This is a genomic window from Paenibacillus rhizoplanae (assembly GCF_042684125.1).
GTDB lineage: Bacteria > Bacillota > Bacilli > Paenibacillales > Paenibacillaceae > Paenibacillus_AQ > Paenibacillus_AQ rhizoplanae.
This window is the reverse complement of record NZ_JBHUKY010000045.1, coordinates 1-57,671: the sequence shown is the minus strand read 5'-3', so window position 1 is coordinate 57,671 and position 57,671 is coordinate 1. Positions and strand designations below refer to the sequence as shown.

At 49.7% G+C, this 57,671-nt stretch carries 53 protein-coding genes, 1 tRNA gene and 1 pseudogene (1 of these 55 running past the window's edge); 31 read left to right on the top strand and 24 right to left on the bottom strand.

Annotated elements, in window-relative coordinates:
- The 5 genes from ACFSX3_RS22785 to ACFSX3_RS22765 form a co-directional block, all read left to right on the top strand.
- Nucleotides 1-134, top strand: the 3' portion of a protein-coding gene (locus ACFSX3_RS22785) for a hypothetical protein (protein WP_209990923.1). It extends 88 nt beyond the left edge of the window; the window shows 134 of its 222 coding nt (coding positions 89-222); the start codon falls outside the window, past its left edge; its stop codon occupies nucleotides 132-134.
- Between the two features lie 18 nt (nucleotides 135-152).
- Nucleotides 153-944 carry an SDR family oxidoreductase gene (locus tag ACFSX3_RS22780; protein WP_209990921.1) on the top strand — a complete coding sequence of 264 codons (792 nt, stop codon included), beginning with the start codon at nucleotides 153-155 and terminating at the stop codon, nucleotides 942-944.
- The gene (locus ACFSX3_RS22775; RefSeq protein ID WP_209990919.1) at nucleotides 941-1,621 is read left to right on the top strand and encodes an AlkZ-related protein; all 681 of its coding nucleotides are present in this window, start codon (nucleotides 941-943) and stop codon (nucleotides 1,619-1,621) included. Before ACFSX3_RS22780 ends, ACFSX3_RS22775 begins: the two co-directional genes overlap by 4 nt.
- Before the next feature lie 444 nt (nucleotides 1,622-2,065).
- Complete coding sequence (locus tag ACFSX3_RS22770; protein ID WP_209990917.1) at nucleotides 2,066-2,299, top strand: hypothetical protein; 234 nt, start codon at nucleotides 2,066-2,068, stop codon at nucleotides 2,297-2,299.
- A gap of 3 nt (nucleotides 2,300-2,302) precedes the next feature.
- Nucleotides 2,303-2,953 carry a lysozyme inhibitor LprI family protein gene (locus tag ACFSX3_RS22765; protein ID WP_209990915.1) on the top strand — a complete coding sequence of 217 codons (651 nt, stop codon included), beginning with the start codon at nucleotides 2,303-2,305 and terminating at the stop codon, nucleotides 2,951-2,953.
- Between the two features lie 95 nt (nucleotides 2,954-3,048).
- Here the strand turns inward: ACFSX3_RS22765 and ACFSX3_RS22760 are convergent, their stop codons facing one another.
- Entirely contained in the window at nucleotides 3,049-3,507 is a 459-nt protein-coding gene (locus ACFSX3_RS22760) for a hypothetical protein (protein WP_209990913.1), read from the bottom strand.
- 180 nt (nucleotides 3,508-3,687) lie between these two features.
- Here ACFSX3_RS22760 and ACFSX3_RS22755 point away from each other — a divergent pair.
- A tRNA-Leu gene (locus ACFSX3_RS22755) sits at nucleotides 3,688-3,771 on the top strand.
- A 94-nt stretch (nucleotides 3,772-3,865) separates the two neighbouring features.
- Here the strand turns inward: ACFSX3_RS22755 and ACFSX3_RS22750 are convergent.
- A complete protein-coding gene (locus ACFSX3_RS22750) occupies nucleotides 3,866-4,414 on the bottom strand; it encodes a TetR/AcrR family transcriptional regulator (protein ID WP_209990910.1) in 549 nt (182 codons plus the stop codon).
- A gap of 147 nt (nucleotides 4,415-4,561) precedes the next feature.
- Between ACFSX3_RS22750 and ACFSX3_RS22745 the strand changes: the two genes are divergently transcribed.
- The 7 genes from ACFSX3_RS22745 to ACFSX3_RS22715 all read left to right on the top strand — a co-directional run bounded on the left by ACFSX3_RS22745 (nucleotide 4,562) and on the right by ACFSX3_RS22715 (nucleotide 11,464).
- Complete coding sequence (locus tag ACFSX3_RS22745) at nucleotides 4,562-5,464, top strand: ketopantoate reductase family protein (protein WP_209990908.1); 903 nt, start codon at nucleotides 4,562-4,564, stop codon at nucleotides 5,462-5,464.
- A gap of 94 nt (nucleotides 5,465-5,558) precedes the next feature.
- On the top strand, nucleotides 5,559-5,762 hold the full coding sequence (locus ACFSX3_RS22740) for a hypothetical protein (RefSeq protein ID WP_209990906.1): 204 nt from the start codon (nucleotides 5,559-5,561) through the stop codon (nucleotides 5,760-5,762).
- A gap of 171 nt (nucleotides 5,763-5,933) precedes the next feature.
- The gene (locus tag ACFSX3_RS22735) at nucleotides 5,934-6,344 is read left to right on the top strand and encodes a hypothetical protein (RefSeq protein ID WP_209990905.1); all 411 of its coding nucleotides are present in this window, start codon (nucleotides 5,934-5,936) and stop codon (nucleotides 6,342-6,344) included.
- A gap of 208 nt (nucleotides 6,345-6,552) precedes the next feature.
- Nucleotides 6,553-7,899: a citrate transporter gene (locus ACFSX3_RS22730; protein WP_379256834.1), complete on the top strand. Its 1,347-nt coding sequence runs from the start codon at nucleotides 6,553-6,555 to the stop codon at nucleotides 7,897-7,899.
- 33 nt (nucleotides 7,900-7,932) lie between these two features.
- On the top strand, nucleotides 7,933-10,065 hold the full coding sequence (locus ACFSX3_RS22725) for a hydantoinase/oxoprolinase family protein (RefSeq protein WP_209990903.1): 2,133 nt from the start codon (nucleotides 7,933-7,935) through the stop codon (nucleotides 10,063-10,065).
- 33 nt (nucleotides 10,066-10,098) lie between these two features.
- Nucleotides 10,099-10,788: a hypothetical protein gene (locus tag ACFSX3_RS22720; protein WP_379256833.1), complete on the top strand. Its 690-nt coding sequence runs from the start codon at nucleotides 10,099-10,101 to the stop codon at nucleotides 10,786-10,788.
- 16 nt (nucleotides 10,789-10,804) lie between these two features.
- Nucleotides 10,805-11,464 carry a GntR family transcriptional regulator gene (locus tag ACFSX3_RS22715; protein ID WP_209990901.1) on the top strand — a complete coding sequence of 220 codons (660 nt, stop codon included), beginning with the start codon at nucleotides 10,805-10,807 and terminating at the stop codon, nucleotides 11,462-11,464.
- Between the two features lie 128 nt (nucleotides 11,465-11,592).
- On the opposite strand, the gene ACFSX3_RS22710 is transcribed toward ACFSX3_RS22715, so the two are convergent.
- The 3 genes from ACFSX3_RS22710 to ACFSX3_RS22700 all read right to left on the bottom strand — a co-directional run bounded on the left by ACFSX3_RS22710 (nucleotide 11,593) and on the right by ACFSX3_RS22700 (nucleotide 13,877).
- Nucleotides 11,593-12,738, bottom strand: a complete 1,146-nt coding sequence (locus ACFSX3_RS22710; RefSeq protein WP_209990898.1) for a DUF2812 domain-containing protein — start codon at nucleotides 12,736-12,738, stop codon at nucleotides 11,593-11,595.
- The gene (locus tag ACFSX3_RS22705) at nucleotides 12,735-13,106 is read right to left on the bottom strand and encodes a PadR family transcriptional regulator (protein WP_209991199.1); all 372 of its coding nucleotides are present in this window, start codon (nucleotides 13,104-13,106) and stop codon (nucleotides 12,735-12,737) included. Before ACFSX3_RS22705 ends, ACFSX3_RS22710 begins: the two co-directional genes overlap by 4 nt.
- A gap of 84 nt (nucleotides 13,107-13,190) precedes the next feature.
- Nucleotides 13,191-13,877 (bottom strand): DUF7002 family protein, encoded by a 687-nt coding sequence (locus tag ACFSX3_RS22700; protein WP_209990896.1) that lies wholly within the window; start codon nucleotides 13,875-13,877, stop codon nucleotides 13,191-13,193.
- 77 nt (nucleotides 13,878-13,954) lie between these two features.
- On the opposite strand from ACFSX3_RS22700, the gene ACFSX3_RS22695 reads away from it, so the two are divergent.
- Entirely contained in the window at nucleotides 13,955-14,860 is a 906-nt protein-coding gene (locus ACFSX3_RS22695; protein WP_209990895.1) for a GNAT family N-acetyltransferase, read from the top strand.
- Between the two features lie 302 nt (nucleotides 14,861-15,162).
- Here the strand turns inward: ACFSX3_RS22695 and ACFSX3_RS22690 are convergent, their stop codons facing one another.
- The 3 genes from ACFSX3_RS22690 to ACFSX3_RS22680 all read right to left on the bottom strand — a co-directional run bounded on the left by ACFSX3_RS22690 (nucleotide 15,163) and on the right by ACFSX3_RS22680 (nucleotide 18,471).
- Nucleotides 15,163-16,008, bottom strand: a complete 846-nt coding sequence (locus tag ACFSX3_RS22690; protein ID WP_209990893.1) for a YihY/virulence factor BrkB family protein — start codon at nucleotides 16,006-16,008, stop codon at nucleotides 15,163-15,165.
- Nucleotides 16,009-16,089: 81 nt separating this feature from the next.
- Nucleotides 16,090-17,256 carry an anaerobic sulfatase maturase gene (locus tag ACFSX3_RS22685; protein ID WP_379313295.1) on the bottom strand — a complete coding sequence of 389 codons (1,167 nt, stop codon included), beginning with the start codon at nucleotides 17,254-17,256 and terminating at the stop codon, nucleotides 16,090-16,092.
- Nucleotides 17,257-17,280: 24 nt separating this feature from the next.
- On the bottom strand, nucleotides 17,281-18,471 hold the full coding sequence (locus tag ACFSX3_RS22680) for an ROK family protein (RefSeq protein ID WP_209991195.1): 1,191 nt from the start codon (nucleotides 18,469-18,471) through the stop codon (nucleotides 17,281-17,283).
- A gap of 219 nt (nucleotides 18,472-18,690) precedes the next feature.
- On the opposite strand from ACFSX3_RS22680, the gene ACFSX3_RS22675 reads away from it, so the two are divergent.
- Together ACFSX3_RS22675 and ACFSX3_RS22670 are read left to right on the top strand one after the other, a co-directional pair.
- Complete coding sequence (locus ACFSX3_RS22675) at nucleotides 18,691-19,326, top strand: chromate transporter (RefSeq protein ID WP_209990891.1); 636 nt, start codon at nucleotides 18,691-18,693, stop codon at nucleotides 19,324-19,326.
- A 13-nt stretch (nucleotides 19,327-19,339) separates the two neighbouring features.
- A complete protein-coding gene (locus ACFSX3_RS22670) occupies nucleotides 19,340-19,873 on the top strand; it encodes a chromate transporter (RefSeq protein WP_209990889.1) in 534 nt (177 codons plus the stop codon).
- Nucleotides 19,874-19,956: 83 nt separating this feature from the next.
- On the opposite strand, the gene ACFSX3_RS22665 is transcribed toward ACFSX3_RS22670, so the two are convergent.
- Nucleotides 19,957-21,495, bottom strand: a complete 1,539-nt coding sequence (locus ACFSX3_RS22665; RefSeq protein ID WP_209990887.1) for a sulfatase family protein — start codon at nucleotides 21,493-21,495, stop codon at nucleotides 19,957-19,959.
- 103 nt (nucleotides 21,496-21,598) lie between these two features.
- On the opposite strand from ACFSX3_RS22665, the gene ACFSX3_RS22660 reads away from it, so the two are divergent.
- The 8 genes from ACFSX3_RS22660 (at nucleotide 21,599) to ACFSX3_RS22625 (ending at nucleotide 33,389) form a co-directional block, all read left to right on the top strand.
- Nucleotides 21,599-22,477, top strand: a complete 879-nt coding sequence (locus ACFSX3_RS22660) for an AraC family transcriptional regulator (RefSeq protein WP_379256828.1) — start codon at nucleotides 21,599-21,601, stop codon at nucleotides 22,475-22,477.
- Between the two features lie 75 nt (nucleotides 22,478-22,552).
- Nucleotides 22,553-24,355, top strand: a complete 1,803-nt coding sequence (locus tag ACFSX3_RS22655) for a sensor histidine kinase (protein ID WP_209990885.1) — start codon at nucleotides 22,553-22,555, stop codon at nucleotides 24,353-24,355.
- Nucleotides 24,356-25,954 (top strand): response regulator transcription factor, encoded by a 1,599-nt coding sequence (locus ACFSX3_RS22650; RefSeq protein WP_379256827.1) that lies wholly within the window; start codon nucleotides 24,356-24,358, stop codon nucleotides 25,952-25,954.
- Between the two features lie 135 nt (nucleotides 25,955-26,089).
- Entirely contained in the window at nucleotides 26,090-27,664 is a 1,575-nt protein-coding gene (locus tag ACFSX3_RS22645; protein ID WP_209990883.1) for an extracellular solute-binding protein, read from the top strand.
- A 30-nt stretch (nucleotides 27,665-27,694) separates the two neighbouring features.
- Nucleotides 27,695-28,654 (top strand): ABC transporter permease, encoded by a 960-nt coding sequence (locus tag ACFSX3_RS22640; protein WP_209990881.1) that lies wholly within the window; start codon nucleotides 27,695-27,697, stop codon nucleotides 28,652-28,654.
- A gap of 18 nt (nucleotides 28,655-28,672) precedes the next feature.
- Entirely contained in the window at nucleotides 28,673-29,569 is an 897-nt protein-coding gene (locus ACFSX3_RS22635; protein WP_209990879.1) for a carbohydrate ABC transporter permease, read from the top strand.
- Nucleotides 29,570-29,589: 20 nt separating this feature from the next.
- Nucleotides 29,590-31,626 (top strand): alpha-L-arabinofuranosidase C-terminal domain-containing protein, encoded by a 2,037-nt coding sequence (locus ACFSX3_RS22630; protein ID WP_209990878.1) that lies wholly within the window; start codon nucleotides 29,590-29,592, stop codon nucleotides 31,624-31,626.
- The gene (locus tag ACFSX3_RS22625) at nucleotides 31,623-33,389 is read left to right on the top strand and encodes a glycoside hydrolase family 2 protein (RefSeq protein WP_209990875.1); all 1,767 of its coding nucleotides are present in this window, start codon (nucleotides 31,623-31,625) and stop codon (nucleotides 33,387-33,389) included. Before ACFSX3_RS22630 ends, ACFSX3_RS22625 begins: the two co-directional genes overlap by 4 nt.
- Before the next feature lie 440 nt (nucleotides 33,390-33,829).
- Here the strand turns inward: ACFSX3_RS22625 and ACFSX3_RS22620 are convergent, their stop codons facing one another.
- Complete coding sequence (locus ACFSX3_RS22620; protein WP_209990871.1) at nucleotides 33,830-34,690, bottom strand: SDR family NAD(P)-dependent oxidoreductase; 861 nt, start codon at nucleotides 34,688-34,690, stop codon at nucleotides 33,830-33,832.
- 165 nt (nucleotides 34,691-34,855) lie between these two features.
- Here ACFSX3_RS22620 and ACFSX3_RS22615 point away from each other — a divergent pair, with 165 nt between their 5' ends.
- Nucleotides 34,856-35,299: a MerR family transcriptional regulator gene (locus ACFSX3_RS22615; RefSeq protein ID WP_209990870.1), complete on the top strand. Its 444-nt coding sequence runs from the start codon at nucleotides 34,856-34,858 to the stop codon at nucleotides 35,297-35,299.
- A 157-nt stretch (nucleotides 35,300-35,456) separates the two neighbouring features.
- On the top strand, nucleotides 35,457-36,323 hold the full coding sequence (locus ACFSX3_RS22610; RefSeq protein ID WP_209990868.1) for a divergent polysaccharide deacetylase family protein: 867 nt from the start codon (nucleotides 35,457-35,459) through the stop codon (nucleotides 36,321-36,323).
- Here ACFSX3_RS22610 and ACFSX3_RS22605 read toward each other — a convergent pair.
- Nucleotides 36,310-37,113 (bottom strand): N-acetylmuramoyl-L-alanine amidase family protein, encoded by an 804-nt coding sequence (locus ACFSX3_RS22605; protein WP_379256826.1) that lies wholly within the window; start codon nucleotides 37,111-37,113, stop codon nucleotides 36,310-36,312. The two genes, ACFSX3_RS22610 and ACFSX3_RS22605, sit on opposite strands and share 14 nt — an antisense overlap.
- 167 nt (nucleotides 37,114-37,280) lie before the next feature.
- On the opposite strand from ACFSX3_RS22605, the gene ACFSX3_RS22600 reads away from it, so the two are divergent.
- Nucleotides 37,281-37,475, top strand: a complete 195-nt coding sequence (locus ACFSX3_RS22600; RefSeq protein ID WP_173137691.1) for a YqzE family protein — start codon at nucleotides 37,281-37,283, stop codon at nucleotides 37,473-37,475.
- A 521-nt stretch (nucleotides 37,476-37,996) separates the two neighbouring features.
- Here ACFSX3_RS22600 and ACFSX3_RS22595 read toward each other — a convergent pair.
- The 3 genes from ACFSX3_RS22595 to ACFSX3_RS22585 form a co-directional block, all read right to left on the bottom strand.
- Nucleotides 37,997-39,076 (bottom strand): hypothetical protein, encoded by a 1,080-nt coding sequence (locus ACFSX3_RS22595; protein ID WP_209990866.1) that lies wholly within the window; start codon nucleotides 39,074-39,076, stop codon nucleotides 37,997-37,999.
- A 195-nt stretch (nucleotides 39,077-39,271) separates the two neighbouring features.
- Nucleotides 39,272-40,348 (bottom strand): YqhG family protein, encoded by a 1,077-nt coding sequence (locus tag ACFSX3_RS22590; RefSeq protein ID WP_417629287.1) that lies wholly within the window; start codon nucleotides 40,346-40,348, stop codon nucleotides 39,272-39,274.
- The gene (locus ACFSX3_RS22585) at nucleotides 40,348-42,093 is read right to left on the bottom strand and encodes a DEAD/DEAH box helicase (protein ID WP_173137685.1); all 1,746 of its coding nucleotides are present in this window, start codon (nucleotides 42,091-42,093) and stop codon (nucleotides 40,348-40,350) included. The genes ACFSX3_RS22590 and ACFSX3_RS22585 overlap by 1 nt, the downstream gene beginning before the upstream one ends.
- Nucleotides 42,094-42,514: 421 nt before the next feature.
- On the opposite strand from ACFSX3_RS22585, the gene ACFSX3_RS22580 reads away from it, so the two are divergent.
- From ACFSX3_RS22580 to ACFSX3_RS22570, 3 genes are all read left to right on the top strand, one after another.
- Complete coding sequence (locus ACFSX3_RS22580; protein ID WP_209990862.1) at nucleotides 42,515-46,042, top strand: LAGLIDADG family homing endonuclease; 3,528 nt, start codon at nucleotides 42,515-42,517, stop codon at nucleotides 46,040-46,042.
- 288 nt (nucleotides 46,043-46,330) lie between these two features.
- Complete coding sequence (locus ACFSX3_RS22575; RefSeq protein ID WP_094869427.1) at nucleotides 46,331-46,510, top strand: hypothetical protein; 180 nt, start codon at nucleotides 46,331-46,333, stop codon at nucleotides 46,508-46,510.
- Nucleotides 46,511-46,611: 101 nt separating this feature from the next.
- The gene (locus ACFSX3_RS22570; RefSeq protein ID WP_209990859.1) at nucleotides 46,612-48,786 is read left to right on the top strand and encodes a hypothetical protein; all 2,175 of its coding nucleotides are present in this window, start codon (nucleotides 46,612-46,614) and stop codon (nucleotides 48,784-48,786) included.
- A gap of 432 nt (nucleotides 48,787-49,218) precedes the next feature.
- On the opposite strand, the pseudogene ACFSX3_RS22565 reads toward ACFSX3_RS22570, so the two are convergent.
- The 10 genes and pseudogenes from ACFSX3_RS22565 to ACFSX3_RS22520 all read right to left on the bottom strand — a co-directional run bounded on the left by ACFSX3_RS22565 (nucleotide 49,219) and on the right by ACFSX3_RS22520 (nucleotide 56,615).
- A pseudogene (locus ACFSX3_RS22565) lies at nucleotides 49,219-50,519 on the bottom strand (IS1380 family transposase).
- Nucleotides 50,520-50,641: 122 nt separating this feature from the next.
- Complete coding sequence (locus ACFSX3_RS22560; RefSeq protein WP_209990858.1) at nucleotides 50,642-50,908, bottom strand: hypothetical protein; 267 nt, start codon at nucleotides 50,906-50,908, stop codon at nucleotides 50,642-50,644.
- A gap of 6 nt (nucleotides 50,909-50,914) precedes the next feature.
- Complete coding sequence (locus tag ACFSX3_RS22555; RefSeq protein ID WP_209990856.1) at nucleotides 50,915-51,286, bottom strand: hypothetical protein; 372 nt, start codon at nucleotides 51,284-51,286, stop codon at nucleotides 50,915-50,917.
- A gap of 357 nt (nucleotides 51,287-51,643) precedes the next feature.
- A complete protein-coding gene (locus ACFSX3_RS22550; RefSeq protein ID WP_379256820.1) occupies nucleotides 51,644-52,642 on the bottom strand; it encodes a hypothetical protein in 999 nt (332 codons plus the stop codon).
- Between the two features lie 238 nt (nucleotides 52,643-52,880).
- Nucleotides 52,881-53,195, bottom strand: a complete 315-nt coding sequence (locus ACFSX3_RS22545) for a hypothetical protein (protein WP_209990854.1) — start codon at nucleotides 53,193-53,195, stop codon at nucleotides 52,881-52,883.
- 248 nt (nucleotides 53,196-53,443) lie between these two features.
- On the bottom strand, nucleotides 53,444-53,575 hold the full coding sequence (locus tag ACFSX3_RS22540; RefSeq protein WP_340992269.1) for a hypothetical protein: 132 nt from the start codon (nucleotides 53,573-53,575) through the stop codon (nucleotides 53,444-53,446).
- Nucleotides 53,576-53,603: 28 nt separating this feature from the next.
- The gene (locus ACFSX3_RS22535) at nucleotides 53,604-53,735 is read right to left on the bottom strand and encodes a hypothetical protein (RefSeq protein ID WP_340755098.1); all 132 of its coding nucleotides are present in this window, start codon (nucleotides 53,733-53,735) and stop codon (nucleotides 53,604-53,606) included.
- Between the two features lie 668 nt (nucleotides 53,736-54,403).
- Nucleotides 54,404-54,628: a hypothetical protein gene (locus ACFSX3_RS22530; RefSeq protein WP_209990852.1), complete on the bottom strand. Its 225-nt coding sequence runs from the start codon at nucleotides 54,626-54,628 to the stop codon at nucleotides 54,404-54,406.
- A gap of 178 nt (nucleotides 54,629-54,806) precedes the next feature.
- Nucleotides 54,807-55,538: a hypothetical protein gene (locus ACFSX3_RS22525; protein WP_340992270.1), complete on the bottom strand. Its 732-nt coding sequence runs from the start codon at nucleotides 55,536-55,538 to the stop codon at nucleotides 54,807-54,809.
- A 15-nt stretch (nucleotides 55,539-55,553) separates the two neighbouring features.
- On the bottom strand, nucleotides 55,554-56,615 hold the full coding sequence (locus ACFSX3_RS22520) for a hypothetical protein (RefSeq protein WP_340992271.1): 1,062 nt from the start codon (nucleotides 56,613-56,615) through the stop codon (nucleotides 55,554-55,556).
- Nucleotides 56,616-57,138: 523 nt separating this feature from the next.
- Between ACFSX3_RS22520 and ACFSX3_RS22515 the strand changes: the two genes are divergently transcribed.
- Nucleotides 57,139-57,585, top strand: a complete 447-nt coding sequence (locus tag ACFSX3_RS22515) for a hypothetical protein (RefSeq protein WP_209990848.1) — start codon at nucleotides 57,139-57,141, stop codon at nucleotides 57,583-57,585.
- Nucleotides 57,586-57,671: the final 86 nt, after the last annotated feature.

Genomic DNA, 57,671 nt, shown 5'->3' with positions numbered 1-57,671 from the left:
GGGGGATCGTCCTGGCCTGGGATGAGTCCCAGGTGATGATCCGCCGACCCAATAAGCGGGTGGTGAAGCTGGACCGGAATTATCTGTATCAGCCGTTCAGTGAGCCAAGACCAGAGACGGATACTGCGGAGTAAGCGGATTAGGAGGGAACAATGAGCCATCATCATAAAATATCGGTCGTCACCGGAGGCGCGGGCGGAATCGGGCGCTGCCTCACCGAGGCATTACTGAAGGCCGGGGCAGTGGTTGCCTGCATCGATACGGATTCAGCAGCCGGACGCTGGCTGGAGGAGCAGTATGGCACAGAGCAGCTGTTCTTCTATACAGGCGATATTGCGCAGCAGTCCGTGCTGGATGACTTCACCGCACAGGTAATCAGCCGCTACGGACAGGTGGATTACCTGATTAACAATGCCTGCATCAGCCGTAAAGGGCTGCAGTCCGGGTGCAGCTACGAGGATTTCGAATATGTGCAGCGAATCGGGGTGACTGCACCATATTATTTGACACTGCGGCTTAAGGAATATTTCGCTCCGGGAGCGTCTATTGTTAATATCTCTTCAAGCCGGGAGCGGATGTCGCAGCCGGATACCGAGAGCTATACTGCCGTCAAAGGCGGGATCGGTGCATTGACCCACGCCCTTAGTGTAAGTCTGGCCGGTAAAGTGCGGGTGAATGCGATCAGCCCGGGCTGGATTGATACCACCGCTTATCACGGTACAGGGGAATCGGCGGAGCCGGTTCATACAGAGCCGGACCGGCTGCAGCATCCTGCGGGACGGGTCGGAACTCCAGCGGATATCGCAGCCATGGTGCTGTTCCTGTGCAGCGAAGCTGCGGTATTCATTACGGGCGAGAATATTACAATCGATGGTGGGATGAGCAAGCAGATGATCTACCACGGAGACGAGGGCTGGACCTACCACCCTGGAGGGCAATCATGAAGCTGCCGGTTATAAAGAATGCCGGGGAACTGGCCGAATTGGTGCGGGAGATCGGGTATCTGCCCTTGTTCCGCTGTGAGATCGCAGGCTTCTCTCTGGAGGAATGCACGCCTGCGGGCTACTGGTTCGTGAAGGATGTAATCGGGCCGTGGGAATGGCGCGAGGAGATTGCGGCCGGGGGCGAGATCGCTTATGCGAAGCTTTTTAACAAGAAGGCCGGGTTCATCAGCAGAGAATGGTATCCGGACTTCGCCAATTACCGCCGGGACGGCTATGATTTCGATGCGAGATATGATGACGGACTGGCCTCCATGGCCAGCAAACGAATCATGGATGTGCTGCTGGAGCATGAGGCAGGGCTGCTTTCCAGTGATCTCAAAGGCCTGTCCGGCTTCGCGGCCAAAGGTGCCAAGGGCTTCGACACAGCCATGACGCTGCTCCAGATGCAGACCTACATTACAGCCAGCAAATTCGAGTATAAGCAGGACAAGCATGGCCGTCCCTACGGCTGGGGAATCGGTCGTTATGCCGTGAGCGAGCATGTATTCGGAGCAGACTATGTGACTTCACGTTACAGCGATCAGCCTGAGGAATCCAAGGAGCGGATTATGGAGCATACGGCCAAGCTGTTCCCGGAGGCAGGATCGAAGCAGCTGGAGAAGGTGTTGAAGCCATGAAAAGGATTCAGTTCATGATCAAACACTTTTTAAGTGAACCGCTCTGGTTTAAAATTTTGATAACTTTAACTTTATTCGCTTCTATTCTCTTGAGCAGTTCATGGTTTCCTAGTCATGGCTATTATAAAAGCATTTCCAAGTTAGCTGCCGCTATCTTCTTTTGCTCATACGGAATCAAACTGCGGAGGAATCGTCAAATTTCTATGATTTTCTTTGCACTGACTGCTGTATGTATTTATCTGATATGGGACAATCTCCAGCTTGCATAACTAAGCTGATTCGAAACAATAGCCTCAATTCAGTACTGACAGAAGTAGCCGGCCTTGAGGACCGGCTACTTTTCATACATAATGGGCAGGTTGCTTTAATTACATTGATAAAAAGAGGTATAGAAGTAGCCTACCGCGAAAAGAAAATTGAATATTTTTAAAGGAGAAGACCCTAGTGCGTGAAACTGATGACAAAGATATATATCAAGAAGGTGAATTTACAAAAAGGGTTTGTGATTTTTGTGGTGCAGAAGCGGATTGGACTGAACCGGTTGAAGAAATTGACGAAAAAGGGAAGCGAATTGAGCTGCGATCATGCTTGATGTGTTCTTTTGACGGAACAGGTATTGCAAATAGGGAGGAGTTTCAAGCAGTAATGGACCAAATGAAGGAGAAAGTAAGGAGATAATATATGAAAGTTAAGATACTTTTATTGTTTTTTATAATGATAGTTCTTTCAGCTTGTCAAAATAATAGTCAGTCGACTGCTTTGAACAGCGAAGCTAAATCAATAATGAACTCTGAATTGCCTCCTAATGTAGTGGGTACAGGTAATGGAACAGAATCGAAAGAAATAACTGAAGGTCAATCAGATACTGAAAATAATGAAGTGTTATCCATGAGCATTGGGACCTATGATTTGACTGGGGAATTTTATGATGAAATGCTTCGAAATCCTATAGATCATGATTATGAAGTGGAATTTAATGAATTTAAAAATTCTGAAGAGTTTACAACATTTGGCTGGAGAGCGTTGGAAAGCAAATATACAGAGTATTGGGATAAAGAGTTGAATCAAATATATAAAATGCTTCTTTCTAAGTTGGATAGAGAATCAAAAGAAGCATTAATGGAATCACAGAAAGAATGGTTAAAGTATCACACGAGTGAATCAGAATTTGTAGAGAAAACATTTATTCGTAATAGTTACCTTGGATCACAAGGATTAGTAAGCCTAGGCACAGTTATAAGGGAGAGAATTAGGGAAAGAACAATGCAATTATTTGAATATCGTTATTTGTTAGATAGTGAAGTTGAGTTTTTATACCAAAGCAAAAAATAAAGCTGAAATCGAGATCAAAGGTTAATTCACAAAATAGAAGAACCTAGTCCCAATTAGGACGAGGCTCTTCGTGTTAACATTATCAGCCGTGCGGCTTAGATGGTCATGGCCAACTGTTCAACCTGTTCTTCCCTGGGAAGGACTGAGGCAAGCTCTGCACCCAGTCCGAGGTAGGCGCGCATACGCTGCATCATTTCATTACGGAAGCCGGGCCATAGAATATGGATCTCGCCAACATAGCCCCGGCAGTTATACTCGGCGGTAACTCCGCGCTGATCCTGGCGCACAGTGCTGATCTTGAGCTGGCTCAGGGTAAGTTCGCGGGTAACCTCCTGCAGCATCAGAGATGTCTTCTTGGTAGCGCTGGATACCAGCTCCATGTAGAGCTGGGGAGTCTTGAACAGACCGCTCTTGCCGATGGCACGGCAGTCCCGTTCAAATACTTTATGAATAAACGTTAGCAGCAGATAGCTTCTGACCAGGGACAATTCATCTTTGGTTATATTCTCAGGGATTGTTGGTGTATTTAGGGGGTGTCTCTTGGTAATCGCCATTATAAATCACCTCATTTATATTATGCGAACCTTTGTTCTCATTATACACCCAATCCGCAAATAAAAGCAATATTTTACTTGCAATTTATGGATAGCAATTTACAATAAAATAAACTTGACTCCATAATTCTGACATGGTAAGATCTATCTTGTGACTGCGAAAGCAAGTCAACCGAATATGCGGTCATGGCGGAATTGGCAGACGCGCTGGCTTCAGGTGCCAGTGATAGCAATATCGTGGAGGTTCGAGTCCTCTTGACCGCATCGCAGATTATAAAGGCCCGTTCATTACCCTAGTGGGAATGGACGGGCCTTTATTGTGCTTATTTTCCTTCCCGTCTTCGCTGGTGCGGCATCTTCATTCTTTAGTATAAGTCGTAATCCCTCTTGAATATAAATTCTCCGCTAACTTGATGAATTCTTCTGGGGATACATCCTTATCTCTTTGGAGCCAAAGACGAAATAAAGAAAGGGTCGTCGTCAGATAGAACTCAATGAAGTACGGCGTTAAGGAGTGGTTTTGCGGAAGATTCAGGTATTGCTCCATGGGTATGTCTCTTTTTAAGCGTGCTAAGAAACGGGGGCTTCCATAATCGCCCAGAAGAGCATGGAGCGCTAGGAGATGTTCTTTTTTGTCCAGACAAGAGAGCGCATCCTGAACTGAATGCATCGACAGCTCTTTATCAGCAAGTTCTGTTTTGATGTCATGGAGCAGGTTATTTTCAACAGCGTCCAGCAATTCGTAAATGTCAGTAAAGTATTGATAAAAGGTGCTGCGGTTATATCCTGACCGGTTGGCGATTTCCTGAATGGAAATTTTCTCAATCGGCTTTTGGCTGTATAGCTCACAAAAAACTTCTATAAACCGTTGTCTTGTTTTCTCCGTAACCTGGGGCTGCTTGTTCATGTTTCCCTCCTGCTTGTGTATAAGATATCATCCCACAGATATTAAAAAATTGATGATTGATCAAGGAATCCTAAAGCTTTATGATCACATCATACAACATGTTGTTGGATAATCAAGAGGGAATATTAATAGGCAGGAGTGATTGTAATGTCAGCAAAACAAAACAGAATTTTAATTTTCGGTGCGGGTGTCATCGGGAGCATATACGCAATGAAGTTTATGGAAGCAGGATATGACGTTAGTCTGTTTGCACGTTCGGACAGATTCAGACTTTTAAAAGAAAAAGGCCTGCAATATAATGACAAAGGTACAGTCAGATCGATTCCGGTGAAGGTCATTGATACGCTGGAAAATGACGATATATACGATTTTATTTTCGTTACCGTCCGTTATGACCGGGCCGAATCCGCATTGTTAGCGCTAAAGGATAATCAAAGCCCGAATATTGTTACGATGACCAATAGCCCGATTGGATTTTCTTCGTGGCGGGGGATTGTAGGGGATAGACTTTTGCCGGCTTTTCCGGGCTTCGGCGGACAGATTAAAGCTGGAGTCCTGTATGCCCGGTTTGCGCCAAAGTTCCTCATGGCTACCGCATTTGGAGAAATGAATGGTGCAGTGACGCAGCGGATCGAAAGTCTCGCAAGGGTATTCCAAGCAGCAAAGCTTCCTTACACCATAAAAAAGGATATGAAGGCGTATCTAATCACTCATTCTGTATCAGACATTGCTCTGCTGGGCGGTTTGTATTCCGGCAATCAGGAGATTGACCCTATAACACCGGGAACCAGAAAGACGGCACGCAAAATAACAGTTACTTTAAAAGCGTATCTAAGGGCAATACAAAAAGCTGGTGTTGCTGTTGATCCGCCCGTTTTTAAAATAGTGTCCAAACTCCCAAGCTTCATGCTGGATGTTCTCTTCATTGCATGGCTGCGTACGAAAATGGTTAAGGATATGCTGCTGCCGGATTATGCGAATGCTGCGAATCGGGAGGTTGTGCAGCTACAGAATGATCTAACGAAATTTCTATCTATGCAGAACGGCTGATGAATCGTTTGTTCCGGTATTGTAACCCGTCTGTTTATTATTCGCTTCCAGCGGATGGTAAGGTTGGAGGACTGAAGCAGGCGGGAGGCATATCATGATAACAACGTTAGGGAAGATACTGAAAATATCTATTTTGGCGGTCTGCCTGGCTGGATGCAGTCAGGGCACACAGCCCATTGAGGTAACTGAAGCTTCGCCGGGGCTGGGTATACCGCTAGGGTTCCTGGATGTGAGTCATAACAAGCTGATCCTGTGGATCGAAGCCGCAGCGTTTGAGTTGACAAGAGTAGGCGAATAGAGTTCTAGTGCATCAGTACCCTTGTTGGCTGACTTGGAGAAGCCCTTGCGACCGGCCGATACCGGATAATTGTAATCTGAGCAATTAAAACCTGCAAAAAAGGGTTAAGTGTATAACATAACTGCTGTCTGTGCAACTAATTCTGCCTCAATCTTAACCAAGGAGTGAGCAATGATGAGCTGGGATGTATTTGTCATGAAAGAGAAGTACGATTTTGAAGCGCCGGAGGAAGAACAGCCCCCGGTGCCTCCCCTGGGGCAACGTGATGAAATCATTGAGAAGCTGACCCGCCGCCTTCCGAACCTGGATTACCGGGATAAGGCTTGGGGCTTCCTTGAGGGCGAGGGGTATTCGATTGAGTTCAACACAGGTGATGAGGAGCTTGTACATTCCATCATGCTGCATGTCCGGGGCGGGGGAGAGGTGATTGAGAGGATCCGGTTGGTCTGTGAGACACTGGAGGCTTATGCGCTGGATACATCGGATTCCGGCTATATCGACTTTGAGCAGCCTGAAGCAGCGGAGCAATCATGGAAGGGATTTCAGCGGTATCGTGACCAAGTGATTAACCAGGATAACTGAAGAGTATGGAGGTGAACAGAGGCGCAGGATGGATCACATCTGCAGCCTCTGTTTGCATTTTGAAGGGTTTGGAAATAACATGCAGAAGGGTATTGACGCCTAATGAAGTCGCATGTTAATATTTTCACGTGGCAAACTAACATGTCAGTTAACCCAAATAGCATGTTAGCATGTTAACTCATTTAATCCTACTTCAGGAGGTTATTTTGTGGATGTCGCTAATGTTGTAATCGGTTTCATTATGGTCTTATCATTTTTTGGATTGGTGTGGTATTGCGTCAAAGGGTATAACCTCATGGTCGGTTTCTTCGTCATGTCGGTGCTGTGGACCTCGATTGCCCTGATCGGGAATAGCATTCATCCTACCTCTGTTATGGAGGGTAAGACGTTCATTGACGTCCTGACGAATGTGTTCCAGACGGGGCCGGAGAATTACGGGAAGGCGATACTGGTTAATATTTTCTTCGGCGCCTTCTTCGGCAGAGTCCTGATCGACACCGGGATTGCCGCTACGCTGATTCGTAAGGTTGTAGAGCTTGGGGGAGACAAACCAAGAATCACCATGTCTCTGCTGTGTATCGTTACCGCTGTAATCTTCACCTCCATGACCGGTATCGGCCCGGTAATCTCCATTGCGGTCATCGTGCTGCCGATCATGCTGTCACTCGGGATTCCTTCACCGATTGCCTTGTTCTCCTTCATGGGCTCGATCATGGCGGGGATCTTCGGAAACATCGTGAACTTTAAGCAATATCAGGCGATATTTGCAACAGCCAACGAAAGTTATGCCAGCTACGACTATAATACATATTTCAAATTCGGCATGATTGCGATGGCTGTATCACTGATCGTGGTTCTGGTGGTATCTAATGTGATGATGAACCGGAAGCTCTCCCGGGCCTGGGCGGCTACACCGGATAGCGGAGCTACTGTAGATGCACCTGCCATCTCCTGGATATCGATTATTCTGCCGGTAGTGGGTGTAGTGGTGCTTAAGGTGCCGATTATTTTCGGATTTATCTTCGCCGCCTTGTTCGCCCTGCTGACCTGCGGTAAGCTGAAGGGTGGTTTTGCAAGCGTTTGCAGAATGCTGTCGAAGCAGTTCGCGGACGGAGCGATTGATGTGGCGCCTATGATCGGGTTCCTGCTAACGCTGTCAATGTTCAACAATGCAGCCACCTATGCTTCCCCTTATTTCAAAACCCTGCTGGATGGTGCGATGCCCCAGACTGCGCTGCTCTTGTGTATCGTATTCGCCATCCTCACACCGCTGGGCTTCTTCCGCGGCCCGATGAACCTGGTCGGTTCGGGTTCGGCCATCCTGGCTGTCGTGGTGGCAACCGCAGCCTGGCCGGTACAATTCCTCTATCCGCTGTTCGCCATAACTACTGTTGCACCGCAGCATCTGGACGTTACACAGTCCTGGGTTGCTTGGGGCTTCGGCTATACGAAGGTTCCGGCCAAGGAATACATGAAGATGTCGATTGCTACGGGCTGGATCATCGGTATCATTCTATGTGCGGTCGTATTCTTCATGTACGGCAATCTGGTTTAGTCCACTATTAATGAAGAGAAACGGAGAAATCATATGAGTACAATGGTTAGAATGGGTATCGATGTGGGGGGAACCCATACCAAGGCAGTTGCGATTGACAATGCGACACATGAGATTATCGGGAAATCATCGGTCAAGACGACACATGATCATGCCACAGGCGTAGCCGCAGGTGTGGTGAAATGCTTCATGAATTGCCTGGAGGAGAACAATATCCGTCCGGAGGATGTAGTGTTCGTGGCCCATAGTACCACGCAGGCCACAAATGCGCTAATCGAGGGCGATATTGCCCAGGTGGGCATCATTGGCCTGGCGAAGGGTGGTCTGGAAGGCTGGCTCGCCAAGCGGCAGACCCGGCTTCAGAATATCGATCTGGGCAATGGCAAGGAGATCAAGATCTATAACAGCTTCCTTAATATTAAAAAAATGTCCGAAGCCTCTGTGCTGACGGTCATCGAGGAGCTTAAACAGCAGGGGGCACAGGTGATTGTGCCTTCCATGGCTTTTGGCGTAGATAACGGGCGGCCCGAGGAACTGGTCTATATAGAAGCGGAGAAAAAAGGGATGCCGACCACCATGGCCTCCGACATCACGAAATTATACGGGTTGACCCGGAGAACGAGAACAGCGGCGATTAATGCAAGTATTCTGCCGAAGATGCTGGATACGGCCAATTCAACAGAGCGGTCTGTCAGGGAGGCCGGTGTCCATGTGCCGCTGATGATTATGAGAGGCGACGGCGGCGTCATGGAGATCACTGAGATGAAGAAGCGGCCTGTGCTGACGATGCTGTCGGGTCCGGCGGCCTCGGTTATGGGCTCGCTGATGTATCTGAGAGCGTCGAACGGGGTGTACTTCGAGGTCGGTGGCACGACTACCAATATCGGTGTTATCAAAAACGGCCGCCCGGCCATCGACTATTCTATCGTCGGCGGTCATCCGACCTATGTCAATTCCCTGGATGTACGGGTGCTCGGCGTGGCCGGCGGGTCCATGATCCGGGCGAACAAGAGCGGAGTGGTCGATGTCGGACCCAGATCGGCGCATATCGGCGGACTGGATTATTCGGTATTCACCGATCCGGATAAGATTAAGGGAGCGCAGGTCGAATTCTTTTCTCCGAAGCCTGGTGATCCCGCTGATTATGTGGCGATCCGGCTGGAGAACGGGGAACGGGTGACGATCACGAACTCCTGCGCGGCGAATGTGCTGGGACTGGTCAAGCCGGAGCATTTCTCATACGGGAATGTAGAAGCGGCCAGAAGGGCGATACAGGCGCTGGCTGATTACTGCGGAACAACGGTAGAGGATATTGCCAAGCAGATTATGGAGAAGGCGTATGCGAAGATCGAGCCGATCATCCTGGCGCTGGCCGAGAAATACAAGCTGGAGAAGGACCAGATATCCCTGGTGGGTGTCGGCGGCGGAGCGGCTTCGCTCATTGTCTATTTTTCTGAGAAAATGGGCCTGAAATACAGCATCCCCGAGAATGCAGAGGTTATCTCTTCGATTGGGGTTGCTCTGTCGATGGTCCGGGACGTTGTAGAGCGGATTATTCCGTCTCCGTCCAAGGAAGTGATTGCCGCCCTGAAGATGGAAGCCTTGAACAAAGCCATCCAGAGCGGGGCCACACCGGAGAGCATCGAGATTCATATTGACATTGATCCGCAGACCTCCAAGGTGACAGCGATTGCTACCGGTTCCACCGAGGTGAAGACGACTGAGCTGCTGAAGGAATGTGATGAGGCAGAGCTGCGGGAGCTGGCGGCGAAGGATATGCGTATCCCTCTGGAACGGACCAAGCTGCTGGAGAAGACGCGGTATGTCAGTATTTTCGGCGAATTGATGGATAAAGCCGGTGAAGCCGGGGCGGTCCGCATCCTGGACACCAAAGGCTTCATCAAAGTGCAGAGGGGCCGGGCTATGGCGCTTAAGACCACTGCGGGTGACTACCTGAATGCGGTTAAGCAGCTGTGGGAGGCAATGGCGGTCTATCAGACGGAGCTGATTGCCAGACCTGACTTTTACCTGTGTATCGGCGCCCGGGTCATGGACTTTACCGCATCGGATTTCGAACAGCTGGAGCTGCTGATGGATATTGAGATTTCCACGTTCGAGCCGGACACTGAGGTAGTTGTTGTGGCGGCCAATATTAAGCAAAGCTAACCGCCGCGCGGGAGAGTATAGACAGGAGGCTGGATGCAGGTGCAGGTGAAGGTGAAGCTAGGAGAAATGATGAATCATTTGCTGCAGGTAGAGGATGAGGCTTGGGGAATGTACGCATTCTCCCGGGATATTCTGAACCGGCGCCTTCAGCCGGAGATGAAGAGGGATATGCTGGCCAAAGCCAGAGCCTGCGGCATAGAATACGCCCACCGGATAATCCGCGAATATGGGACCAGTGATGTAAGGCTGCTTGCGCAAAAGATGAATCTGAAGCTGGAATTCCAGCAGGCGCTCATGACCGGCAAGCGTGTGCTGTTCGCCTGTTATACCCCTCCGGATAAGGTGGAAATTATGGAGGAACCCGTGCGCAGAGCGGCGGAGCGGGTGCGGGAGGAGGCACCGGCGCTAGTTGAACTTTTTCCGCAAGCTGGTATAATGAATACTATCCTTGGCCACGAAATGTATCATTTTGTAGAAGACCGGTATGCACAGGACATATACACCCGAACCGAGCGGATTCTGCTATGGAAGCTGCTGGGTCTGAAGAACTATTCTACAATACGCACCTTAAGTGAAGTTGGAGCCATGGCTTTTACACAGGAGCTGAACAGATTGCGGTACTCGCCGTTTATTCTGGATGTTCTGTTGTATTACAGCTACGACTCAGCCAGTGCGGAGACCATATACCGTGATGTACTAGGAGTGAGTTCAGGGAAGGTGTAGGAAGACGTTGAAGATTATGAATAACAGTAATTCACTGAATGATGTAACTTACAATAAAATAAAAGACGACATCATGAATATGACGCTCGAGCCAGGAATGGATGTCAGTGTGCAGAAGCTCTCTGAACGCTATGGCGTCAGCCGGACGCCGGTACGGGAAGCAGTGGTCCGCCTTCAACAGTCAGGACTGGTGGAAATATATCCTCAGCGCAAAACCGTAGTCTCCAAGATTGATCTGCAAAGAGTCCGTGAGGAATGGTTCATCCGGACCTCCCTTGAATCTGCTGTAATCGATGAATTCATCCGCAAATGCAGTGAATTGGTCGCGGATACGATGCAGGAGTTGATCAACAAGCAGAAGAAGTACATGGATAAGAAATATTTCCGGGAATTCTATTTCAAGGACAACCGTTTCCATCAGCTGATCTTTCAGACGGCCGGGGAGGAATTATCCTGGTTCACGATTGAAGAGGTGGCCTCGCATTACAACCGAATCCGTCTGCTCTATGGGAAGATGGAGGGGGTCCAGCCATCCGATATCGATAAGCATGTGAAGATGGTTGCGGCTACCCGCAAACGGGATGTGGAAGGGATGCGCAAGGTAGTGATGGAGCATTCCAATACGCTGCTGGACCGGGTCCAGAGCATGTCAAAGCAATACCCGCAATTCTTCTGATTATACAAGTGAAAAGCTTAAAGGCGTATACTGAAGTCTTCTCCGCATGGAGCAGGACTTCCGGTATACGCCTTTTGTTGCGTTATCTCTAAGCTGTCCCTACGTGTGCAGGCTTGATGCAGCCATCCCTATTGCTTCTTGAGCCGCCGGTAATACAGCCAGGTTCTGGCCGCTAACGAGCCGAAGAGCATAATGGAGAAGAGCATAATGGATGTATTCAATGCCCGGGAAGCGATGATTCCTTCCCGCCTCATATTATCAATGAAGGCCGTCACATTCAGGCTGTAGAGCAGAATCATGGGCAGGAACAGCAGGGTATAGCTGATGGCGATTTTGCGTGCCTGCTTCAGGCGGTGGACCGGATCACTATAGATTTCAAGCTGCTCCGCAGAGTTAAGCTCCTCACGGCTCCAAATGGTCCATTTCTGCAGAGAGAAGGGAGAGCTGTAGAGCCTCGTCCAGCCTGCCTCCTGATGCAGCTCGAAATACCCTTCACCCGCAACGATCTGATAGTCAGCGTGATATTTCATACGGCGCGGACGGCCCTTGCTGAAATGGAACAGCGTTCCTCCGAAGCCTACTTTATAGAGATTCCATCCGTGCTTCTCCTTGTCCTCCAGCCATTGCTCCAGCCGGTCAGGAGCATACATCCAGCCTAACTTCATCCGCGCCATCTTAGTGCCGACAGGCTTCTGCGGTCCGGGAGGCTTCTTCATGTCCTGATGGTCCAACTGAAATACCTTACTGGCAGCCCGGAGCTTCACAATAGAGTAGATTGCAAGAACAAGCAGGGCCAAGGCTCCCGCTGCTGCGGTCCAGGTAACAGCCCACATCGGACTTGGCTGAATGCGGAAGGGAGCATCTGAATTGAAGCTGAGTCCTAGTACAAGCAGTGGAATAAGTGCTATGAGCAGCAAATACACCAGGATTCCAGTGAATAGATAGGAGATGATGCGGTTACGCCTCAGGACATCCTTACGTGAAGGATAGGCGCTAATCTGTGATGGGGACCGATCATTCTCGTACAGGCTCCATTTTCCTTGCTGCAGCCTGCTCCATCCCTCTGCGGCAAGATAGGGAGACATGGATGAATGCCTGGATGAATGATAAGCCAGCTGAAAAGTTAGCCGGACGGGCTCAGCCTGCCGGAAGTTAAAGCGCCGCAGCAGTAAGCTCCATTCCTCCAGACGCCATCCCTTGCCGGCCATATCGGCCAACCAGGCTTCTGTCCCCGGCAGATCGTAGCTCCAAAAGGGCCGAAATACAGTTCTCATTGAAATTCCTCCTCACGGGTGACGGCGTTGCGGTGAAGTTCCTTTAATCTGCCGATTTCAGCGCGCATGACTTCCTTCCCAAGCTCAGACACCTCGTACACCGTCTTTCTCTCTCCATCGGCAAATACGGTAATCAGTCCATCCTTATTCATCTTGGTCAAGGTTCCATACACCGTACCGGAGCCCAGCCGTAGCCGTCCTTCCGACAGCTCATCCACATGCTTGATGATTCCATATCCGTGGCGCGGCTTGGTTAAGGACAATAGAATATAGAACGCCGTCTCGGTCATCGGCACATACTTTTTTAGAACCTTTTGGGCTGCGGACACCGCGTTCACCTGCTTCGTCAATTCGTTGTGCCAAGTCATGGCAAAAAGAAAATATGTCATGATGTGACTATGTCATAACGTGACTATATCACGGTGTGACATAAAATTCAAGGCTGAAGGCAATTATAGCGCCGCCAAATCCAGCGGCTGGCAGACAGGCTGCCAGATCTCAGGCACGCGCTGGATCTCTGAACAGTAGACCGCCTGCAAATATCGGCTGAGTGGTGAGAGTTGGCCTTCGACCAGGACTTCCTTGATCTCCGAAGGTTTGGTAGGGATATCTCTCCTGGCTATGGACATGAACTCTGCAAGGGGCAGCAGCATCCCGCAGCTTTTGCGGTAGGACATCCGGTGCGGGAATCTGGGCGAGCTGCCGGAATCATATTTGGACAGCCTGATCCGGTCAAACTGACCGGTGAGCAGCTCGGGAGCGGAGAATTGGAGAATAGCAAACGATTCGTCCGGTTCCCGGCGGGAGTACATGGCCGCCATTGCGAGGCAATCCCGCCAGGTCGGCCAGAGGAATACATGGCGGTCCAGGCAGCGGCGGAATTCTTCAGGCGTAGTGTACGGGTCCATGGCTTCAGGCGTGATGCGCAGATGGGCGTTCAGCATGGCGGTTTGGCCGCCGTATTCTACCTGGAGGGTAGTTGTCCGGCGTAATCCGGCAGCATGTCCGGGACTTAATACGGCTGGAGCATATAAGGCGTCAAGTGCAGCCATGGCCGGCAAATTGCGGGCCCGGGTGAAGTGGTATAACGAGGTGCGGAGCGGACTTTTGGTTATCGCTGCAATCAGTGCTGGATTCATGGGCGTATTTTTCCTTTGCGGGAGCAGAAGTTTTTGATATTTTTATAAGATACAATGGCACCGAAAGGATGAGACGGATGAAGGTTGAATTACTTAGTCAGAGCAAGGTGGAGGCATTTTTGAGCTTTTGCCGGAAGCACCGGGGGGAGCTGGATGATTCTTATCTGATTGATGAGGAGCTTGCCGGGTTCGAATGCTCCCCGGACAACCCTACGTATATTATGGCCGATTCTTCGGGGGGAATTACAGCGGCAGCTTCACTCATGCTGAATGATTACGCCCGCAGGGGACGGAAGGCCAGATTCAGAATCCTGTATACGGAGACTGGGGATGTGAATGTATACGAGTCCTTGCTGCGCGCGGTACTGCCTCATGCGGCAGAAATGGATCAGTTGAATCTGTTCGTTCCGGTGGCAAATGCTGCGGCAATAGAGGTTCTGGCATCCGTCCGGTTCGCAGTGCAGCGTTACACTTATATCCTTGTGAGGGAGCAGGGGGAACCTCCTGCGCTGAGCTTGCCGCCGGGCTATGAGATTCTTCCCTTCCGCAGCGGGGCGGATGAAGTGGTCTGGTGTGAGGTGCGCAATGCCGGCTTCGCCAGACTGCAGGGCAACGAGACACCGGTCACGCCTGCTATGGTGCAGCAGATGATCCGCGGAGCAGACTATATCGAAGGCGGTCTACTAATCTTGTATCATAACGGAACAGCTGTGGGTATCGTGCACGGCTCCGCTGATGAATACGAAGAGGCTCCTGCTATGAGTATCGGCCCGCTGGCGGTATTACCGGAGTATCAGGGGAGAGGACTGGGCCGGATTCTGCTTCAGGCGGCGCTGCGGTTCGCGGCTGAGCAGACGTATTCCCGAACCGTTCTGTGTGTGAACGCAGAGAATGAACGGGCGCAGGCTTTGTACACGGGAGAAGGCTTCAGGCAGGCGGAGGCTGTGGCGTGTCTGACTTACGTAGTGCAGCATCAGATTTAAACTAGTGGCAAGGCGTAACGGACTGAGGCGCACTTATTCCGATGAAAGTCACCCCTTGGGCAAAGGAACGGACCCCATGGAGCTTATTCTGGAATTTCTACACTTAAACATCTTGTAGAGAGTCGATAAGGGCTACTCTGTCCGTTAAACCGCAAAACGTGGCGTTTTCCAGGGAAAAGGGTCTCTCAGGTCCGTTAAGACCAAACTCGGCCGGGCGCGCAGTTCCGTGGTTCGGAACCTCCGGGATTCGACCCTATTCACAGCATTCAGAAAGGGAAAAGTGGCGGATTTCTATCACGGTCCTATTTACCATCCGCCTTGCGTTTGAGCAGGACGGCATTAATCTCGCCTCCGGCAAGAATAATAAAGGAGCTGATATACAGCCAGATAAGCAGAACCGTTACGCCTCCGAGACTGCCGTAGGTTTTGGTGAAATCGCTGAATTGATTGACGTATACAGAGAAGAGGACAGAGGTTGTGATCCAGCCGATCGTTGAGAACAGCGCACCGGGCACGACTTCGCGCAGAGCCAGCCTTCGGCTGGGAGCGATCCAGTACAGAAGAGTGAAGACTATGAACATTACAAGCAGCGGAATAGCATATTGCAGCAGATCCCACAGCTTCTGGAAACCGTAGGGCAGATCAATGAGCAGGAAGACCTGGGTTTTGAGCCAGGTACCAAGGACGAGCAGCAGAATACTGAGCAGAACGACGAGACCGATCGTCAAGGTAGCGAGCAGGGCGATGCCCCGTATTTTCCAGAAGGCTCTGCTCTCATCAATGTCATAGGCACGGTTAAGCCCCTTGATGATGGCATTCACTCCTTTGGAGGCGGCCCAGAGCGTTGCCAGCATCCCGAAGGATAATAACGCCTGGCTGCGTCCGGCAGATACATCCTGCAGAATTTCTTCAATGATTGAAATAGCCTCGGCGGGCATGACCTGCTCGAGCTGGTGGATTTTGTCCTCAAGGGAGATATTGGCGTACCCAATCAGGGTCATGATGAAGATCAGAAAAGGAAACAGGGACAGGATCAGATAATAGGTCAGCTGTGCGCCTAGCCCCTGGACATCATCGGCATTGATTTTAGTCCACAGCTGTTTCATGAAATTGAATGCGTCTCTCGCTCCGCCAGTCTTCGTGTTCATAGGACCCTCCATTACGTATCAGGGTATAGCCTTCGCTCAATACACAAGAATGCAGGCTTCACGCTATAAGTTACCCAATATTTACCCGTTGCAACCTCGCTGAACGGGTTCCCGGCGCAGCTTGCCTGCCAACTGTCTCATTCTCTCATCGGCATAAGCATAGATACGCATATAGCTCCGGCAAAAATAATCAGGACTGGAGCCGCCTTCTTCCGGATTCCATTTCCGGTTCCGGGGGCATCCGCCATAACACAACGGCTGCCATTCGCAGGATTGACATGGCTCCGGCAGAGCGGGCTTCATCTGGTGAAACCGCTCGTAGTTGGGATGGGCAAGCATATCCGCAATGGAATCCCCGGCAATATTGCCGACCTTCCACTCCTCATTGATATAGAAATCGCAGGGGAAGGCGTCCCCGTTCTGCTCCAGTACCAGACTTGAAGGACATGCAGCGCGGTGAATACAGGATTCTGCTTCGCCGCCCAGGTAGACGCTGAGCATGTTATCGAAGAACCTTACCGATATTTCGGGCTTGCCGTCCTGATACCATTCGTCAAAGGCCTCGCACAGGAACTCCCCGTATTCGTCCGCTGTAATCTCATAGACGCCCGGCTGATCCACCTGCTGGGATCTGAAGTCCATGCAGGGAATGAACTGAATGAAGCGGAAGTCCTGCTCCCGGTAGAACGCCATCAGTTCCCTTGCTTTACCTACATTGCCCTTATGAATAACCGTCAATATATTAAAGTCTACCTGGTGCCGCCGAAGATGGCTGATGCCGTTCATGACCTGGACATAACTGCCCTTTCCTGCGGAATTCACCCGGCGCGAGTCATGAATCTGCTGCGGACCGTCCAGACTGACTCCGATCAGGAAATGATAGGTTTTGAAAAAAGCAGCCCACCGCCCGCTGATCAGCGTGGCATTGGTTTGCAGGGAATTGCTGATAACCGTATGCGGCGGGGCATGCAGAGCCTGGCGGTACACGACTTCCTCGAAGAACTCGTGACCTGCCAGCAGGGGTTCTCCACCCTGCCAGGCGAAGGTGGCACTGCCGGAGCTCCGCTGCATATAATCCTGGATGAATTTATCCAGAATCCCAGAGTCGATCCGGTTAATTGCCGGTCCGGGCTTCCCTCCACAGGTACTATAATAACAATAGTCGCAAGCCAGATTACAATCCTCCGAGACCGTCTTCCACATCACACCTAAACCGGAATGAGAACCGGCAGTGCAGCTAAGAGACACAGTAATCTCCTCCTGTCTTCCTATTTATTCAACATACCAGTCATTTAGAAGCATGATGGCCGCTCCTGTGGCTACGGCCTCTTCTTTGAGCTGTCCTTGAGTAAAGAACGGACTGTTCTCGGGGGAGGGATAAGTGTTCTTCCTGGCGACCTCAACCGATGTGTCGAAGACAAGCTGATGTGCCCGGATCAGGGGTCCGCCCAGCACGACACACTCCGGATGAAGAGTGTTAATCAGATTAGCCAGCCCGATCCCCAGGTACGCGGACGATTCCGTGAATTGTTCAGTAACCAGCTTATCCCCATGCTCAAGAGCTTCAGTTAAGGCGGCAAAGGTTACCCGTTCCGGAGCAATTTCCGCCAGTACGCTGCTGCGCCCAATCTTCAATTGTGTGCGTACACGCTCTTCCAGCGCCGGAACAGACACGAAGGCTTCAAGGGCTCCGTAGTTTCCTTTACCGTGCAGTCTGGGTCCGTTGGTCTGGATAATCATCTGACCGAGCGCACCCTCAGCGCCGGAGGCCCCCCGAACGATATGGCCGCCGGATATCATGGCGAATCTAATAGTTGTTCCGGCATGTACATACAGGATGTGCTGATAGTTGTTGGACTTAAGAGCCCGGTGCTCACCGATGAGGGCGCAGTTGGCGCCATTGTCAAGCTTGACCGGCAGGTCAAGCCGTTCCTTCAGCATCTCGCAGATGGGGACGTTGGTCCAGGAAGCGGCCGGGAAGTGCTCCGGCTCCAGAATGATCCCGCGTTCGGAGTTCAAGGGGCCGACAGCGCCTATCCCCATACCCAGAACGCTGCCCGGCGATATGCCATGCTCCGCCAGAAGAGCCCGGGCACAGTCCGCAACATGATCCGCGAGCAGCGGGGGCGTCATGCTATCGTCCATGGTCCACCGGGTCATAGACAGCAGATTGAAATGCATATCGTAAAGGCCCAGAGAAGAATGAATACGGGAAATCTCCAGCCCGAACAGATACCTGTATGCCGGGTTGCACTGGAACAGGATGGGCTTCCTCCCGCCTTTGGAGGTTCCCAGCCCGGAAGCGATAATTAATCCCTGGGACGACATCTCATCGAGAAGCCGTGTCATACTGCTGCTGGTCAGGGCAAAATCATTCAACAAATCGGCCTTGGAGGCCGTTCCCAGATAGGAGATGCGGTCATAGACCTGTTTTTTGAGGGAAGCATTAGGGTGGGGCAGCATCAGGCTTATCTCCATTCCAAGTTTAATAGTAGGAATACCTAAGATAATTCCAAATTGATTTTTATTCAACAAATAATTGACTTTATACCTTCTGATTATGAAGTATACACAGAATATTTACAATAAAATTCATAACTTTAATCCAAAATGAAATTAATTATGCTAGTATATAAGTAACATCTCTTGAGAGAGCAGAAAAGAATGTAAGGTGGAACTGGAATGAAGCAAAATGCAGGGGGAAAAATGAAGTTACTTTGGAGTATTTTTTGCGTATTTTTCAAAATTGGACCCTCCACCTTTGGGGGCGGTTATGCCATGATTGCAACTATTGAAGAAGAAATTGTCCGGAAAAAGAGATGGATGAACGAAGCGGAAATGGGTGACATGATATCCGTGTCCGGTTCCGCTCCCGGAGGGGTGGCCGTAAATAGCGCAACCTTCATCGGCTATCGTCTTGGCGGAGTGGCGGGAGCCGTGGCTGCCGTCATTGCCATAACCCTGCCTACCTTCCTGATCGTGTTCCTTCTCAGCGGCCTCAGGCTTTTATTCAAAGACAACGTCAAGGTAGAAGCCGCTTTGAAGGGGATTCATGCCGCGGTTGTGGCCCTGATCATTGTCGCAGCCGGAAAGATGTGGAAAGCTTCTGTTTTGGACGCAGTGACGTTTGCGCTTGTAGCGGTATCGCTGGCCTTGCTGTTGTTCACGCAGATTCATCCATTTTACCTGATTGTGGGCGGACTGACAGCCGGAGTTCTGGTAGTGCAGTACAATCAGAAACGGGGAAAGAGCATAGTTACGGAGCAGGTGAGAATAGAGGAGAGCCGGGATCTGCAGTTTCCGGAATACTACATTTGAAGGGGTTCATGGGATGCTGTGGGAGCTGTTGTACATTTTTTTCAAAGTAGGGCTAGTATCATTTGGCGGCGGATATGCCGTGATTACGCTGATCCAGCGGGAGGTTGCCGAGCAAGGATGGCTGGACAGCGGCGCTTTTCAGGAAATCGTCTCTTTGGCAGGAATGGCCCCGGGTTCCATCGCGACCAATACCGCCACCCTGATCGGCTACTCCCAGGCGGGGGTGGGGGGAGCTATCGCGGCAACGGTTGGCATTATTCTGCCGTCGCTTATCATCGTCATTGGTATCGCTGCATTCTTCCTGAAGCTGCAGAGCAATAAGTGGGTCAGATCTTCCTTCTACGGACTGCGTCCGATCGTGACCGGCTTAATCCTGTACGCGGCGGTTCATTTCGGATTCAGCGGAACAAGCGGCTCCTGGTTGACCTGGACACTCGCGGGCTCGCTGCTGATCTGTGCCGGATGCCTTCTTCTTATTGCCAAATACAAAGTACATCCGTTTGCTGTGATCCTCCTGTCGGCAGTTGCGGGTATTGTTATATTCTGACTGAATTCATATCATATCCAAGAAAGCGTGAGCGAAGGGAGAAGCCCTTGCTCACGCTTTCTTATTTCTCCATGCGGCCTGCTTCAGGCATGATGTATTCTCGGCATAGGCAGCGGTTCCTTGCCCAGCTCCGCCCAAATATATTTCAGCAGAAGCTCAGACTTCAGCCGCCCTTGCTCCGGCTCGTCCCACAGATTATGAAGTTCGTGCGGGTCCTGCTCTAAATCGAAGAGTTCGCCGTATTGCTGGTTGTAATAGACTGTAATTTTGTAGCGTGCATCTATATAGGTCTTCTGGTGAATGGTCGTGGGCTCATGCCGGAATTCGCAAATGGCATGGTCACGCGCCTGATTCCTGCGGCCCAGCCATACGTCCTTCTGATCCACACCGGTCATCGACGAAGGAACGGGAAGATTGGCGAATGATAAGAAGGTAGGCGCCAGGTCCACGAGCGACTGTATCGCATCCGACTGTCTGCCTGCCGGAACCTGCCCGGGATATCTGACGATGAATGGCAGCTTGATTAAATCCTCGTAATGAAACCCTCCTTTGGCCTGCAGACCATGCTGTCCGAAGAAATGCCCGTGATCGGTTGTGAAGACGACGAGTGTGTTATCCGCCAGTCCCAGGTTGTCAAGCTTATCGAGAATGCGGCCGATATATTTGTCCATCATGCTGATCATTCCGTAATAGACCGCTACCAGCTTCTTTTTGTCATAATCCGTCAGCAGCGCCTTATCCCCGTATTCATAATACAGGTGGGAGCGGTAGCCGTGAATGCCAAAGCCCGTCTCCATGAGCTGCGAGAAATCAGGGCTGTCTTCCTGGGTCATGCCGAAATGCGGCGGATTCCGGTCGTGTTCCCCGGGTGTCAGTGAAGGAATGGTCAGCTTGTCAGGGTCATACATCGAATCCCAAGGCTCCGGGACCAGATATTCGGGATGCGGATCAAAAAAGCTGGCCCAGAGAAAGAACGGATCTCCGGACTCTTGATGCTCCTCAAGGCGGGCATTGCTGCGCTCTGCAATCCAGGTGTTGTAATGATACTTCTCCGGAATGGGCCATGTGTAGGTTACAGACGGGTCCATTGTCCCCGTGGGAGGGAGGAAATAATCCCGCCAATTGTGACAGCCCTGTTCTTCCAGCCATAAGGCATAATGCTGGCCGACATGGGCTTCGTTCGTATGGTTCCTGGCAAGCTCCACATGGTCGAATCCGTAGAAGGATTCCTGGAAGCTGCTCCAGTAATCCAAGTCCTGCAACAGGGGATAGGCTTCCTTCGATTCATATTCCTCCGTAGACTTCAGGGGCTGGAAATGGGCTTTGCCGATCAGTGAGGTCTGGTAACCTGCTTCGCTGAAATCCTCACCTACCGTATGCCGGTCCTCCAGCAGCTTCGTTCCCAGCGTCCACGCACCGTGCTGGCTTGGATACATTCCCGTAATAATAGAGGAACGGCTTGGCGTACAGGTGGGATTAGGGCAATAAGCGCGGCCGAAGGTGGTCCCTTGCTGTGCCAGCCGGTCCAGATTCGGAGTGGAGATCTCGGACTGGAAGGCACCGATGGTATTCCAATGCTGTTGATCACTGGTTATTAGTAAAATGTTAGGTTTGCTGGACAATGGTCATCGCCTCCTATTATGATGATATTGAAAAAACAACGTTTAATAAATAGCCTAATGTTAGGTGTGAATTGTCATTTTGTTAGATGAGAGGGGTGGGGATATGTCAGAAGCGATGCGTAATCTGCAGGAATACGAATATGAATATGCCGAGTTCATCTATTATACGCCGGGCAATCTGGACCGGGAGGGGCAGCTATGGCCGGTCCGTGCGGGCCGCAGCCTGGCTAAGCCGAACTACAGGGTAGGTCCCAAAAGGATTGAGTGTTACAGTCTTCATTTTGTATACGAAGGCAGGGTCGGTCTCAATTATGGCGATCAGCACATCGAGCTGCAAAAGGGTGACCTGTTCTGTCTGTTTCCGGACCAGACCTATCATTATTACATCATTCCTGCGGAAGCTCCGCTGCAGATGAACTGGCTTGCGCTGGATGGAAGCAGGGTAATGCCGCTCTTGAAGCTGGCCGGGCTGGTGCCTGAGCAGCCGGCAGCTCCGGGCAAGGTGACATCCCGCGTCCAAGCTGCACTCGAACGCATCCTCGGGGCAATGACCCGGTACGAGCGGTGGGACCCGGCTGTATCCCTTGAGCTTGAGGGACAAATCTGCGAATTACTGGCCGGCCTGATGCCCGAAGCCTTCCCTGAGGTAAGCCCGTCACCTTCCGGCTGGGTATCGCAGTGTATGGAATTTATGAACCTGCATGCTACTGAAGGGATAACCGTCCAGCAGGTTGCCTCGCTGGCAGGCGTACACCGTTCCTACTTCACTAGTGCTTTTACAAGTCAGGTCGGCGTATCGCCGCAGAAGTATATCCAGAGCATACGCATGGGGAAGGCCAAACGGCTGCTTGCCGAAACCGAGGCCACCATCACAGAAATTGCATTGTCGCTAGGCTATCCCAACCTGTACACGTTCACCCGGGCATTCAAGTCCTATTACAAATCCTCTCCCTTGCATACCCGTACGGCTGGAGACGGATAAGAGGGCGAAGGGGTTGCCGATTAATATGAGAGCGCTTACTAGAAGACATTTCCCTTACGGGAAGGAGAGACCGCTATGAGATTCGCAGCGCTGCGCCATAAATTATCCCCGAAGCCGGGGATTCAGGGGAAAATATTCATCGCGTTCGGACTGCTCAGTCTGTTCTCGATCGTAACGGTTACTTCCATTATCTATCTGAATATGCGTGAGACGATTAAGCAGAATGCGATTACTTCGGTCGCGGACAGTATCCGTCAAGCAGACGAATCGCTGAATCATATGTTCGAAGAGATTGATCGTCTGAACACCGTCGCCGTCACGAATAAAAATACGGTCATTGATATATTGCTGAGTCCCAGTGAGGAGATCAGCTACGAGTGGTTTCAGGAGCAAAAGCGGATCAATGAGTTTCTGTCAGGCCTGATTGATTATAAGCCTTATATCACACGCATAGCTGTGATTGGACTGAACGGTAAAGTGTTCTTCACCGGGGGTCCTTGGATTGACCGGAATTTCCTCCAGACAAAAGCGATGGACTACATGCTGAACCATGGGGACCGCCATGCTTATTTCAAACAGGAAGGCAGCACGGATGTGATTTCTGTCGGCCGTGTGATCCGGTACAACAAGGAATCTATTGGCGTCGTAATGGTGGATTTGAACTATGATTTCATTCGGAGTACCTATGGCGTCAAGCCGACAGCGGACAGTGTTCTATATGTACTGGATGAACAGATGGAGCTGGTGTACCCTTCCGGAGCTGCGCCTGCGTCACTCTCCCCGCAAATGCTAAGCACGGTGTATGCTCACCCGCAGCTTGCGGGAACTGCTGTGCAAGAGGCGGCAGAGCAGAAGATCGACGGTAAGTCCTATATTGTAGTCAGCCGCCGCTCCGGGGATACAGGCTGGATTACCCGGGCGCTTGTGCCGCTGGATTCTCTTCTCAGCGAATCGGTGAAGGTCCGGAATCTGATGATTGAAGTATCGGTCATTGTGTTTGCCGCAGTTCTACTGGGAGCATTGCAGATGTCTTCCCGGACTACGCTGCATATCCGGCGGCTCAAAACGATGATGATGCGGGTAAAGGACGGCAATTTATCTTTTCCGCGTATGGGTATGGACTCAAAAGACGAAATCGGTGAACTTTACACCGTGTTCATTAGCATGATTGATGATCTGCAGCGGCTGATGCAGGATATCCGGATTAGTGAGCAGGCGAAGCGGGAGGCAGAGCTTACGGCACTACAGGCGCAGATCCGCCCCCATTTTCTGTACAATACCCTCAATACTATTAAGTATCTGGCCAAGCTGAATGATGTTCCGAATATCGAGGAGGTATCAGGCTCGTTAATTGAGCTAATGCGCGGGGTACTCGGGAATTCAAGCGAATTCCTTACGCTCAGGGAAGAGCTGGATTATATGAACTGCTATGTATCTATTGTGAAATACAAATATATGGAGCCGATATCGGTTCAGGTTCAAGTGGAAGATGATGATCTGCTGGAGTGCAGGGTGCTCAAGCTGATGCTGCAGCCTATTGTGGAGAATGCCATTCTGCACGGAGTGGTCCCGGCTGCCAAAGGCGGATTGATTCTGATCAGAGTCTACGGGGAGTGCGGGGATTTGTTCATAGAAATTATGGATAACGGGCCAGGGATGTCTCAGGAAACCATGCAGCAGCTGCTTGAATCCGTCAAGGAAGGGAGCGCTTCGCGCTTCAGCGGAATCGGCGTGCGTAATGTGCATGAACGAATCAGCAGGATGTACGGGGAGCCGTACGGTATCAGGCTGTTCAGTGAAGAAGCGCTGTATACCAAGGTGGTCATCCGTTTCCCGGAAATTCGCAGGGATGAACCATCCGCAAAGGAGGCAGGTTGAATGTTGATTCAAGTATTGCTGGTAGACGATGAACCGCTGGTACATCATCATCTGTTGACGATGACGGATTGGCGCAGCCATGGTTTTGAGATTTGCGGGGAAGCCTACAGCGGTCTGACGGCGCTCCAGGCTTGTGAGAAATCGCTGGTGCATATTGCAATTATTGATGTGAATATGCCCGGCATGAATGGAGTAGAGCTGCAACGGACCATCTGTGAGCGGTACCCGGCTGTAAAGACAATCATGCTCAGCAGCTATGACGATTACGATTATGTCCGTGAGTGTCTGAGGAACGGGGCTGCCGACTATTTACTGAAGCACCGCTTGAATGACCAATCGCTAATTTCCGTTCTGAAGAAAGTGGCACAAGAGCTGCAGGAGAAGGCCGTGACCCCAGTCCCCGGGCTGGAGGAGGGAAGCGCTGCTGCGGACAGCAGTCCCGGGGATTTACGTGAGCAGGCACTCCGGCTGCTGGCCGGACAGCCGGAGGCTGAGGTTATGCTTGACAAGAGCATGAAACGGAGCGGGCTTCAGCTCGGTGTGGTCTGCTATATGGCTGCCGCTGTCCAAATCGTTCCCTTCCTGCTGTTGACACAATCGCGCAGTGATGTACAGATTAACGGTCTGGTCCGGCAGGCGGTAGAGCTTATGCAGCAGAGTCTCGGCGAGCTGCCTGAGCGGATGGCCGTGTATGTTGAGAATGGGCGTCTGGCCGCCCTGTTCGCATTCAGAGAACGGAGCGAACAGGCTGCAGCGAGTGAGGCCAACCGGCTGATGAGCAATGCCAGCCATTCGCTGGAGCTATTCCTGAATTTGAAATGCACCTATAGCATTGGTCATATGTGCACCAGCCTGTCCAAGCTCGAAGCCAGTTACCGTTCGGCCGAACGAGTCCTCGATCACGCGGCTGCACGGCAAGAGCCGGATGCCGAAGCGGACAGTCCGCGTCTTCTGATGACGATCGGGAATCAGAAGCAGCTTCTTCTGGCCATTGAGCGGCTGGATCGGGAAGGGATAGAGCAGTCCATTACCGATGCATTCACCCCTGTTCAGAAGCTTCCGCTTCATTCGCCAAGTGTACAGATGATTGTCAGCGAACTGCTGGCGATAGGTGACAAGACCCTGACGCAGGACGAAGACGCAGCTGGCGGATTGCCGTCCCGGGAAGAGCTGGGCAATATCAACAGCGTAGCCGGGCTGGAACAGTGGATGAAAGCTTATTACGGAGGCCTGCTGGGCAGGCTCCGCCGCAGACAGTCACAAGGCACCTATTCGCGGCATGTGTCCCAAGCCATTCAGCTTATTCTGGAACGTTATCAGAGTTACATTACGCTGGAGCTGACTGCTGACCTGATCGGGCTTAACCCGTCTTACTTAAGCCGGATTTTCAAAGAAGAGACCCGGACGACCTTTTCCGAATATTTGAACCGTGTCCGAATTGATGCCAGCTGCAGGCTGCTCGAAAGCGGCAAATACACTGTGAAGCAAATTAGCAGCCAGGTTGGGTTCACGACGTATAATTATTTTTTCAAAGTATTCAAGGAGCTGACCGGTACGACGCCGCATGCTTTTGTAAGCCGTCAACCTGCTGCGGAGTGAAACAGTAAGATAAGTGTAGTAAATAGTCATATATGTAGAATCCCCCTCTGCGCTGGCCCGGATATAATAAAACCACACCAAGGGAAGCGCTTACACAGAAGGATCAGTGAGATATATAAGGAGGTTGTACCAGACATGCGCAGACAACGAAATCAAACGGCGGTCAGTCTTATGGTCATTGCCGCACTGGCAATGGGCGGCTGCAGTTCAGGAGCGGGCAGCAGCAACAAAGAGGCTGCACCTCAGGCATCAGCAGATCAATCCGTGAGCAAGGACGGATTCCCTATCGTGCAGGAGCCGGTGAAGCTGAGCATGTTCACCCGGATTGCGCCCGTCAACGGATCGTTCAAGGACATGCCGGTCTTTCAGGATTATGAGAAGCTGAGCAATGTTCAGGTGGAGTTCACCGAAGCGCCGACAGATGGCTTCCAGGAGAAGAAGAATCTGCTCTTCGCCTCCAACGAGCTGCCCGATGTCATGTACCGCTCCGGGATCACCCCACTGGAGGCCGTCCGTTACGGCTCGGGCGGCCAGCTTATTCCACTGGAGGATCTGATCCGGGACTATGCCCCGAACTTCAACAAGCTGATGGATGAGTATCCGGAGATCCGCGCGGGCATTACGACACCGGAAGGCCATATTTACGCGATTCCGGGTATCGTTAGCCTGAGTGCGGCGCGGACGGACAAGAAATGGATCAACCAGGCCTGGTTGAAGAAGCTGAACCTGAAGGTGCCGGAGACGACGGATGAGCTGTACGATGTGCTGGTCGCTTTCCGTGATCAGGACCCGAACGGCAACGGTCAGAAGGACGAACTTCCACTGACTGCCCGCGTCGGACTCAGTGTCGCCACGATGATGAGCGGATCGTTTGGACTGGATCAGCAGTTCGGTTATAACATCAACCTTAAGGATAATAAGGTCGAAATCTGGATGGGCAGCGAACGGAACAAGGAAATGCTCATGTATCTGAATAAGCTGTACGCCGCGAAGCTGCTGGACCAGGAGGTGTTCTCCCATACGGAGGCCCAGTTCCTGGCCAAGCAGGGCTCCGGCCTGACGGGGATGTTCTTCGACCAGACGAACAACAATTTCCTGCCAATCTCGGATCAATACATCGGCATCGCGCCGCCAGCAGGTCCGCATGGTGACCGGATGCAGAGCCAGACGTCTCCGATCCCGCGTGACTTTGGGGCGTATGCCATTACTTCCGTCAATAAGTATCCGGAAATCTCCATGCGCTGGATCGACTATTTCTATAGTGACGAAGGCTCGACGCTGCTGCGGTTCGGGCGGGAAGGTGAACATTATGAGCTGAAGGACGGAATTCCTTATTACAAGCCAGAGTATTCAACCTCCGAAACGCAGCCGAAAATCACTCCGTATGCCGGTGGAGGGGCACCGCATCTGATCAGTGAGCATGTAGCTTCTTATATCAATCCGCCTCAGGTGCAGGAAGCGCAGAAGGCGCTCGACCCGTATATGCCGGAAATCCGCTATGCCGTTCCGATGTTTGACGAAGCGACAGCCCAGAAGGTGAACATGCTCCGGAATGATATTGACAAATATTACGAAGAACAGAGCACGAAGTTTATCGCCGGCGCACTCAGCTTCGACAAGTGGGATGAATTCCAGTCGACCCTCCAAAAGATGAATGTCGAGGAGCTTCAGCAGATTTATCAGGAAGCTTACGACAAGATGGATAAATAGGCAGATCCTCTTGGATAGGAGCGGATGTTCATGAATAAGACGGAAATCCCTAATACTGCCGCAGCGCGCCGGTTCCCTCAGGAGCCGGGGCGCCGTCTGATCAGGCAAATCTCCCGAAGATACGACTTGTATCTCATGCTATTAATACCGATCACATGGTACCTGGTGTTTCATTACGGCCCGCTCTACGGGCTGCAGATCGCCTTCAAGAATTTTAACCCCGGCAAAGGAATCCTTGGCAGCAGCTGGGTGGGCTTCGAGCATTTCCAGCGTTTCTTCGACTCCTATTATTTCTGGAGACTTCTCTGGAATACGTTGTCCATCAACCTGTTCTCCCTGCTGATTGCTTTTCCGGTTCCGATTATGCTGGCCCTGCTGATCAACGAAATCGGCAGTAAGAGATACAGTAAATTACTGCAGAACGTCACTTATATCCCGCACTTTATCTCTGTTGTTGTTATCGTGGGCATTCTGACGGTGCTGCTCTCCCCGAGCGGCCCGGTCAACATGCTGATTCAGGCGCTTGGCGGAACGCCGACCCGCTTCATGGAATCGGCCGCGTGGTTCAAAACGATCTTCATCAGCTCGAATATTTGGCAGAACATGGGCTGGCAATCCATTATATACATCGCAGCGCTTAGCGGAATTAATCCGCAGCTGTACGAAGCGGCCAAGATGGACGGCGCCTCCCGTATCCGGCGGATCTGGCATGTCTCGCTGCCTGGAATTGTCCCTGTGATCGTCATTTTACTGATTCTGGACATTGGGCAGTTCATGAACATCGGCTTTGAGAAAATTTTGCTGATGCAGAATAATTTGAATCTGGAATCAAGCGACGTGATTTCCACTTTTGTATACACTACCGGCATTCTAAAGGGCGAATACAGCTATACTGCCGCAATAGGGCTGTTCAACTCCCTGATTAACCTGACGCTGCTCCTGCTGGTGAACCGGTTTGCGCGCAAAACGTCGGATACGAGCCTGTGGTAATGGAGGAGGAGACGGGCAATGCCTAAGGATGTAATTATGAAAGCCCCACCCGATGAAAAGCGGTTCGACGTAATCGTATACCTGCTCGCAGCGGTAATCATTGCTATAGTGCTCTATCCGTTACTATTTGTGGTCAGCGCTTCGTTCAGTGATCCCGCCAAAGTACTGAACGGGGAGGTTTGGCTGCTGCCCAAGGGCGTGACACTGGAAGCCTACAGCAATATTTTGCACAACGATAAAATTTGGACCGGATACCGCAATACGCTGATCTACACCGTTGTCGGAACAAGTGTCAATATTATGATGACTTTGCTTGCGGCATACCCGCTGTCCAGACCGGATCTGCCCGGACGCAAGCTGCTGATGCTGATTGTTACCCTGACGATGTTCTTCAGCGGTGGACTCATCCCCAGTTATCTGCTGGTCAAAAACCTGGGGATGGTCGATACGATGTGGGCGCTCATTATTCCCGGAGCCATATCTACGTACAATCTGATTGTGATGAGAACATACTTTGAATCCAGTATTCCCTGGGAGCTGCAGGAAGCGGCGCACATTGACGGCTGCTCCAACTGGAGGCTGCTGATCAGCATTATTCTGCCGTTGTCGAAGCCGATCATTGCCGTAATGGTTCTGTTCTATGCCGTGGGGCACTGGAATTCATTCTTCAATGCGCTGATTTATATCCGCAGCGAGGACCGGTATCCGCTGCAGCTGGTGCTGCGCGAGATACTGATGATCAGTCAATCCGCCGGCGCAGACGGGGGGAATGTCGGGCTGGAGGATCAAATCCTGCTCTCCGAGAGCATTAAATACGCGGTCATTATCGTGTCCAGCCTGCCGGTGCTGCTGATGTATCCTTTGGTCCAGAAGCACTTCGTCAAAGGTGTCATGATTGGTTCAATTAAAGGTTAATCGGAAACGGAGGAGTGAAATTGTCTAACCAAGCAACGATAAGGATCGACTGCAGCCAGCCAAGCGGGCATACAGTCAACCCGTATCTGTTCGGACATTTCGTGGAGGATATCCGCGATCATATGGAAGCCATGCTGGCTTATCCGCTGAAGGATATGGATTTCGAGAGTGAGGCGGGGAGTACGGCGGGCGTGGCGGGAAGCTGGTATGCGTTCACGAACGGGCGGAATACCGGATATGCCCTTGAAGCGTCTGCCCCGAAGCATTCGGGCCGCGCCCAGCGCATCCGCCTGCTGAGTGATGATGAGGCTTATGCGGGCATCGCCCAGAGGACGGCACTCCAGGAAGGGATGTATACGGTTAAGCTGGTGGCGAGGGCATCTGTCGAGCTGACTTATATCATTATTGAAGCCGTAGACCGGATCAGCCAAGCCCGCCTGGGGCTGGAGCGCATCGGGCTGGACAGCCATAATTGGCAGCTGTATGAAGCCAGGCTGTCTGTCAGCCGGGACAGCGCAGATGCAGAGTTCCGGGTATATGTTCCGGCTGAGCACCCCAGATGGAGGGATCATGTCTCTACCGGCATGTTATGGTTAGATCATGTCTCTCTGCTCCCCGAAGACCACATCGGCACCGTAAAACGTGAGGTGGTCGAAATGACGAAGGAGCTGAACGCCGGGATGATGCGGCTGGCGGGGAATTATATCAGCGCCTATCATTTCGAGCACGGGATCGGTCCGGTGCTGGAGCGTCCGGTTATGTTTAATGAGGCGTGGGGGGGATGGACCAGCAAATACTTCGGCACAGATGAATTCATCCGCTTCTGCCGGGAGCTTCGTGTGGAGCCGCTGATCTGCGTGAATGACGGCTCCGGCTCGCCGGAGGAGGCAGCGAGGTGGGTGGAATACTGCAATGGCGGGATCGAAACTCCCATGGGCGCGAAGCGGGCCGCGAACGGCTATGCGGAGCCCTATAATGTGAAGCATTGGGAGATCGGGAACGAGGTGTGGGGACCCTGGCAGGTCGGAACAACTACGGCGGAGCAGTTCGCCAAGCGGACCGTGTCCTTCATTCAAGCTATGAAGCGGGCAGATCCTTCTCTCGTTATTCTGGCCTGCGGACATACCGATCAGGAATGGAACCGCGCTGTTCTGGATATCGCGGGTGAACAGATTGATTATTTGACCTTGCATCTCTACCACGGCTATAACCGGTTTGCTATGGATCAGAACACACCGGAAGAAGAGCGATATAAGGCCATAGCCTCATTCCCGGAATGGACCCGCTACAATATAGAACAGACGGCAGGCCAGATCCGCTCCAACCCGGACCATGCGCATGTGAAGCTGGCAATTACCGAATACAATACGATGTATTATCCCAACACGGTACGCAAAGGGCTGCCGGACGAGCATACGCTGGGCGCTGCGGTGGCCAATGCCGCTAATTTGAACGAAATGCTGCGGGCAAGCGACATCGTGCAAATCGGCAGCTTCTCCGATCTGGTCAACGGGTGGCTTGGAGGGTGTATCCGGGTAGGCGATTATTATGCCGATCAATACTGCGGCAAGCTGCCGGGCTGGAGCGGGCATCCGTTAACCGTCTACGGCACGCCAACCTATGAAGTCATGAAGCTGTATGCCGGCCGCGATATCTCCCGTCTGCTTCCTTCAGTTGCAGAGTGCGGCACTTTCTCCGTAAGGTCCGGCAGACCGGCGCCGATCCATCTGGACGCCCTGCCGGATCTGGATACGGTGGCCTTCACGAATGAATCCGGGGATACCGTCACCGTGTTCACTGTAAACCGCAGCCTGCAGGAAGTGAAGGCTTCCTTCACACTGCATGGATTTGAGGCTGACGGTACTATAGTTGTATATGAAATATCGGGGGAATCCGAATGGGAGATCAATTCTGTCTTCGCGCCGGACCGCATCGCCTGCAAGGTAAGCGAGGTTCCTGCTGGAGCGTGGGCGGAGGGCTGGTTGCTGCGTCCGGCATCGGTCTATGCGCTGGAATTCAGAACCGGGTCTGCCGGGCGGAACGGGGGAGTACGATGACAACCAAAGCATACATCAAGGATTATCCCAGACCGCAGTTCGTCCGCAGGGGATGGCAGTCCCTTAACGGGGAGTGGGGCTTCCGGTTCGACGACCAGAATACCGGTGAACACGGGAAATGGCAGGAGCAGTTGAACGCAACCCATACCATTACCGTTCCATATACTTACGAGACGCAGGCAAGCGGCATCGGTATTCAGGAATTTCATCCCCGGGTATGGTACAACAAGGCAGTGCTCATTCCCGGGGAGGCGTCAGGAAAAAGGGTCATTCTCCACTTCCAGGCCGTGGATTATCACGCCAAGGTATGGGTGAACGGCATCCTGGCAGGCAGTCATCAGGGAGGGTATGCTGCTTTTTCCTTCGACATCACTCCCTATCTAATCTCCGGGAAGGAGAACAGTATTACGTTAAAGGCAGAAGACAGTAATGACTGTACCCAGACCCGGGGGAAGCAGCGCTGGACGAAGGATAATTTCGAATGCTTCTATGTGCAGAGCACCGGAATCTGGCAGACCGTCTGGCTGGAATATGTGGAAGAGCAGCGGCTGGATTCTGTGAAAATCACTCCGGACATCGACCGCTCCTGCGTCTCGTTCGATGTTCAATTGCACGGGCTGGAGACGGCGGCAGGCCAGATCCTGCTGGAGGCTGCAGTTACTTTCAAGGGAGTCCCGGTTAAGACAACGAGCCAGTGGATGGACCGGCCCCGCCAGACGATAGAAGTCGATCTGCTGCATGAGGCAAGCGGTCCCTGGAAGCGGAGCTACTGGTCACCGGCGCAGCCCAATCTGTATGATGTTGAGTTCACCCTATACGTAGGCGGCAAGGTTGTGGATCAGGTGCATTCCTATTTCGGAATGAGAAAGGTCTCCATCCAGAACGGTAAGGTGCTGCTTAATAATACGCCAGTCTATCAGAGGATTATTCTGGATCAAGGCTACTGGACAGAGAGCCACCTGACACCGCCAAGCGAAGAAGCGATTGTAGCCGATATTGATTATATTCTGGCGATGGGCTACAACAGCGTACGCAAGCATATGAAGATTGAGGATGCCCGCTTCCTGTATTGGTGCGATGTAAAGGGCCTGCTGGTATGGTCGGAGATGGCGGCAACGTTCGAATTTCATGACCGCGCCGTGGAGAGCTTCACGAACGAATGGCTGGAGATCGTCCGGCAGCAGTATAATCATCCCAGTATCATTACCTGGGTGCCGTTCAATGAGTCCTGGGGCGTGCCGAACATTCTGCATGATCAGCGGCAGCAGAAATTCACGGAAGGCATTTATCACTTAACCAAAGCGATTGATCCCTACCGCCCGGTGATTACGAATGACGGCTGGGAGCATACCGTGTCGGATATTCTGACCCTGCATGATTACGTTGAAATGGGTGACGGCTTCTTAAGCAGGTATGCCGACAACAAAGAGGCCATCGTGAATAAAGAGACCACCTGCAATCAATGGAAGTATGCCTTCGCCGAGGGGTATGCGTACCAAGGCCAGCCTATCATTATATCGGAATTCGGCGGGATCGCCTTCCAGTCCGATAAGGGCTGGGGGTACGGGCATCAGGTGGCATCGGAGGAAGAATTCCTGACCCGCTTCGCAAGCCTGACTCAAGCGATCAAGAGTGTGGAATATATCTGCGGGTACTGCTATACCCAGCTCACCGATGTGCAGCAGGAAATCAACGGTCTGCTGACAGAGGCGCGTGAGCCGAAAATTCCGCTGGATAAAATTAAAGAGATCAACCTGAAGTAATCGAATGGTTAAGGATTGACCCGGGACCAGGGAATGGCCGGGCTGATCCTTCTATTTCTCGCTGAAACGAATGCCGTCCTTTAATTTAAAAGGATGGCTAAGCCGTTTCCACTTGTGTGAAGTTTGCGATTCGATTTAAGGAATTAGTTGGATTTTCAGCACTTGCTGATAAGCGTTTGCCCCCTGCTGGAACAGCAGTTGTATAAACAACACTTAATTTGGCGCATTTCATCCAGAGTGGCAAAAAACCAATAATTAGATGCTCTGTTTCCACTTGCTTCCGTTTATTTCTGAGATGTCGGTAAATTAAGATACGTTTGTCCACTTGTTAGTTGGCAGGTGCGGATAACGTACACACATCAAAGCCCAAGCCATCCTATCCAGGGTAGCTTGGGCTTGATGTGTGCAGGCTTAGGTGTGTGTGCAGTATGGCCTGAGAATCAGGAGGGGCTGCCGGCCGGGCGGAATTCCTGCTGGTAAATGGCCTGGACATTCGCCAATATATCACGGCTGTACGCTGTGAATTTCAGCGGGGTCACCTGATCCTTGATCAGGAACACACCGGACTTACGGCTGTGCTCGCCGAGTGCAGCCTGGTACAGCAAGCCTGCTCCATGAGTAGGCTCCGGGAAGAACATACGTGTAATGGGCCTCAGCCAAAAGGGAATTCCGGATTTTTTGCCGCTGCGCATGGTGTTATTGCCTCCGGGATCGGCGCTGCGGATCATAATGCCTTCCGCCGCAAGCGCCGGGGCAAGCTCCGCAGTCCACAAGGACAAGGCAAGCTTCGTATCGGCATAAGGGCCGGTTAGCTTGGCGAACTTGGCCGGACGCTCAAGCGTAGCAGGGTCGAACCGGCGCTTCATCATAAAAGCATTGGAAGAAGTATTAATGACGGTACGGAGCTCACCTCTCAGAATTAGCGGCTTCAGCTCCATCGTGAGGATATAGGGTACAACGGTCTGCAGTTCATAGTGCAGCTCCCGTCCTTGCCTGGAGAAGCTTAATTCGGGGAAGCTCCCGCCTGCATTATTGAACAGCAGATCAATCTGCGTCTCATGGCTTGTAATAGCCTGCAAGGCAAGGTTCAGCTGGGCGAAGTCTGTTAAATCCGCCTTGTATATCCGTAGTTGTCTGCTGCTGAGCGCCCCGCGGATAAGAGGGTCGTCCTCAGTGAAAGCTGAACGGATGAGTGCGATAACCTCCCAGCCTTCATTTAGCATTTTGCGGGTCAGGGCGAGCCCGATGCCATGATTCGCACCGGTGATCAGCGCAGTACGTGGGGCTTGTTCTATAGTCATAATAAGTCCTCCTTGGGGAACATTGTGTTGAATGGTGCTCATTGTATAACTTGGAGCCGACTCCAGGTCAAGAGCTGAATTTAACATTTGACTTGGAGCTGACTCCAAGTTATACAATAGAATGAACCTAAGGCACAACAACAACAATACAAAGGAGGCAGCTTTATGAGTCTGGTAGACAAGAATCCCGTCACAGGATATTCAATCAAGGAGACGGCGGAGCGGACCGGAATCACGGAGGATACGATCCGGTATTATGAGAAGATCGGGCTGCTGCCCCGGGCGCAGCGCAAGGGGAACAGCCACCGGATCTACAGCGATCAGGATCTGGAGATGATGAAGCTTATCACTTGTCTTAAGAAGACAGGGATGTCTCTGGACGATATGCGGCCGTACCTTAACCTGTCGCTTGACTCGGACCTGTCACAATATCCCGAGCTTCATGAGATGATCCTGAATCATAAGCAGAAGATTCTGGAGCAGATCGCCTCGCTCCAGCAGATTGTGGATTTTATCGACAACAAAGTGGAGCAGGGCAGCCTTGGCCCGCAGGCATGTGAGCTGACCGGGGATACCCGCCGCAAGATGCCGGCACGAAGCAAACGCTGATTTCTTGCATCCCGCAGCAGGTGGTGAAGGCGCTGCTTGATGCCGACCGCCGCTTCCCCTTCACATTGTTAATTATTTCGTAAGCACGCCGTACATATTTAACCTTCGTGAGCCAAACAATGAGAGCATTAGTTGAACCACGAAGGAGATGTCCAGGATGAAGACAAACAACAAGAGAATAAAGCATATCCTTCAGTATTCTATAGCCGCAGCATTGATTACTATAACCGCACTGGTACCGTCAGCGCCGCAAGCAGTGTCAGCAGCCCCGGCAGAGGACACGCATTCCGCACAACCGCAGGCAGAGAAGACTAAGCAGCTCAGCCGGGTAGCCATCATAGTCGATGATTTCGGCAATGGGATGCGCGGGACGGAGGAAATGTTCAAGCTGCCGGTCAAAATCACCGTTGCAGTAATGCCGTTCCTTCGTTCCAGCGAGCAGGACGCACGGCGTGCCCATGAGCTTGGCTACGATGTGCTGGTCCATCTGCCGATGGAGCCGCGTCAGGGCAAGCCGGAATGGCTGGGGCCGGGGGCCGTGCTGACCAGCATGAATGACGCCGAGGTCCGGGGGCGGGTGGAAGCTGCGCTCGATAATGTGCCATACGCGATCGGCATCAATAATCATATGGGCTCCAAGGTGACCGGAGATGAACGGGTCATGGGTATTGTGCTGGAGGTCTGCAAGGAGCGAGGTCTATTCTTCGTAGATAGCCATACCAATTACCGTTCAGTCGCGGGACGGATGGCCCGGGAGCTGGGAATGCCGCCGGTGGAGAACCACATTTTCCTCGATGATGTGCATTCGGCAAGCCATGTGGCGAAGCAGATGAAGCTCGTGCAGGAACGGGCGCTGAGCCAGAGATATTGTGTAACGATCGGCCATGTCGGCATTCAGGGCAAAGAAACCGCAGCGGGTATCCGCAGCGGCATTGCCGGAATGAAGGACAACGTGGAGTTTGTCGGAATCTCGGAGCTGGTACGGGATGAATGGAAATGGAACTCCAGGCTTACACTTCCATAAGATAAGCGGTGATTCCATTGGCAATCGCTTCGGCAATTTCCTCCTGGCCTTTCGGAGTGCAGAGCTTCTTGCGGTCAGCCGGACTGCTTACAAATCCCGCCTCAACGATAACCGTTGTGGCGGTTATTTTGTTGAGCAGGTAGAAGGGCTTGCCCCGGATAGGATCATTCTTCATCCTGTAGAGCTGGTTGAGCTGATCCTGAATGGTCCGGGCTAGCAGGAAGCTGCGTCCTTCCTGGCGGTACAGGACGAGCGGACCATGCTTGGACGGGGATTTCGCCCAGTTAATATGGATGCTGACCACGACATTGGCCGGAAGCGTCTCCGCCAGCTCCTTGCGCTGGGCCAGATCGCGCAGATGCCGGGATCTGTTTCGCAGCCACTGATTCTCATCGCTGGGCGCATAGTCGCCGGTCCGGTTCAGGATCGTATCGAAGCCGTCCGCACGCAGCAGGAGAAAGAGGCGGCGTGAGATGGCGAGGGTGATGTCCTTTTCCAGAATGCTGCCGTATGAGGTTCCGCCGTCAATCCCCCCATGGCCGGCATCGATCAGAATCATCCGCTGGTCATGGCCGAGCATATGGGGGCTGTGTTTAGGGATGCTGGCCTGCTTTCCGGCCCGAGGTGCAGCCGCGTGGGTAGCTCCGGCATTCCCCGCTGTAAGCAGCAACAGTACTCCTGCCGCTGCCAGGAACCGCTGTAGCCGCAGCCCCAGTCTCAGCCGGTCAATTTCGCGTGAACAGCCGGGTTGTTCTGAGTTGTGTTGTTCTAATGTTTCCGATTGTCTCAAGTGAATAACCTCCCTGCCGATAAGTATAGTTATTGTTAGATTGTGCCTTAACAGCCGAACCTATACGAAGCTTCAGTTTCCGGTTTAGAGTTCAGGGGATTGGTGCACACTATAGGCATAAGGCCAGTGAATGATAACTGCCATATCTCACATGGGAGGTGTATGAAATGGCATCCGGCGGAGATGATCTGGTGAAATATATTACGGAGAAGGTTGTTGTGTACATTGAGAACCCGCGCGCCGTCCATGCAAGAAGGAAGGCTGAGAAGCAGCCCTGGGCGGAAAAATGGTTCGGTACGATCCCGCTCGCCTGGTCGGTCTGGCGTAGCAAATGGAGCCGGGACAGGGATGGTAAGGAGTAGCGATTCAGCAGGGAGTGGGATTCAGGTGTATAAGTGCACCTGAATTCGGAGAAAGCGTGCGGTGAGTGTGATTCAGGTGCATAAGTGCACCTGAATTCGGGGAAAACGAGCGCTGAGCAGGATTCTGGTGTATAAGTGCACCTGAATCCGGGGAAAAGGGGCACTGAGTGTGATTCAGGTGTATAAGTGCACCTGAATTCGGAGAAAGCGTGCGGTGAGTGTGATTCAGGTGCATAAGTGCACCTGAATTCGGAGAAAGCGGACGCTGAGTGTGATTCAGGTGTATAAATGCACCTGAATTCGGGGAAAGCGGGCGCTGAGTGGGATTCAGGAGTAGAAGTGCACCTGAATTCGGAGAAAGCGGGCGCTGAGTGGGATTCAGGTAAGTCATCTGAATTCGGAGAAAACGGGCGTTGAGAGGAATTCAGGTGTAGCAGCAAACAGCCTTCCCAAGGAGCCGTTCAGACGGCACCTGGGAAGGCTGTTTGCTTTGACGGACCAGATGGATTGCAATGTGATTCCTATTGCCGGGAATCCGATGCAGGGACTACGCCCAGCGTGCTTCCCCCAGGCAGCGGCACCGGCAGCTTGTGGAAGGTTCCAGCCTTCTGTAGGGCGCTCAGAGGGAGGTAGCGGCTGCCACCGGGACCGGCGGCAGCATAGACTACAGCGGCTTCGGTGCTGCCTTGGTCCCGGGAAGCGCCTGGCTTCAGCCAGCTTTGGCTGCCTGTAATCATGAATGGTGCGCCCAGCGTGTCGTTGTGCCCCTGGGACTGGAAGGCGAGACTGCCCCGCTCCTGAAGCAGAGCGCTCAGGCTTGCTCCGTTCAGCGTCTTCAGCCCGGGTACGGTCAGCCACAGCAGATCGGCATACGGGTCATCCTCTCCGCCGCTCCGCAAGGCGGGTTGGGGAGTGCGCGCCTGGCCCGGGACGGAGGACAGCATGGCTGAGGCTTCCGGTGCAGCATTAAGAACATTCTCAGCCTGGCTCTGACTCCAGGGCAGCGTCTCCAGAACGGTAGCATTCAGATACAGCGTTTTGTTCTCTGTAGTGATTTTCCAGACAGGCAGCATTGGAGCATAGAGCGCCTTAACTCCGATGGCACCTGAAGAATTAGAGGGTATCAGTCCTTGCTGCACCAGATACTGGCGCAGTTCAAGCATACTGTAAGGGAGGCCGGAGGTTCCGGCTCCATATTCACTAAGCACATAACCGCCCTGATCTGCGGCAGATATAATGAGATAGCCGATCCGCTGCCCGCCGTTCATCACATTGACCAGCCAGCTTCGCGTTCCCGGACCAAGAGGGTAGACCTCCGTCCCGGCATCCTTCCATTCTGTAAAAGGAGCATGGGCCGACAGCTTACCGATCGTCTCTTTGGTGAAGGTCTGCAGCGTTTCCGGTGACGGAATCTGCTTCATGGCAAGCCCCGGAAGAGCCTCCTGCATGACGGCCTGCGTCACGGTGGTACGGCTGCTTTTGGACGCCATCGCCGGAGGAGGGGAGACGCTTGCAGCGAACAGTGCCAGTCCAAGAATCAGACAGAGGAGCAAGCGGCTGCGCTGCCCGCGGGGTTCCTTCTGTCCTGCTTTGTTTATCATAGTATCGTTCACCTTTCCTGTTCCAAAGGTTATTCGCTGGGAAGCCCCGGTCTCATGACTGTGAGACCGGCGGGTCTCCTGCTGCTTACTGTTCATTGTAGGGGACAAGCCCTGAAAAGGCTGTTGCTTGCTGTCGCGGCAGGCGGCGGGAGTTTCGCTGTTTTTTTGCCTGCTTTTAGCGAGCAGGGTCGCATTCTATGTGCTGCGCAGATGAAACAGTCCGTATGTTACGGCAGAAACTGCAATCTGCGGCTCATATTGCCAGGAGGTCTCCTGACGGCGGCGGTTATACTGCTCCTCGATGCTGAGACGTTTCTCCTCATCCTCTTCCTTCAGCAGCTCGGCATAATAAATATCCACAATGCTCAGCTCAAGCTCCAACCTTTCGCGGGCTTCTTCGGCCCACGTATAATCCAGCAGCGCCAGCTTCGAGGTCAGATATCCCTCCAGCCGGTCGGCTCCGTCTGTAATGCTCAGCTCGAACGGCTGAACATGAATGTTCTCCGGGAGACGCGGCGTCAGCTCCTTGGAAGCCAGCCGGGCTTCAAAGTCAGGGACAATCAGCCCCGAAGTCAGCGACACAGCAATGAAATGCAGCTCTTCCCGCTTCAGGTCGCAGGTCATCTCCACCTTGTAGCAGACAGCCAGCCATGGCTCGTAGGCCGCCGAGAACAGGGTGGTCCGCTGCCTGAGCCCGGGGTCCTCGAACAGCTGCAGGCACTTGCCTTCATCCCGCGCCGCCGACCAGATCTGCCGCAGGCGTCTGCTGCCGTAGGTCACATCCTCCCGGCGGATCATGCCCGGCCCGATGCGCGGCAGCGCCGGAACGACGCCGAAGTACCGGGCAAGGATGCTGTCCTCCGGGGCAGCCGAGACCCCGGGAGGCAGCGCACCGCCCGGCGCCGCAGCCTGCGCCGCGACAAGCTCCGCCCCAGCCTCGGCATCCGCCGCCGCACCGGCCTGGCCCGGCAGCGCGTCTGCCGCTGCCGTGCGGCTTGCGCCGCCACTGCGCGGGCGTGCGGCCTGCGCCGCAGCCTGCGCTGCCAGTTCATCGTACTTCTGCGGATCGAAGACGAAGCTGAAGGACAAGGTCTCGGGATCTACGCCGGTGCGCTCCACGAATCCCCAATAATAAGGGCGGTCCGTCAGCATCCGGTCCGCGCGGGGGGAGAGCTTCACCGTCACATGCACCGGTGAGGATTCAAGGATGGTACATTCGGTCGCTTCCAGATAATCCATGACCTGTTTGCGTACTTCCACGGGCGAGAGCATCAAGGCGCCACCTCGCTTTCATCCAGATCAGCATGGGTCAGCTCGCTGAGCGTATCGCCAATATCATCGAGACTGCTGCGCAGCTCCTCATCCGTGCGGGCTTCAAGGACGATTTTGTACAGGCTTTTCTCCAGCGACTCTTTCTTCTCGAAGCGTTCCAGAATGACATCCAGCCCGCCGATGACCATCTCGAACATGTTGATTTTCTCATGCAGCAGGTGGAGAATATGCTCTTCAATCGTCCCCTCCGTGGAGAGGTTATAGATGACCACATCATTCTCCTGGCCCAGCCGGTGTACCCGTCCGATCCGCTGCTCCACCCGCATCGGGTTCCAGGGCAGATCGAAATTGATCATATGGTGGCAGAACTGCAGGTTGATGCCTTCGCCCCCTGCTTCCGTGGCAATCATCACCTGGGCACGTCCGCGGAAAAGGTCCATCATCCAGTCTTTTTTGCCGCGGTTCATCCCGCCCGAGTAAGTGACACATTGCAGTCCATGCTCCCGGAAATATTGAAGCAAATATTCCTGGGTGGCGCGGTATTCGGTGAAGACGATGACCTTTTCATTCATTTGCTGAATTAACTCCATCGTCTTCTCCGCCTTGGTATTCGTCTTGACGGTACGGATGGTCTGGAGCAGACCCATCATCCGCTCACGCTTCGGAGAATCCGCCGGCAGCTTCTTGATCAGGTTCACCAGGGTGACGAACACAGCGTCCCGGCTGCTGCAGACTTCACGTTGAAGCGTAACCAGGGAGAGCATACTGCTGAGATTGCCGCCCGCCTCCTGATATTGGTCTTTGACAAAAGCAGTGACGCCGTCATACAATTCCTTCTCCTCTGCCGATAGAGTGAGGGGGATGTTGCGCACCTTGCGCTTGGTGAAGTTCACCGGGCCTTCGCCCCGGCGGTTACGGATCATTACCTTGGACAGCTCGCCCCTGAGCTGGACTTCATTCTTGGGCTGGCGCTTATCGACAACGAAATTAGTGGCGAAATCGCCCTGATTCCCGAGCTGGCCCGGCTTCAGCAGCGTAATCAGATTGAACAGCTCGCCGAGATCGTTCTGCACGGGTGTGGCGGTGAGCAGCAGGCAGTATTTTTTGCGCAGCTGCTGTACAAACAGATAGTTCGTGGATTTCTTATTCTTCAGCTTATGGGCTTCGTCGATAATGAGCATGTCGTACTCCTGGCTAAGCAGCATTTCCTTATGCGGGTCACGTTTGGCGGTATCCATGGAGGCGACGACAATGTCATTGCCCCAGGAATAGGCTTTTTTTTGCGCCACGGCAGAGATCCCGAATTTGGCATTCAGCTCCCGTACCCATTGCAGGACAAGCGAGGCCGGCACCAGAATCAGAACCTTGCTCACCAGACCCCGCACCAGATATTCTTTCAGCACCAGCCCGGCTTCTATCGTCTTGCCAAGACCAACTTCATCGGCGAGAATTGCCCGGCCCGACATCTGGAACAGCACCTTATGCGCAGTATCAAGCTGATGGGGAAGCGGGGACAGCCCGTTCAGATGCTTCATACATTGCAGCTCATCGAAGCTCGTAACCAGGCCCGACTGCTCTCCCTGCACGGCAAGGCGGGATAACCGCCAGTCTCCCCAAGGACCGCCTTTATCGAGTCTCGATTCCAGATCATGCAGCCAGTTACGCTCAATAGATAGAGGAACAGGCAGCAGCGGCGCAGAAGTTACGTTCTCGTGCGGCAGGGAATTGCGGAATAATTGCGTCATGTTGCAGCCTCCTCCGTCGCAGTTTCATATCGAAATGCGTAGCAGTAGTATGCGCGTAAAAGAGAGATTTCATAACCTGCGGAGCATGGAATTCACAGAGGAATGCTGTAATCCCCCTGGAAAGCTTTCAGTTCCGGTACCGGCAAAAAAGCGAGAAAGAGGGAGGAAATAAGCTCTATTTTCCAGTTTTTCAGATATTCCTGCCAGGAGCTGCTTTTTCATAAATGATCTCATCCCACAACATGTGGTATAGTTTAAACATTGACGCACACTATATATTGTTACAAAAGCATGAAATTTTGATTGTGTGCGGGAATTTTCGGTTATTTGTTATTGACAACAGGAGCTTCCGCTGGACAAGCAGGTTGCGGTTAACGTCCGCCGGAAGCATGACCTATTAATCATCCGGGAGGTAATATTATTGAGTACTGTGGAACGGAACAAGCGTCTGGAGGGTTTGAGCGAGAAAATATTTCTGGACCGTTATGCCTGGAAGGATGCGGACAGCAATAATGCCAAGGTAGGCGATGTAGTCCTTGTCCTGACGAAGGATGATCCGAAGTTTCCAACCAAGGAGGTTGGCGAGATTGTAGAGCGTACAGGCCGGATTGTAACCGTGAAAACCCGCAGCGGGGAGCTGGTGCAATCGGATGTGGAGAAGCTGACGCTCAATATCGAGAAGACTCCGGAGGAGATGTGGGACCGTCTCGCGGGAGCGATGGCATCCGTAGAGAAGACCCCTGAGCTTCAGGAAGAATGGACAGGCAAATTCCGCTCGATTCTGGATGACTGGAAGCTTGTACCGGGCGGCCGGATTGCGGCGGGTGCCGGAGCGAGCGAGGAGCTTACCCTGTTCAACTGCTATGTAGTTCCTTCCCCCAAAGACAGCCGGGGCGGCATTATGCAGACGCTCTCTGAGATGACGGAGATTATGGCCCGCGGCGGCGGCGTAGGCATCAACCTGTCTTCGCTTCGTCCGCGCCGTGCCATTGTCAGAGGGGTGAACGGTTCCTCCAGCGGCTCCGTATCCTGGGGCGGCCTCTTCAGCTATACCACCGGACTGATTGAGCAAGGCGGCAGCCGCCGTGGCGCGCTGATGCTGATGATCAATGACTGGCACCCGGATGTGCTGGATTTCATTACCGTGAAGCAAACCATGGGCCAGGTCACTAATGCCAACCTGTCGGTCTGTGTGAGCAACGGCTTCATGAAGGCCGTCAAGGAGGATCTGGACTGGGAGCTGGTCTTCCCGGATACGACCGATCCTGATTACGACACGCTCTGGGACGGAGATCTGGATAAATGGAAGGCTGACAACCGCCGTGTGATTCCCTACCGTACGGTCAGAGCTCGCGATGTGTGGCATACGATTATCGAATCGGCCTGGAAATCTGCGGAACCGGGCGTTGTTTTCATGGAGTATTATAATCAGATGTCTAATAGCTGGTACTTCAATCCGATTATTTGTACGAATCCGTGTTTTCACCCGGACACCCGGATTGCAACGGAATATGGTCTCTTAACTATTGAAGAGCTATATAAGAAGGTCGGAGCAGAGTCCTTCCTGGTTGGAACCGATTTGAGATTAGTGGAGCAGGCCAAAGTGGTCGGCGGGAGAAGCTATGAAATTCCAGGTTTGCAGATGAGAAGAGCTACGGTCTTCCCAACCGGAACCAGAGAAACCTTGAAGATCTCCCTGCAAAATGGCGTAGAACTATCCGTAACACCTGAGCATCGCTTGTTTACCGATTCCGGCTGGAAAGAGGCCCAGAACCTGAGTGCTGAAGATAGTGTATATTTGCAGTCTGGTGAAGGCGGGTTTGCGGCTGAGGATGATATTGGTGAGGATTGGGTCCGGGAACAGCTTGAAGAACTCGGAGTGAAGGCAGTTAGAGCCGCTGAAAAAGAGGTTCCAGCTGCGCTGTATACAGCTTCACGTGAGACTGTTGTAGCGTTCCTGCAAGGATTATTCTCCGCAGACGGAACAGTATATGACCGAGATGAGATGCACCTTACTGTCCGCTTGACCTCAGCTTCAAAGAAACTTCTTCAAGGCGTTCAGTTGCTGCTGCTTAATTTCGGAATTAACAGTTCTATCTATAACGACGAACACAGCGCATTCTATGAGCTTGTCTTAAGCGGCAACAACATTCTGGAGTTCAAGAATAAGATCGGGTTCAAGCTCATTACCAGAAAACAAGAAGCGCTGGAGCGGATTGCCCGGCCTTCCCGCAAATCTGAAAAGTTTCTGTCCAAAGTCGTTGGTATTGAACCCGGCGACGTTGTAACGGTATATGATATCACCGAACCTGTGACGCATTCGCTGATTGCAGGTGGTGTAGTTGCCCATAACTGCGGTGAACAAGGCCTGCCCGGATGGGGCGTGTGCAACCTGTCCGCCGTCAATCTTTCCAAGTTCTACGATGCGGAGAATCATGATGTGGACTGGGCAGATCTGGCGACAACGACCCGTTATTCCGTGCGTTTCCTGGATAATGTTATCGACAAGACACCGTATCATTTCCCGGAAAATGAAGCCAACCAGAAGCTCGAACGCCGCGTAGGTCTCGGCACCATGGGTCTGGCTGAGCTGATGATCAAGCTGAATATCCGCTATGGCAGCCCGGAATCGCTGGAGTTCCTGGACAAGCTCTACGGCTTCATGGCCCGCGAGGCTTATCTGGCTTCCGCGGAGATTGCGGGCGAGAAGGGATCATTCCAGGCGTTTGACACCGATAAATATCTGCAGAGCGGGTTCATGCGGAATATCACCGAGGTCTATCCTGAAGTGGGCGAGTCGATCCGCAAGCAGGGTATGCGTAACGTAACGGTGATTACCCAGGCACCAACCGGCAGCACGGGAACGATGGTCGGCACTTCCACAGGGATCGAACCGTATTTCGCCTTCAAATATTTCCGTCAGAGCCGTCTCGGCTACGATGAGCAGTTCGTGCCTATCGCCCAGGAATGGCTGGAGTCCCATCCGGGAGAAGAACTGCCGGAATACTTTGTCACTTCGATGGACCTGTCCGCCAAGGATCATATCCGCGCGCAGGCAGCCATCCAGCGCTGGGTGGACAGCTCGATCTCCAAGACCGCGAACTGCCCGTCCGACTTCACGGTGGAAGAGACCGCAGAGCTGTATGAAATGGCCTTCGATCTGGGCTGCAAAGGCGTAACCATCTACCGTGATGGCAGCCGTGATGTACAGGTGCTGGAGACCAAGAAGAAGGAAGACAAGAAGGACGAACCGGCAACGGCTGCCAAGCCTGAGGTGATTAAGGAAACGGAAGCCGCTCCGTCAACTCCGACAACTGTAGCCGCAGCGCCTGCTCACCAGGCAGCGTCCGGCGGAGTAGACAAGCAATACAAGAAGCGTCCGCAGGTACTGCGCGGCGCGACCTATAAGATCAACACGCCGTTCGGCATGGCGTATATCACGATCAACGATCTTGATGGTATCCCGGCAGAAATTTTCCTGAATGTCGGCAAGGCTGGCTCTGACGTCTTCGCCATGGCGGAAGCCCTGGGCCGCGTCTGCTCGCTGTTCCTGCGCTACGGCGACCACGGCGAGAAGGTCGGCCTGTTGATCAAGCACCTCAAGGGCATCGGCGGCTCCGGCGCCATCGGTTTCGGTGCGAACCGCGTCGAGTCCATCGCCGACGCCGTAGCCAAAGCCCTGGAGACCCATGTGCTGAACAACGCCCATGACGATCATATTCCTGCGCCAATCGCAGCAACGCTGGAGCTTGATTTCAACGAGGCGCTGAACGCCGAGCTGAAATCCACGGTTCCTGCGGCGGCTACCAACGATAGCCACGGCGGTCATGACGCACATAGCCACGCTACCGCTTCGAGGGATCTTTGCCCTTCCTGCGGCAGCGCCTCGCTGATTAATATTGAGGGCTGTAAGACTTGCGGGAATTGTGGGTATAGCCGGTGCGGGTGAGGGTGGACTTGAGTTCCATAATTAATTAGAAGTGTGATGTGCCACTAAAAACGGGATATCGCCACAAAAAACGGGACGGAATGCCACCAAAAACGAGATATCCACAGGGGAAACCCTTAAATATGTAAACAAATGTTAAAATTAAGTCCTATTTTAGCCTAAAATCGGCTATTTCAGACCAATCTTAAGCAAAACATCATTCTTGCTCAGTTTTTACACATGCAATTCTATTCTTAAGAAATCCGTATTTTCCTTATGCAATAACAAACATTGTGAGGAGGAATTTCAATGCGTGATCGTAATAAGGATGGGCAATATCGTCAGAAGCGTGCAGATACAAAGGTTGGGAATATTGAAGCTAAGTATGGGGTTGATTTTGGGGTCCGAAGTGATATGGAGCTTGGGACCTTAAGAAAACGTCTTGGCGACAAATCTCTAACTCAAATTCTTAAAGATCAAAACAAGTAACAGCATAGGGGGAGCGACTGTTGGCTCCCCCTTCTTTAATAAAAAAGACAGCAAGAAACGCATAGGGTTCCCATAACAACCAACGAGGGAGGTCATAATGTATGCCGTCAGATAATAAATCAACTAAACTGCTCCACGTTCAAAATGGAGCAATTCGCAAACTGTTATATACCCATGTAACTGATGAAGACTTAAAAAATCGATACCGCGCAGTGATCGGAAGAGAAACAAAGAAGGATATTAAAGAAGCGCTCCAACGTGTTGAAAAAGCTAAACTGATTGAAATTATTAATAAGAGTCCTGAAATCACTGAAGAACACATTGAATTATGTTTTGAAGAAAATCGTTATAGTAATAGGCCTAACTTTCGTCTTTTTCATCTCCAGTCCTTAGACCCGCAAACCACTTCAGCATCATTTATACAAGCCCACAAAGAAGATAAAGCCATCAAGAAATTAAACCAACGCCTTAGAGATGTCCCCTATTCGAATGACAATGTAACCTCATTATTTGCTGTTGATCAGACACTTATTGATTCTCAAACCTTGGAGATTGCGTTCAAATATAACGAAAAATATAATTTCATTGATCCTGAGACTGAACAGAATGAATTCATTTACGAGTTAAAGTACGGATTTATGTGGATCAATTTTGACCAACGGTATGTAAATATTAATCTTCCCAGTGATCTGTTAGTTGGGACCCTTTCTAGTGTGGCTGAAGAAGCTTTTGCATGCTTATTAATCCCCGTGAATATTACAAAGTCTGTTGTTGAACGTGTATTTCCTAAAGACTCCATGAAAAGAACGACTTTCAGTACCACTTCCTCTGATGCTTCGGGAAAAATTGAAAAAATTACGTTAGCAGATAAGGAATTAGGAAATAAAATAAGTCAAAATCCAGAGTACGAGGGATATGACTCGCCAAGTTCTGTTTACCAAGAGGCCATTGATGAGGATGGAGAGTTGTTTTCTACCTTGGGAGTAAACTGTGAAAAGGGAAAAATTTATTTGACGCGACAATTGAAGGCGACGGATATGAGACGATGGGGGCTGTGGCGAATTGGCCAGATCATGAACCACATGAATACCATCCATGCTAATGGTGACATTGAAGAAAAATTTGATTCATTTGGTATAGCTGATGACAGTGAAGTGAAAACATTCGCATATGGTCATGACGAAAAGAAAACCATTGTGGAATTGATGAAAGCTATAGTTATCTGCGAAAAGAAAGGTATCGAAAGCTATAAGTTACTGAATGAAAAACCAGAAAAACTAGTAGCAGCACTAAAGAAACATATGAACTTACGGTTTAGACCATATTGTGAGGGCTGCCAGGAACATGCGGATCTGGTATGCCCATCCTGCGGTAAATTTGAGATTATGGTATTGAGCAGAAAGGGACAAGTCTCAACCGTAAAGTGTGGATTCTGCTCAGAAAACTTAGAACTGAATCAACTAACATGCCTGATGAGCCATAAAGTAAGGGTTAACTCCTGGTATGACGGTGTGTTGATGTATCCTAATAAAGCACTGACATCTTTGATGCAGCGTATGATTAAAAAATACTTCCCTGAGGTTGATTTCATGGCTGAAGAGGAGCAGTTCCATTTCTCTAATAACGTTGTACACTATTCTGCTAATAAAGCCTCCAGAGTCATGTACCGCGTGGAGGATATCCCTGAGTTTGAAAAAGTATGGGGGCGTAGAATTTCAAAACAGCGTAGAGAAGAATTACAAGAAGTTATGGAGCTCCTGAAGGAAAAGTGCTCAAAGCAAAGCTCAGATGGTTGTAAGGCTTGTCAAAAAGAACATAGCGTTCGCTGTGTGATGAAACCTTTTGTTACCTTTACAAATCATCAGCTACATCCCCATCATGGTCAAGAATATGGTGATATTAGCTTCAACATGAAGATGTTAAATATGGACGATGCAGTTTTTGTAGGCATTGCTAAGAGTTATGAGAAGAAAGAAATTACAAGTGCAAGTGATAAAGGGCGGGAGATGCTTGAGCAGTTTTATGGCAAGTGTACAGATACAATGACACATGTTATTGGCATTGTGGTTGCGGGTGAGCTTGAACAAGGATTTACTGCTAAGCTACAGGATTTAGCTAGAAGGTATAATAAAAAAGTTGTTATGTGGAATTATAATGAACTGTTAATGGCAGTTGATTATGCCATTCACAAATATGGACTAAGTATTGAAAATATTATAGTTGATTTGAAAGCAGACGGATCGAAACGAAGAGGTCGTCCAAGGAACGCTAGTTAATGCAATTTCAATAAAAGCAATCTTATCTGAATTTTATTGGTCAGATAAGATTGCTCAAATCACTACTATTTATTTTCAATTTCTAAAGCGATTTGAAGTAAAATAAATGAAATAGATAACATCGGAACTGCTATTTTTTCATTTCCGTTTTGGGTTACATAATTGTAAATGTCAAGGTTTGAGGAAAATATATCAATTAGGAAAAGAATGGCTAAAATTGAAGTTAAATAACCTAATATTAGCCAAAGTAAATATAATCCTGAATTTCGAAAGCGCGTAATAATAAAGAAGCCAGAGACTGGCCGCTCGAAAAACCTGTAAGAATCAGGATGTATTAACAGGGGGAATATTCCAATATCATCTACCTGCTTGCAGGTTCCCCCACCCCAGAAGACCGGGCATTTGAATTTCCATGTTAAATTCTAGAAGCCTTCATTCTAGCTGGGCGATCTTAAATTCCATCCGTTTCCAGGCGTAGCGGTTTGCAAATTCCTTCGTCAGTTTGAGTACGGTGGTTCGACTGTGACTCACCAGCGTCGCCGCACATTGAAAGAATTCCAGGCGAAACCTTGCCACCGTATAACCAAAATGAATGGGTTCGCAGCAATCTCGTTTGAAGCGCTCATACAGGTTATACGCCAGCAATTTGACGAGGAGATCGATTTCATTGGCTTCGAAAGAGCCTGTTGCGATCTTGTCGATGGAAAATCCACTTTTGGCTTCTTTGATGTAGTTTTCCATACAGCAGCGCTGGTTGTAAAACCGCCACAAGTCGATCGCTTCCCAGTCCAGGTTCGTGACCATGGCTTCGTACTGCCAATCCGTGTCCAGCAGTAAACACGCTTGGTCGTCCTGAACGACTGTTGCTTTGCGGATCACGGCGACCCGCCGTGGCTTCGTCTAGGAGGTCGCTTGGTACCACAGGGCGATGCCTTCAATGATCCAGTCTTCGTCGACGTAACGTTTCCAGTACCGACAAGAGGCCACTTCAGCCGACAGACGCTTCGTCCATTTCATTTTGCCCACATAGCCAATCTTTCGTTCCTCCCACAAGGAATAGAAGTCTTCGCCGCCAAAGCCTTTGTCAAACCGGGCATATTGGACCGGGTGCTGGCCCAGGAGGCCAAAGGTCTCTTCCAGAAAAGCAGAAGCCTCCGTGGACGAGTGAACGTTTCCGGCGCGGAGCACGGCATTCAGGCAGAGGTGGGATTGTCCTTCGAAAGCCAGCAAGGGATGGTAGCTTTTCCGCCCCGGCTTATGGGCATTCACACCTTTGGCTGCCTTGGCCTGATTCCCATAGACTGTCTCCACGGTGGAATCCAAATCCAGAATGAGTTTGGAGGGGGACTCGGCCGAATCACTTCGAGGTTCACTTGTCGGAGTTCCATCTGTACATGGGGATTCATTTTTGCCAGTCGAGCCAGTTCCTTGTACAGAAGAGAGTGGTGTGGACAGCGTCCACCGAGAAAACGCTGGAGGAGAGAGTCCTTTTGCCATCTGCGAAAGTGAAAAAGACGCTCACAGCCCAAGAACCAGCCGATGATGAGATACAGCAGAATGTGGTGCATGGGGAACAGCGCATTGCGGGCTTTGCCTCCAGATACGATTTGCAGCACCTGGCGCAGTTTGATTTTTTCGAGATAATCGAGGAAGATCTTACTTCCTCCGACGCTTGTCGACTGATTCAGCGAAAATTCGGTCTTGATTTTAGGAATGGATGTGGTAGACTTCACCTAAAAGGTGCTCCTCTCTTTGGGTGATGTTGTTCTCGCAAACACCATTCTACCAAAGAAATGAGCCCTTTTTTTGTTTTTGGGTACAGTTACTTTCGAAATTCAGGATAATAACTTCTTGCTTATAATTTATTGGATTTCGTTAATCTAAATGCCATTCTGCTCAAAGTAAAAAACAAGGCTACAAATGAAAGGCTTGAAACGATTGTGGGATCTTCAGAAACAAAAACAGCGACTAATAATGCGAGTGCAATAGCAACTAAGATAATTATTTTTGCCCACTGGGGCTGATTCATCAAAGAAGAAACGGCGTCTAAGACTTTACTGCCTAAGTCTTGGGCGCCTATTTCCATTAAACTAATGTTTACCGTTAGCGCAACCTTGAACATACTTTGTTACTTTCCTCCAACATGAAACACACCAATTATAGTTTCACCATCTACGTCATAAAGTGGAATATCGCGACCACCTGGTGATCTACTGTTCTGTATCGCATTGGCTTCTCCGGGCGTTTTGGGTTGTTCACCGTCCAAGTCTTTTTTCATCACATATCCCTCAATGCCATCCTCACATATAGCACTGATTAATTCAGGTCCCGTTTCTGGGGAGGTAGCATATGCGTCAGAACCGTATGTCTGTCCATTTTCATTTAGAGAATAGGTTTTCGGACTAACGCTACTTTGAGTAGTTGCACTTTTTGCATATACATTCTGGTATGCTACTGCACCACTCACTCCGACAGAAACGAAAACCACAGCATCAATCAAATTTCAAGCCTCTAGAGTAGCTCATTTTCTTTGTTCACTCCCTAAAAGCTTCTCGCTCAAAATTCACTACATTTTACCACATAACCTTAAAACGTAAATACTAATGAGTTTGTTGCGTTTAACTGCCCGTTAGGCTTAATGATCGCAGCCGGACATAACTTATCTTATGTATTGAAAAAACAGACTCTCTCATCGAGGTCTGTTGGGATGGGTAAATTGGACAGGATTGTTCCGACTCCCATCAAAAAAGGAACTTCCCAAGTCCAAATACTAACATTTATTTACAAAAGTTGTACCTAGTGTCAGTTACGCTGGTACTGGGCCAAAACGCGGATCTAAGCATGGAGAATCGTCACTTTAATTGTCGCCCCACTCTAAGAGTTGCCACCCTTTCCAATGGTACGACTTATTCTTCCGTTTGCCCTGCAAGGAGTATTTGATCTTTCTTATACCGTCCGAGGCTTGAGTGACTGTACCATCAAGCAAATGTTCGTGCTCACGCAGCCAGTGCTTAAGATTGCTGCAACGATAGGTCTTGCCGTCTGGAGACACGATAACCCACTCCTTGACATGCATGTGGGTCTCAACCCTTTCGAGGGGCGAATGAACACCTACAACATAAGTAGCTACCTCTTTTATCAAGGAAGAATCAATCTTTGAATTTTCTAACAAATAGGCTATGTTAAGCCTTGGATTGTAGATGCCTAATTTTTTTATATTTTGGAACTCCAAATGAATTGAGCGAAGACCCAAAATATAGTAGACTAACAATTGCAAAGTATGCGTACTTGTTGGAGAATTCTTAGACACCTTTAAATCCCACAAAGTATCTTCTGTCAGATAATCCCCGTCGCCGCACGTAATCGTCGGTGTATAAGCTAATTCAAAAGTGAAACCTTCCTTAATAATTGGTCCTGAATGTTCCCAGAAAGAAAGGCTCCTATTCACCATTGTACGAATGTTAGACACAGTATTTTCATCTGGATTAATGTCTTCTACTGGCTTATACCTGAATGTGCCCACTCTAGCGCACACGTCATAACCTACGAGTTTACAGGTATAAATTATGGATTGATCATCCAAGCCCTTTATGTGCTTTATGAATTCTTTTGCTTTATTTTCTTGTTTCATGTATTGAGAACCAATCAGCGAAATCTTAAATGCCTCTTCCGCAGAGGTTCCAGTCATGAAGCGAATCAGATAATCTACCGCTATCCCGACTAAACCAGCATATATATTCTCCTCTGAGTACAACTCGATCCCGTCATCGAAAACTGTTTTAGTAAAATCGTTTGGGCTTAAAAAGCCTCCATAAGGCTGTTTGAATTTCTCTACTCTTTGTGTGACGGATGCCATGAGACTCACTCCTTAGTACATTTTAAGCTACCCCTTATTATTGTAAGATAACATTTACACATATTGTAAGTGTCAGCCCGTTAACTCAATTCTGGTTCATCATTTTTATAGTGTAAACCAAGTGCAGTGTTATTCATTATATAGAGGGCGGAACGTGTTATGATGCACTATTTAAAGTTAGAGGTCGATCCTTAGCGACAAGCCCCTGCTGATATGCAGGGGCTTGTCTACTGTCAAACTAAAATCCTAATTTTTTGTAAACCACTTCGGCAAGGGCAGCTTGGGACATTTCATGAAACGTTGAAAATTTCGTCGTAGAACGAACATAACTCTCTAAGTCCTCCTGGGGAAGGGCCGCAAAGTCTTCTTTTGATTTAACGCCAACGCCATCTAGAAAATCAGAGATATTTTCAGACGGGGTGTGTTTTCGAATAAAGGAATCTGGGAAGAGCTCATCAAAGGACATTTGTTTTTGAGCACCAAGTTCCTGAGCGCCTTTACTTATTCGATTCAATCTGTTGTTCAATTCTTTAAAGCCAGTTACTTTTACCATCAAGATCACACCTTTACAAGGATTTTTGTATGATAAACCTTATGTGTAGAAACTATGGTTATTTTCGGAAAGAAGAGTATGAATATATGATTAAGAACCACTTTTTGAGATGGGGGATATGTGATTCGGGAGGTGATTAACTTGACAGTAAATGGTCAAAAAAATAATTAATTTCCGTTTACCTGGAGTTAAAAATTCTCCTTCAGATGTACCCGCATCTGAAGGAGGAGAAATTTAGGTTATGATGCTTACTTTATTCTCTTGATTAATTTATCAACTTGCTTGTTCACTTCACGTGAAATTTCGCGTTCAAACTTTTTTAGATCATTTTTGGTTTGTGACTTTGAACCGCCGACTCTAATTTTGAATGTTTTACTCATAGATTCCTCCTTGATTTGGTATTTAATATTATTTGGATTGCGAGAGGACGCTGGCAGCTAAAGACTTGGTCAATTTACTTGTTTGTTTGCTTTGCAGAGCTTTCGAAGCAACAGTAGACATCTTGGAACTAGAAGTTTTTTGAGAACTAGATTTAGCCATAATACAGACCTCCTTTTCTATATATTGTGCTTTCGAAATAAGATTAACCCAATATATTGTGTTTGTAAACATATTTTTCTATTAACAGGTTATCCACAGGATATTAGCGGAAAGTACACATGTTCCCATGGATTTATCACCAAAAAGGAACAGATTGAATGTGGGAATATCAAATGTTATGGCGAACGTATGATCTGTTTTTGGAAGATGAAGATGGGTATTCTTAACTCTCTCCATGAAGTATCATGGATGAAAATGCTTTGCTAACGGAGAAGAAGAAGGGCATACGAAAATAGTGAACTATAAGAAGTGGAGTGTACGATATGAACAGATGATTCACCACAAAAGCTGCTATAATAGATACAAAGTGTAAAGTTAGTGGGTGCCCCTGTAGAAAACTGGTTGGAGTCGAATTCAAATGTTTAAATTGTTTTTCATTACAACACATTGGATGAAAACCCTGTTAGGAGATAACTCTAAGTAAGGTGTAGCAATCGGTGTATGGGCTTAACAGAGTTGATTGAGACGTTCAATGACTAATAAGAAAAATATATTGATAAGCAATGGCCGCTCTGCTTCATAAAATGGGTAGTTTGAGAATGGTGAATTGTTGAAACCCAAATTATACAAACCATTTCAAATTCGGGTGAATACAAAGAGAGCCGCCTTCAGCGACTCCCCCATATTTCACTTCCAAAGTATACTGTCCCGAAGAATCCAGAAACAATTAATAGTACCGATAAAATACTCACCACATTGCGTATGAATCCATTTTCAATCCTTCGAATAAGGAGAAAACAAATAAGGCCGATTACTGCAACTGCAACCCCACCTAAAATGATTGGTCCTGTGGTTTTCCATAAATCTATGTTCCCAAATAAATTGATCTTCATTGAATCCCTCCTGGTGCCTATGTTCGACAAAAAGGGGGTTTATTCCTGCTATAAGGTTTTATGATTTGAACATGAGGCAACCACCACATTGAAGATATAATCCCTGTTGCTGTAACTAATAATTGACCTGTTAACCCAAAGTTTGTTTCAATTCCGAAAACACAACGAAAAATTAAAGTTAATTATGCTTAAGCTCACTTAAATCGCGTTTTTTCATCATTGTAATTGCTTGTAACAAGCCCCCAGTAATTTTCCCACCAGCGAGTCGGTTGCATATGAATTTAGGAGAAAAATGATTTAAAAAGTGATCTTCCTTACGGTATGTCTCGTTTACGGTGTATGCAAAAATTCTTGTTGTATCCAGAGCACGAAAACTATCAATGGAAAGGATCGAGGAATTAACATTACCCATTGGAAAAAGAAGCCGATCAAAAGATTTGGTCTTCGTCCAGTGTTGTTTAATACGTTTTTTAATATCATCTGTGGTACCAATATATAACTGGCAGTATTCATCGAGCACCATCAAATAATAACCCGATTTTTGGTCATACAAGTTGAGATCAAACACTTCGATAAACGAGTTATTTGTGCTAAGAAAATTTCTTATTTCGTTATTAAATTCATCGCGGCTTAATAAAGAGAAATATTCCATATTCAAATCGTAATTTTTCAGACTTTCCTCTAGCTGTTTCGTACACCATTCATCTGAATAAAGCTTTCCTTCCTCATCAGCATAAATATCTGCGGAAGAATGACCCAATGAATTTTTGTTGTTAACCACTGCGTACTTCTCTCGGGTTAGCTTTAATCCTCGTTTTCCTTCAAGTACCTTTAAAGCAAAATGATAAGGCATAAATCCTCCTATTTCTACTAATAATTCGAGGCCTGTACTTGTCCATTCTTGTTCCAAACAAGCCTGATCATGTTAAATTTTTATTAAAGGTAGATTTAATTTTATGGATAGCTCTTCAGCTGTAGTTACTGAAAAATCACTGGTTTTTTCAGTTTCTAGTAGAAAGACAGCAATTGGATTTGTATCAGCGTTATTAAATAGTACGATTTCATTATATGTATCACTTTCTATAACGTCCTCCATACTACCTTTTTGATTCTTTATTGAATTCATTTCAATTTCTTCAATATGCATGGTTTTGCACGCATCATAATCATTGTACTGAAAATATTTATTTGGTCCTAGCGGTGTAGAAGTAAGCGAAAAAAATTCAGCTTCGATGTATGAGGAAGTGAAAGGAAGGTGATTTGCATAGCAATCAGAGTTACTAATGAGCATTACATTCTCTACAGAAGGCTGATAAACAAATCCAAATTTCGATTTTTGATAGGTCCCTTGAAATTCGTCAGTAATTAAACTTGTAGAAATAATAGGATAGCTCTTAGCATTTTTAAGAGCATTTTCAGCATTAGTGCGTATTGCATGTACCAAAAATTTAAACTTATGCCCTCGTTGATACACATTAGGGTTAGTTAGTTGATTCTCCCATACCCTCAATGTAATTTTTGCTAGTGGGTTTTCAACATAATATTGAAAATCAACGTATGCATTATATCGGCTAATTAATATATCGTCATCCAAATCTAACTGTCTAATTAACCTCCTATTGGTATCGTACGTGGAAGACAAACCTTCCTTTATAGAGGATAATATATCCAATCTACCTTTTTTGAAATCAGCAAACTGCTCTTTTTTTATTTGAAGATATTCGTTAATTTTTTTTATTGATTCCAAATCATCATTAGTGAAGTTCTTGAATGTACCATCTAAAATTAAATTCATATTGCGTTCTGTCTGTTCTAATCTTCTTTCCAAACGTTGATCATCAAATTTGATTGAATTTATAATATTAGCTAAAGTTTCATAACATTCAGAATCAAAATTATTTGAACATGCTATTTTGTCAAACTTTCTGCGTCTCGCGTACAATAAACTATGAATTATTGTCCGCTGAAACATATTATCATCATACATTTTCTTACCGCCCTTAATAAAAATTTGGAAAGTTAACCGCAGATTAAAAGCTGATAATACAATCAATTTATTAAAGAAACATTCCAAATTCGCCAATGATTGCTCAACGAATCTCTGTTTACTTCATCAGATTGATAGTGGATTTTGAGTATTTTCTAACGAGGTATCAAGAACAATCCCTCTCGGTGAAAACAGTTATACTTTAAATTGTGATTTCAAAAAGTTATGCCAGTCATTATGTAAGTCCATTTTTATATCATAATTATATGTGATCATATTGATCTATTCCTTGTACACTAGTATCTTAATTATCAATTTATTAGAAAACTCCAGGATAATAATAACATACCTTTTGAAGTGAAAAGGAAGTAATTTGCCTTGTTATTCTCGTGTGGGTCCCAATTCGGATATTTATTATAGAAAATCATGATGGATTTATTTAATGCATAGCATAATAATTTCATGAATACCCTACATTAAAGTGTGATTTAATAAGCGAAAGTAGAGAGGAGCTCAGAATAACATGACTGATGAAGAACATTTAAAGAAAATGCTTGTTGAAGATGATAAACTTTCATTTTTTTATTTTCATGGTAAGGGAATATTGATTGATAATTCTCCAATTTCTGTATTGTGGGGAGTGAGTGTAGATATTTCAGGTAACAAGAAATTTGCAGCTATGACAGATGGAATTTATCATGTGGAGTATAAATCTGGAGCTCTCATGAGAAAAATGGAACTTAAAGGAGAATCGAGTACAGGGGAATGGAAAATTAGATCTTCTGATATTGTTATTAAGTCACAAGAAGATTCTACAGAATTGAATAGAACTATTCTCAAATGTACATTTAGTCAATTATTTATGGAAAAAGATTATGATCATATTGATTCTTTAAAGGCCTATGTCACAAACTTCGATTTTATGGGGCTGGAAGTAAGTACATATGGTTTTAAAAAAAACTACGGTTGATTATCTCTCTAACTATCCTGAAATCGGGTAATAACAGGTAAGACCTAACTTGGAGGAATCATCATGAAACCACAAAAGAGAGGCTT

Coding starts and splice junctions, on each gene's coding strand:
- ACFSX3_RS22780 (WP_209990921.1), top strand. CDS start 153: ATGAGCCATCATCATAAAATATCGGTCGTCACCGGAGGCGCGGGCGGA.
- ACFSX3_RS22775 (WP_209990919.1), top strand. CDS start 941: ATGAAGCTGCCGGTTATAAAGAATGCCGGGGAACTGGCCGAATTGGTG.
- ACFSX3_RS22765 (WP_209990915.1), top strand. CDS start 2,303: ATGAAAGTTAAGATACTTTTATTGTTTTTTATAATGATAGTTCTTTCA.
- ACFSX3_RS22760 (WP_209990913.1), bottom strand. CDS start 3,507: ATGGCGATTACCAAGAGACACCCCCTAAATACACCAACAATCCCTGAG.
- ACFSX3_RS22750 (WP_209990910.1), bottom strand. CDS start 4,414: ATGAACAAGCAGCCCCAGGTTACGGAGAAAACAAGACAACGGTTTATA.
- ACFSX3_RS22745 (WP_209990908.1), top strand. CDS start 4,562: ATGTCAGCAAAACAAAACAGAATTTTAATTTTCGGTGCGGGTGTCATC.
- ACFSX3_RS22740 (WP_209990906.1), top strand. CDS start 5,559: ATGATAACAACGTTAGGGAAGATACTGAAAATATCTATTTTGGCGGTC.
- ACFSX3_RS22735 (WP_209990905.1), top strand. CDS start 5,934: ATGATGAGCTGGGATGTATTTGTCATGAAAGAGAAGTACGATTTTGAA.
- ACFSX3_RS22725 (WP_209990903.1), top strand. CDS start 7,933: ATGAGTACAATGGTTAGAATGGGTATCGATGTGGGGGGAACCCATACC.
- ACFSX3_RS22720 (WP_379256833.1), top strand. CDS start 10,099: ATGCAGGTGCAGGTGAAGGTGAAGCTAGGAGAAATGATGAATCATTTG.
- ACFSX3_RS22715 (WP_209990901.1), top strand. CDS start 10,805: ATGAATAACAGTAATTCACTGAATGATGTAACTTACAATAAAATAAAA.
- ACFSX3_RS22710 (WP_209990898.1), bottom strand. CDS start 12,738: ATGAGAACTGTATTTCGGCCCTTTTGGAGCTACGATCTGCCGGGGACA.
- ACFSX3_RS22705 (WP_209991199.1), bottom strand. CDS start 13,106: ATGACTTGGCACAACGAATTGACGAAGCAGGTGAACGCGGTGTCCGCA.
- ACFSX3_RS22700 (WP_209990896.1), bottom strand. CDS start 13,877: ATGAATCCAGCACTGATTGCAGCGATAACCAAAAGTCCGCTCCGCACC.
- ACFSX3_RS22695 (WP_209990895.1), top strand. CDS start 13,955: ATGAAGGTTGAATTACTTAGTCAGAGCAAGGTGGAGGCATTTTTGAGC.
- ACFSX3_RS22690 (WP_209990893.1), bottom strand. CDS start 16,008: ATGAACACGAAGACTGGCGGAGCGAGAGACGCATTCAATTTCATGAAA.
- ACFSX3_RS22680 (WP_209991195.1), bottom strand. CDS start 18,471: ATGCTGCCCCACCCTAATGCTTCCCTCAAAAAACAGGTCTATGACCGC.
- ACFSX3_RS22675 (WP_209990891.1), top strand. CDS start 18,691: ATGAAGCAAAATGCAGGGGGAAAAATGAAGTTACTTTGGAGTATTTTT.
- ACFSX3_RS22670 (WP_209990889.1), top strand. CDS start 19,340: ATGCTGTGGGAGCTGTTGTACATTTTTTTCAAAGTAGGGCTAGTATCA.
- ACFSX3_RS22660 (WP_379256828.1), top strand. CDS start 21,599: ATGTCAGAAGCGATGCGTAATCTGCAGGAATACGAATATGAATATGCC.
- ACFSX3_RS22655 (WP_209990885.1), top strand. CDS start 22,553: ATGAGATTCGCAGCGCTGCGCCATAAATTATCCCCGAAGCCGGGGATT.
- ACFSX3_RS22650 (WP_379256827.1), top strand. CDS start 24,356: ATGTTGATTCAAGTATTGCTGGTAGACGATGAACCGCTGGTACATCAT.
- ACFSX3_RS22645 (WP_209990883.1), top strand. CDS start 26,090: ATGCGCAGACAACGAAATCAAACGGCGGTCAGTCTTATGGTCATTGCC.
- ACFSX3_RS22640 (WP_209990881.1), top strand. CDS start 27,695: ATGAATAAGACGGAAATCCCTAATACTGCCGCAGCGCGCCGGTTCCCT.
- ACFSX3_RS22635 (WP_209990879.1), top strand. CDS start 28,673: ATGCCTAAGGATGTAATTATGAAAGCCCCACCCGATGAAAAGCGGTTC.
- ACFSX3_RS22625 (WP_209990875.1), top strand. CDS start 31,623: ATGACAACCAAAGCATACATCAAGGATTATCCCAGACCGCAGTTCGTC.
- ACFSX3_RS22620 (WP_209990871.1), bottom strand. CDS start 34,690: ATGACTATAGAACAAGCCCCACGTACTGCGCTGATCACCGGTGCGAAT.
- ACFSX3_RS22615 (WP_209990870.1), top strand. CDS start 34,856: ATGAGTCTGGTAGACAAGAATCCCGTCACAGGATATTCAATCAAGGAG.
- ACFSX3_RS22610 (WP_209990868.1), top strand. CDS start 35,457: ATGAAGACAAACAACAAGAGAATAAAGCATATCCTTCAGTATTCTATA.
- ACFSX3_RS22600 (WP_173137691.1), top strand. CDS start 37,281: ATGGCATCCGGCGGAGATGATCTGGTGAAATATATTACGGAGAAGGTT.
- ACFSX3_RS22595 (WP_209990866.1), bottom strand. CDS start 39,076: ATGATAAACAAAGCAGGACAGAAGGAACCCCGCGGGCAGCGCAGCCGC.
- ACFSX3_RS22590 (WP_417629287.1), bottom strand. CDS start 40,348: ATGCTCTCGCCCGTGGAAGTACGCAAACAGGTCATGGATTATCTGGAA.
- ACFSX3_RS22585 (WP_173137685.1), bottom strand. CDS start 42,093: ATGACGCAATTATTCCGCAATTCCCTGCCGCACGAGAACGTAACTTCT.
- ACFSX3_RS22575 (WP_094869427.1), top strand. CDS start 46,331: ATGCGTGATCGTAATAAGGATGGGCAATATCGTCAGAAGCGTGCAGAT.
- ACFSX3_RS22570 (WP_209990859.1), top strand. CDS start 46,612: ATGCCGTCAGATAATAAATCAACTAAACTGCTCCACGTTCAAAATGGA.
- ACFSX3_RS22560 (WP_209990858.1), bottom strand. CDS start 50,908: ATGTTCAAGGTTGCGCTAACGGTAAACATTAGTTTAATGGAAATAGGC.
- ACFSX3_RS22550 (WP_379256820.1), bottom strand. CDS start 52,642: ATGGCATCCGTCACACAAAGAGTAGAGAAATTCAAACAGCCTTATGGA.
- ACFSX3_RS22545 (WP_209990854.1), bottom strand. CDS start 53,195: ATGGTAAAAGTAACTGGCTTTAAAGAATTGAACAACAGATTGAATCGA.
- ACFSX3_RS22540 (WP_340992269.1), bottom strand. CDS start 53,575: ATGAGTAAAACATTCAAAATTAGAGTCGGCGGTTCAAAGTCACAAACC.
- ACFSX3_RS22535 (WP_340755098.1), bottom strand. CDS start 53,735: ATGGCTAAATCTAGTTCTCAAAAAACTTCTAGTTCCAAGATGTCTACT.
- ACFSX3_RS22530 (WP_209990852.1), bottom strand. CDS start 54,628: ATGAAGATCAATTTATTTGGGAACATAGATTTATGGAAAACCACAGGA.
- ACFSX3_RS22520 (WP_340992271.1), bottom strand. CDS start 56,615: ATGTATGATGATAATATGTTTCAGCGGACAATAATTCATAGTTTATTG.
- ACFSX3_RS22515 (WP_209990848.1), top strand. CDS start 57,139: ATGACTGATGAAGAACATTTAAAGAAAATGCTTGTTGAAGATGATAAA.